Here is a 53,022-nt window from a genome sequence, read left to right on the forward strand (position 1 = left end):
AGATAAAATGATAACAAATGAGATACTGGACACAATAGAATATACGTTAAAAATACCAAACAAAGAGGTGCAGATTTCCTTTAACGATTATGTAATCAGGTATCTGTTAAATGGAAATACATCAGAAAAAGAGCCACTGATGAAATCACTTTTGTCAGCTGAGCTTGATAAATTTAAAGAGAGTCTCATATCGATATTTGCATCTATCCCTTACAATAATTTTTCAAAAAACAATTTGGACCAATTTGAAGGGTTTTATTCCGGTATAATTTATGTTCACCTTGCCTCTTTGGGTATAAAGATAATTGGTGAAGATGTAACAAATGAGGGAAGGATTGATTTGACCTGTTTTGTGGGGGACAAGATATACATTCTTGAATTTAAGGTAGATGGCCAGAAAGGTGAGGCATTATCACAAATTAAGAGTAAAAACTACGCTTTAAAGTATAAAAATTCACCAATGTACAAAGAATATTCTGAAATATATCTTGTAGGCATTGAGTTTGATTCAGCAAAGCGAAATATTGCAAATTTTGAATGGGAAATTGCATAAATAATATAGATGTTGTCCTGAACCTATTTTGCCTACTTTGCCTGAGCTCAGGCTACGAAAAAAAGGAGCCAAAGCAGCTGGCAATAGAAGATTTCCTATTTTCAAAAAGTTCACTATGCCATATTATATGAAAAAAACCGGGAGACTGCATTTATTTTTAGTATTGAAATAAAAATTAACTTTATATAAAAGTACGGCTTTGAATAAAATTTTTGTTTTATGGAGCAGACTATGAAACGTAAAAAGCAAATTGGTAACAGCTTGAAAGATATGAATATTTCTACAAAGATTTTAATTTATTTATCCTTTATACTGCTTTTGGGCTATGCGATGACAGGTTTTTTTGTGATTAGCAATGCAAAGAAAAACTTTACGGCAGAAATCGGCAATCAGTTAATGACTCAGGTAACTGCCATTAGAGATTTTATCGTATCTACTGATACTACTACTGAGGAAGTTAGCAAATATATTGAGGATAATGCTTTATTCGAGCTAAGTGAAAGAGCGTTGTCCTTGAAAAATAACTTATCAAAATTGTATTCGCTTTATGTTTCTTCAGGCAAATCGCCTTCGGTAATCAAAGCACAGCTTGCAGCTGAATTGTTGCAGATATCTATTGGTGAGGAAGGTTATGCTTATGCGCTCGATCAGGAAGGGACTTTGGTCGTACACCCATCAAACCAGGGGACAAACCTTAAAGGGAAAGCACATATTGACAAAATCCTGGAAGAAAGAAACGGAGCAACTGTTTATGAGCGTGTGACTGACAAAAGCCGTCCAAAGGTTGTGGCAGCGTATAGATATTTCCCTGAAATGGAATGGATAATTGTTTTGACGGTTCCTTATGAAGAGTTGATTCAGGTTTCTAATAAAGTTAAGAAGGAAATGCTGAGTGATATACAAAGTATCATAAAAAGATTAAGAGCCGGTAAATCCGGATACTATTATTTAATGAGTTCAAATGGAGAGTTGTTGGTTCATCCTGACTCAGAGGGCAAAAACAGTTTGAGCAATGATTTTGCCAAAGAAATGAACAAAAATAAAAGCGGAATAATACGATACAAATGGAATGGCAAATACAAAATAGTGGCATATACCTACTACCCGGCAAGAGATTGGATTATTGCCGGAGGAAGTTATGAAGATGAATTTATTGGCCCGATAATAAAAGGTACGATACTTAATTTTTTTTCGTAAGCGCTGTTATGATTGTTGTTTTAGTTGTAGTGCTTAGGTTTGTGTTTAAGGTAAATGTCATATCTCCGATAATAGAGCTTGAAGGACTGTTTAATAGAGTTGCAAGAGGGGACTTGTCTGATAAGTTAACTGTGAAAAAAAGAGATGAAATCGGTAGAATTGTGGTTCATGTCAATGACATGATAGACCAGATGAATAATGCATTATGCGAAGTTAACAGCTCAACAAATGATGTTAGCAATACAGCTGAAGCGCTGGCCACATCAAGTAGTCAAATGTCAGCAGGAGCAGAGTCTCAAGCGGAAAAAATTACTTCTGTTGAAGTGGCTATGCAAGAGATGACAGCTACCATTACTGAGATATCCAAAAATTTGGAAGAAGTTAATAACGAAATAGAAGAAATAAAGCATGCAACAGAAAAAGGCTCCAAGGTTGTTGATGAGACTGTTGAAGGGATTAATAATCTTTCAGATACTGTGATAAGTTCGGCAGGTAAAATTAAAGAATTGGGGAAATCTTCTGAGCAAATTGGAGAAATCCTTCAAGTTATTTCTGAGATTGCTGACCAGACAAACCTTTTGGCGCTTAATGCTGCAATAGAGGCTGCAAGGGCAGGCGAGCATGGAAGAGGCTTTGCGGTTGTGGCTGATGAAGTTAGGAAGCTTGCAGAAAGGACAGTAAAAGCTACCGGTGAAATAGATAGCATGATTAAGTCTATTCAAGCAGAAGTGAAGTCTTCCGTTGTTGAAATGGATAAAGGCGCTGAGCTTGCCAGGAAGGGTGGGATTCTTGTGGATAACTTAAAATCCAATTTAAGCGTTATCATTGATGGAATACTGGATGTTGCAGATAAAATAACAGCAGTAGTTTCCGCAGTTGAGCAACAATCAGCTACAAGTCAGGAGATTTCAAACAATATGGCAGAGATATCTGCAATTGCCCAGGAAAATGCTTCGATTTCTCAGGAAAACCATAATCAGGCTGAAATTTTAAAAGAACTTGCTAACAGGTTGAAAAATATAGTAAACAATTTTACATTAAATGAGTGCCACTAAGGTTAAGGAGGAGATATGAAAGTTGTAAGGTTTGAATCTGCCGAAAGTTATGAGCCTGAGAAAAATTGGAGAAGAGTAAGCCTTTGTAATCAGTCAGATATTTCTATTGAACATTTTGTAAAGGCTCCAGGACATGCTTCTCCTAAGCACTCGCATCCGAACGCTCAGGTGTTGATTGTGTTGAAAGGAAAGCTTGAAATCTGGACAGCTGAGGGTGGAGCGGTAATTTTGGAAGAGATGGATACGGCGTATATAGATGGAGATCAGGAGCATATCGTAACAAATCCCCTCAAAGATGAAGTTTCTGTGGGTCTTGATATATTTGTTCCGGGGCGGTCTTTTGATTTTTGGCTGAAAAAGAAGGAATTGCTTAATAATAAATAAGGCGGGAAATTCCCGCCCTTTTTTTATTATAGTTTTTAAGGCTCAATTTTACTGCCCAATACTTCCAGAAACTTTTTCATCCATTCAGGATGTGCAGGCCATGCAGGTGCTGTTACAAAGTTTTTGTCTACAATAGCATTTGAAAAAGTATCATTTACATCGCACCATTTCCCACCTGATTTAACAATATCCGGCATAACAGCAGGGTAAGCTGTACAAGAAACATTTTTTAATACATCAGCTGCAACTAAAATTTGCTGTCCATGGCAAATAGAAGCAATTGGTTTATTATTCTCCGCAAATTCTTTTACAATCTGTATAAGCCTTGGGTTCAATCTCAGATATTCGGGGGCTCTGCCTCCGGGTATTACAAGTGCATCATAGTCCTTTACATCAACCTTGTCGAAGTCGGCATTGATTGCAAAATTGTGCCCAGGTTTCTCTGAATAAGTTTGGTCCCCTTCAAAATCGTGCACGGCTGTTTTGACAGTATCACCAGGTTTTTTGCCGGGACAAACTGTATCTACCTTGTGCCCTACCATTGTAAGTATTTGATAAGGAACCATAGCTTCATAATCTTCTACAAAGTCTCCAACTAACATCAATATTTTTTTTGTGCTCATAGTTCACCTCAATACAATTTTTTTGTGGAACTGACAAATATATTATAGCACAATTTCAGGCGAGTTTCTTATGGTAATTGCCCTATTTTTATAAATAAATTTCCATGCGGCAAATAACACTAACTAAACCGTGCATAAATCTTTTATAATAAGCCCATTTTATGTCCCCTAAATTTGGAGATTGTTAAATATTAAATATGATTATTTGATAGTTATTTGTAAATAAAGAGAAACGGAGAGAGAGGGATTTGAACCCTCGGTACCGCGTGAACGGTACACACGATTTCCAATCGTGCTCCTTCGGCCAGACTCGGACATCTCTCCCTAAAAAGGTTGTGTCTAATAGCATTAAAATAATGATGTGTCAATATTGTATTGATACAGTTTTATTACTTTAAATGGGCACATTTTGCAAAAATAAAACAAAACAAGTTTTTATTTCATTTAGTCTTGCATTGTGTTTTTTTACTTATACAAAAAACATTAAATAATGATAAATTGAAATGATGGATGCAAAGTTTTGTTTGTTTTATATAAACGGTTATTAAGGAAAAAATATATTTTTGACAACATATTATTGAATAACTGGTTTAATTAAACTAAAAAACTATTTTATAATTTAGCCAAATTAAAAAATATTGAACATTACTGAAAAAATCTTTAAAAAGATTGACGTACAAGGGTTCAGGTGATATAAATTAGCTGAATAAATATAAAATTCAATATCTGTTTCATACATAAATAAGGAGGAAATATGGCTGAGAAAAAATTCGTAAACATTGATGGTAACACTGCTGCAGCTTATGTTGCTCATGCTACCAATGAAGTTATTGCCATTTATCCTATTACACCTTCATCTGTAATGGGAGAGCTTGCTGATGAATACAGTGCTAAAGGCAAGAAAAATATCTGGGGTACTATACCTAAAGTAGTTGAAATGCAGTCTGAAGGTGGAGCAGCAGGTGCGGTTCACGGTGCACTTTCTGCTGGCGCTATGACCACTACATTTACAGCTTCTCAAGGTTTGTTATTGATGATTCCAAATATGTATAAAATTGCCGGTGAACTTACTCCAACGGTTTTTCATGTTAGTGCCAGAGCAGTTGCTACACACGCACTTTCTATCTTTGGCGACCATTCTGATGTTATGGCTTGTCGTCAAACTGGTTGGTCTATGCTTGTTTCAAACAATCCACAGGAATCTATGGACTTTGCTTTGATAGGCCAGGCTGCTACCCTTGAATCAAGAGTACCTGTACTTCATTTTTTTGATGGATTTAGGACATCACACGAAATCAGAACCACCGAGGAAATCCCTTTTGATGTTATGAAGGCAATGATAGACGATGAGCTTGTTGAAGCTCATAGACAAAGAGCTCTTAGTCCAGACCACCCAACAATAAAAGGTACAGCTCAAAACCCTGATGTATTTTTCCAGGGAAGAGAGGCGGTGAATAAATATTATGATGCTGCTCCAAAGATTTTTGAAAAATATATGGATAAGTTCTTTGAGCTTACTGGCAGAAGATACAATCTCTTCGATTATGTTGGCGACCCTAATGCTGAAAAAGTGTTGATAATAATGGGTTCTGGTGCAGATGTTGCTGAAGAAGCGGTTGAATATATGAATTCTAAAGGTGAAAAGGTTGGTCTTTTAAAAGTAAGACTTTTTAGACCTTTTTCTTTGGAAGCATTTGTCAATGCCTTGCCAAAATCAGTTTCAAAAATTGCCGTACTTGACAGGACAAAAGAGCCTGGTGGTCTTGGTGAGCCACTTTATCTTGATGTTAGGACTGCAATTGGCGAAGCTATGCAGAAGAAACTTGTTAAGTTTGAAAGATATCCTGTGATTGTTGGTGGAAGATACGGACTTGGCTCAAAAGAATTTACACCTGCAATGGTTAAGGCGGTATTTGATAATCTTGATGCAGAACAACCGGTTAATGGCTTTAGCGTTGGTATTGAAGATGATGTTACAAATAAAAGCCTTAAGTATGATCCGAAATGGCTTACTCCTCAGGATGGCGTATTTAATGGAATGTTTTTTGGCCTTGGCTCTGATGGAACAGTTGGTGCAAACAAAAACTCCGCTAAGATTATCGGTGATTTGACAGGCAGTAATGTCCAGGCATATTTTGTATATGATTCAAAAAAGTCTGGGTCGATGACTACTTCTCATGTGAGATTTGGTAAAAAGCCTATTAAAAGCTCATATCTTGTTCAGGAAGCAGATTTTATAGGTTGCCACAATTTTTCTTTCCTTGAGCAATATGATATAGTTACAAAACTTAAAAAAGGCGGCACTTTCCTTTTGAACAGTATTTATGGCCCTGAAGAGGTATGGGACAAGCTTCCTGCTGAAGTTCAAAAACAATTAATTGAAAAACAGGCTAAGTTTTATGTGATCAATGCGAATGCTATTGCAGAAAAGATAGGACTTGGAAATAGGGTAAATGTAATTCTGCAAACTGCATTTTTTAAAATCGCCAATGTTGCTCCATTTGATAAAGTTGTTGAGTCTATTAAAGATGCCATTGAAAAGACATACGGAAAATATGGTGATAAAGTTGTTAATATGAATAAAAAGGCAGTTGATGCAGGTGCTGATGAGCTTTATGAAGTAAAAGTTCCAAGCTCTGTAACCAGCTCAATAAAAATGAGCAAATATATCAATGAACCTGATGCTCCTGAGTTTGTTAAGAAAGCTATCAGCAAAATGGTTGCAAATGAAGGGGATGATATACCTGTTTCATGGCTTCCTGTTGACGGTACTTTCCCAGTTGGTACATCCAAGTATGAAAAAAGGAACATTGCTTTGAATGTACCTCAGTGGGATCCAGAAGTATGTATCCAGTGCGGTATTTGCTCATTTGTTTGTCCACATGCTACGATAAGAATGAAAATTTATGATGAAGAAGTGTTAAAAGATGCTCCTGCTACATTTAAATATACAGATGCAAAAGGTAAAGAATTTGCAGGTATGAAATTTTCAATCCAGGTAGCTGTTGAGGACTGTACAGGTTGTGGAGCTTGCGTTTATAATTGTCCTGCTAAAAGTAAAACTGATCCAAACCATAAGGCAATCAATATGGTACCACAAATTCCTCTTCGTGAAACCGAAAGAGAAAACTTTAAATTCTTCCTTTCAATCCCCGAGCTTGATCCTGCCAATTTTAACAACACAACTCTGAAAGGAAGCCAGTTGAATCCTCATATGTTTGAATTTTCCGGAGCATGCGCCGGCTGTGGCGAGACACCTTATGTAAGGCTGATGTGCCATCTTTTTGGAGACAGAGCTATTATTGCAAACGCGACCGGTTGTTCATCAATTTATGGTGGAAACCTTCCTACAACCCCTTATACAACAAGACAGGATGGACTTGGGCCTGCATGGGGCAATTCTCTTTTTGAAGACAATGCAGAATATGGATACGGTATGAGACTTGCTGTTGATAAGTTTAAAGAGCAAGCATTGGAACTCCTGGACGGACTTAAAGATAAATTGGATGGCAGTTTGGTAGAAGGTATTATAAATGCATCTCAAAAAACGCAGGTAGAGATTGAAGAACAAAGGGGTAGAGTAAAACAGTTAAAAGAAGCTCTTGCTTCTATTGATACTCCCGAAGCCAAAAGACTTCTTGAACTGGCAGATTATCTTGTTAAAAAATCTGTATGGATTGTTGGTGGTGATGGTTGGGCATACGACATTGGCTATGGTGGACTTGACCATGTGCTGGCAGATAATAAAAATATAAACGTGCTTGTGCTTGATACAGAAGTATATTCAAATACAGGTGGTCAGGCATCCAAAGCAACTACAATTGGTTCTACTGCTAAATTTGCTTTTTCTGGTAAAGATGTTGAGAAGAAAGACCTTGGTATGATAGCTATGACCTATGGCCATATTTATGTAGCAAAAGTTTCACTTGCTAATCCTGCTCAGTGTATAAAAGCCTTTATCGAAGCAGAGCAGTATGATGGACCATCAGTCATTATCGCTTACTCACATTGTATTGCTCACGGTATTGATATGTCTGCCGGTGTTGAGCAGCAGAAAAAAGCAGTGGACTCTGGGTACTGGATGCTTTACAGATTTAATCCATTGTTAAGAAATGAAGGTAAGAATCCGTTGGTAATCGATAGTAAAGATCCAAAAGTTAGCGTAGAAGAGTTTATGTTAACGGAAAACAGATTCAGAGCTGTTGCCAAGATGTTCCCTGAAAGAGCCAAAAAATTGGCTGAATTAGCATCTCAAAAGGTTAAAGCAAGGAATAGTTTGACAAAACAGCTTGCTCAAAAGATCGATTGTACTGAATAATTTCCAAGGGGGCTTTTAGCCCCCTTTTTTATTTTCCAGGGCTTTTGTGAACGTGTACCACCTTTAAATCTCCATCAAAATTGACTATTACTCTGCTTTCATTTACAACTTTGTGGTTAATCCCATCACTTTTTGAGGATACTACAAGAGTATATGATAAAATTGCACATTCACCATATATTTGTGCTCTTTTGTCAAGCAAAGTTATATTAAAACTGTTGTGGGTGCCAGCCCAGTCGGAATCCATCATAAATCTATGGAAATCAAGACCATCAATTCTGTGAGGTGCTACAAACCACTCATAAAGCCCTAAATCTTCTATGCATGTTTTTTTATATTTTTCAAAATCTCCACTATAGATGGCATTTAAATGCTCTTTTAGGAATTGCCATAGATTTTCTTCGTTCATAATTTCCTCCTGCGCGTAAAACTTGTTGATAAATTATATGTATTAATTTAACTATATCATCTGGAGGTAATAATGCCATACATATTGTTAATGTTGAGTACCCTTTTTTGGTCAGGCAATTTTGTGTTAAGTAAAGCGATGTCAGCTTCCATACCTCCTATTGCCCTTGTTTTTTGGCGTTGGCTACTTGCAGGCCTGATTCTTGCGCCGTTTGTAATGAAGAAGTTTTTATTAAATTGGCATATAATAAAAAAACACATCAAATATCTCCTAATAGTTTCATTTTTAGGGGTTACTACATTTAATGCACTTGTTTACACGGCAATGCACTATACTACTGCAATAAATGCAGTACTGGTAAATTCTTTCACGCCAGTAATTATTTTTGTCTTTTCAGCCGCTATTTACAAAGAAAAGATTAATATACTTCAATTTATCGGGATTGTTATTTCTATAGCCGGCGTTTTTACCATTATGACAAAAGGGGATTTTGGCGTCTTGCTATCATTGAGATTTAACTTCGGTGATATTCTGATAATTCTTGCTGCAACTTCATGGGCACTTTATTCTGTGCTTCTTAAAAGCTTACCAAAAGAGATAGACAGGCTCACATTTTTAATGGCCATAATTGTTTTTGGACTTATTATGTTGCTTCCTGTTTACATAGTAGAATTAAAGATGGGATATACTTTTAGTCCGGGGATAAATGAGATATTGACAATCTGCTATGTTGCCATATTTGCTTCTGTCCTGGCCTTTATCTGCTGGAATAGGGCTGTAAGAGAGGTGGGGGCGAATAAAGCCGGGCCGATGGTGCATTTGATGCCGGTCTTTGGAACGATTCTATCTTTTTTCTTTTTGAAAGAGAAAATATATTTATTTCACCTTATTGGTATTTTTCTTGTTTTTGGAGGGATATTTACTACGGGACTTAAATTTGGTAGAAAATAAATCTTTTTGTTTGCTTTTGCCTTTGTGAGATTTTTCCACAAAAATTTTTCTTTTTGTAAAAGGGTCATATTCAAGAAAGTACATAAGAGAAGATATTGTCAAAGGAAGAGGTGTAAAAATCTGAACCTGCTCGGGGCGACTTTTTAAATCATTTTCCATAAAAGATTTTGCATCTTTCATCTGCTCAAATGTGCAACCCGGGTGAGCAGCAATCATGTAATATGTTAAAAATTGCTTTTTTCCTGATTCTTTTGAAATTTTGTAAAAATCAGATGCAAATTTTTTAAGCAATTGTTTTTGTGGCGGTTTTCCCATAAGTTTTAACACATTGTCATCAATGTGCTCTGGAGCAATTTTAAGCTGGCCGGATACATGATTATGCAATATCTCTTTCAAGTAGGTGTTGCCATATTTTTTATCTTCATAGATTAAGTCCGGCCTTATTCCTGAAGCTATAAATATCTTTTTGAACTCTTTTATAGAAGATGCATTTTTAAGAAGAGTGAGCTGCTCCTGGTGAGACACTTTCATAGACCTGCAAATGCCATCGGCAATACACTTTTTGTCTTTACATTTGCCATATTTAAGTTTTTTTTCACATTCTATTTTGTACATATTTGCAGTAGGGCCGCCCAAATCTTTTATATAACCTTTAAATGATGTGGATTTGACAACTTTGGATATTTCTTCCAATATCGACTTTTGACTTCTTGAGATAATTGTTGTCCCCTGATGAACTGCAATTGCGCAAAAATTACACTCTCCGTAGCATCCTCTGTGAGTGGTGATTGAGTCTGATATGGTATCCATTGCTTTTATTTTTTCATTATAAATTGGATGCGGCTTATTTTCAAAATCAAGATTGTAGATTTCATCAATCTCTTTTTCGCTTAAGTGTCTCATGAGCGGGTTGTGTATTAAATAACGGCTGCCATGTTTTTGTATTAATCCATTGGCATTTATTGGGTCATTATTTTCGTAAAGCTTGAAATAACTGTCAATTAATTTGAAATTATCTGAAATAATTTCCTCATAAGAAGAAAGCTCTATAAACCCATTTCGAGGCTCTTTTGAAATATAGCAAAGTCCATTTATGTTATTTAATGGCAAATTGTTTTTTAAGCTTTTAGCAATTTGTAAAATGGTAAGCTCCGCCATGCCGTAGACAAGATAGTCGGCTTTTGAATCAAAAAGTATTGATCTTTTGATAGAATCAGACCAAAAATCATAGTGGACAATTCTTCGAAGGCTGGCTTCAATTCCACCTATTATGATTGGTTTTGTTTTTTTGAAATGTTGGCGAATAAGGTTAACATATTTTATGATGGCCCTATCGGGTCTTTTGGTATTTTCTCCACCAGGGGTATAGTCGTCAGACTTTCTTCTTTTTAAAAGGGGGGTGTAATTTGCAACCATCGAATCTACACTACCTGAAGTAACCCCCCAAAAAAGATTTGGCTCTCCAAATTTTTTGATATCATCATTGTCAAGAGATGGCTGCGGTATTATTGCTACCTTAAAACCCTCTTTGAGCAGAAATTTGCCAAGGATAGCTACGCCAATGTATGATGAATCAATATATGCATCACCGGTTACAAATATAATATCGATGCTGTCCCACTTTAATTTTTCGACTTCCTTTATTGTTATTGGAAGAAACATTCACAAACCTCAAATTTATGCTATAATAGGTTATGAAAACATTAACTATTCCAAACCTGCTCACATTGTTAAGGATAATTATTATCCCTTTTGCTGTTTACAATATATATATTTCAAATTTTTATACAGCATTATTTTTGGTTTTTATTGCAGTTATTACTGATGGACTTGACGGTTTTGTGGCAAGAAGATTTGACCAGGTGTCACAAATTGGTAAAGTTATTGACCCTTTGGCGGATAAATTGCTGGTAATTTGCGGTTTGACGGCGATAGCGATAAATGAAAATGTTGATTTTAGCAAAATACTATTTGTATTGATAATGTTGAGAGAAATCTATATTGTTTCCGGAGGTATCTATCTGCTTATAAAATCGAAGAGATTTAAAATTGCACCTACTATAATTGGCAAATTGACGGCATTTAGTGAGTTTTTGATGTTTATATTGATTTTATTGAATGAAGTATCAGATAAAGTTGGTTTTTTGGTTAAACTCAGCTCTATTTGTGTGATAACAATGATAATTATTTCGATTGTTCAATACAGTATTATCGGGCTAAAATATTTAAAACTAACTGATTGACAAAATATAAAAAAATAATTAAATAAATTTCTGCGCGGGTGTAGCTCAGTTGGTAGAGCATCAGCTTCCCAAGCTGAGGGTCGCGGGTTCGAGTCCCGTCACCCGCTTTTTGTACACATTTCATACCCCTTCATATTCCTTCATGTTCTGTTATTTATCAACCAGTTATGCAATTTCGGGCAGTTTTCCTATTGTCAGAAAAAACCTTTTTTTACTCCAAAACGAGTAAAACTATGCCTAAAAAATCTTTACTCGTTTTTGAACAAAAGTATCTGTTTAACAGTAATTTGTAAGATACTTTCTCGTTCTTCAATCAAAACTTTACTTGCCGGTATTTTATTAAAAACGAGTAACGAGTGAGGTAAAGTTATGGCAAAGAAAAACATGTCAGAGCGAGAAATTATGAGACTTAAACCCGGCACAAGTCTCAAAAAGTACAGAGTAGGCGATAGACTGTATATTTATGTTTATCCAAACGGCACAAAGAAGTGGTATTTCAGAAAGAAAAATAACTCAGATATCCTTATGGGAAGTTTTAACCGATTGTCGTATTATGATGCATTTAAAAAGAGAGATTTACTGTATGAGTTGGAAGAAAAAGATGAAATTACAGTAAAGAAAATAACTGTAAATGATATGTTTGAAAAATATTATCAGCTTAAATCTAATTCTTGGTCAGAGCATACAAGGCTAAGAAAGCGTCAGATTTATGAGTATGATATACAGCCTATTCTTGGCAAAATGGAAGTAAAACAAGTAAAAATACATCATATTTTAAAGGTTACAGAGAGAATTGAGAAAAGAGATGCACTACATACTTTGGAGAAAGTGGTAACAATCATAAAAAACATTTTTCTTAAAGCATACCAGTTAAATCACATTTCACACAACCCTGCATTGGCATTAGAGGATTTGGTTATGAAACCTGTAAGATAAAATTATCCTGCTTTGATAGATAGTGAGGATTTAAGTAACCTTGTAAAAAGAATGGATAATTACAGAGGTAATTATATTACAATACAAGCTTTACAATTTTTACTATTGACAGCCCAGCGAAGTTATACTGTCAGAGCTGCCAAATGGGAAAATATAGACTTTGAAAATTGCATATGGGATATTCCGGCTGAAGAATAATAAAGGGACATGCATTTATTTTTTTAATGTATCTATCGCAATTATTATAATAAAAGACCTTTGCACAATTTCAATTTTCCCATTTTTTAGAAGATAAAAAGTGTTTTTTAAGGTTATGAAGCCCTCTGTCGTTAGCTCCACTGCAAACTTCTTTTAAGCGCATTAAGCCATCTATTGTAAATCTCTTTTCTTTCGTGTTCGTTCATTTTAGGCTCGTATTTTCGTTCAATTTTTCTAATGCTGAGAATATCATCTTTTGACCAGAAACCTGTAGAAATACCGGCTACTGCAGCAGCCCCCAGTGAAGTTGACTCGGTGACTTGTGGTTTTTCAATCTCTATGCCGAGAATATCAGCCTGAAACTCCATCAGAAACTTATTGCGACTGGCACCGCCGTCAACAGCAAGCTTTTTGAAATCAAGTGTATTTTGCGTTGCCTTTTTAAATTCCTCGAAGACATCTTTAGTCTGTAATGCTATCCCTTCAAGCGCCGCCCGTACAATATGTTCCCTTTTTGTTCCCCTTGTGATACCAATAATCAAGCCTCTTGCCGAAGGGTCCCAATAAGGTGCACCAAGCCCTGTAAGTGCCGGTATAAAAAAGACATTATCAGAGGACGTTACATTTCTGGCCAGCTCTTCAACTTCATCGGCGCTTTCAATAATTTTTAAACCGTCTCTTAGCCATTGAATAAGTGAACCGCCCACAAAAATACTCCCCTCAAGGGCATATTCCACACTATCTCCAAATTGCCACGAAACTGTGCTTATCAAATTTTCAGATTTGTAAACCTTGGCTTTAGTGGAAGTCATCATAAAAAGCCCTGTGCCATACGTGTTTTTAACAAGGCCATCTCTCCATCCACCATGGGCAAAAAGGGATGCCTGTTGATCACCTATTATCCCCGAAATTGGTATTTCTTTACCAAAAATACTTCTATCAGTGTAGCCAAAAAGATGGTCACTTGGATACACCTTTGGCAATATATCTTCCTCAATATTGAAAAGCTCTAAAAGTTCATTGTCGTATTTAAGGGATTTAATATTAAAAAGCATTGTTCTCGAAGCATTTGTAACATCTGTTGCATGCACTTTACCACCGGTAAGATTATAAAGTATCCAGGAATCCACTGTTCCAAATAAGGCTTTTTTGTCTTTTACGGCAGATTTTACGTTTTCTATATTGTCAATAAGCCACTTTATCTTGGTTGCGCTGAAATATGGGTCAAGAAAAAGCCCTGTTTTTTCCTTTATTAACGTTTTGTGTTCTGAAAATTGTTTGCATATTCCTTCAGTTCTTCTGCATTGCCAGACGATTGCGTTATAAAGTGGCTTACCTGTCTCTTTGTCCCATATTATTGTGGTTTCTCTCTGATTTGTTATTCCAATAGAAATTATGTTTTCTGCCCTGACCTTTTCGATAACAGTTGACATTACTTTTTTTGTGGTTTCCCATATTTCAGCAGGACTGTGCTCGACCCATCCTTCTTTTGGGAAAATTTGAGTAAATTCGAGGTATGCTGAAGCCACGACATTCCCTTCTTTGTCAAATGCCAAAGCTTTATTGCCCGTAGTTCCAAGATCAAGTGCCAGAATATAGCCGCGCATATTTCCCCCTTATGAAAGCATTTTTGTAAAATATAGATTTGAAATAGATATATTGCAATAAAATCTCTGTTGATATTTTTAACTGAAAGGGTTATTAGGCTGAAAGGTTTTGAGGACGGAGGAAATATGAAAATTATAGCCCACAGAGGTGCTTCGTTTTATTCGCCGGAAAATACTATGAGTGCATTCAAACTTGCTGAAACCTTCAATGTTGATGGTATTGAGATGGATATCCACATGACGAGAGACAAAAAGCTGGTGGTTATTCATGACAAGACTACAGGCCGCACAGGTACAGATAATTTTGAGGTAAAAACAAGTACTTTTTCGAAACTAAAAAAAATAGATGTCGGTAGCTGGTTTGGCGATAGTTTTAACGGGGAAAAAATTCCACTTTTACTGGATGTGGTTGAAAACATCAGTGAAAAGCTTGAGTTTTATATCGAAATTAAGACCGGGACTGAGATAATCGACACATTTTGTGAATTTTTGGATAAAAACAAAGCCGTGAAAAATAATATTACTGTAATAAGCTTTAACTATGATACAGTTTCAGAATTGAAAAAAGTGAGGCCCGATATAAAAGCGCTATGGATTGTGCAATATGGATATAATGTCCAGGTGGAAAAGAATATGTATAAAAAAGTGTTTAAGAAGATAGAAAATGCCAGTTTAAATGGTATATCAACGCATAGTGAGCTTGAACACTGTATCAAGATGGCAAAAACTATCAAAGAAAGCAATCTGATATGGAATGTGTGGACGGTGGACAATCCATTTCTTGCAAAAAAGATGTTAAGCCTTGGTGTGTCATCCCTTACAACAAACAGGCCTGACTGGATTATGCAACATCTTTTTAATGTTGATTAAAAATAGAAGATGCTGCTATTAAATTTATATGCAGCATCTTATTGAATTAGTATATTGATTTTTCAGTTTCAGCATCAAATATATGAAGGTGCGAAAGGTCAAATGTAATTTTCAGCTTTTCTTCAGGAGAAAATACCCTTCTTCCTTCAGATTTTCCTATCAGGTTTATTCCGGAAAAGTCCATATGAAGGTTTGTTTCGTTGCCAAGGGGTTCAACAATTTTTACTACCCCAGTTGTTTCATATGGATAGCCACATGCTTTATTTGTGTCAGAAAGGAACAGGTCTTCGGTTCTGATCCCCATAATTACCCTTTGGCCTTCTTTAATGCTTGATTTTTCTTTTTCAGGGATTGGAAAAATCAAAGAATCGTTTAGTTTAAGGTTAAGCATATTGTTGTGTTTTATAATGCTCCCCGGGATAAGATTCATAGGGGGTGAACCAATAAATCCAGCAACAAATACGTTGGCTGGATTTTGAAATATTTCAAGTGGGCTTCCAACCTGCTCAATATACCCATTTCTCATAACTACAATTCTGTCAGCAAGCGTCATTGCCTCAACCTGGTCATGAGTTACGTAGATTACAGTGTTTTGAACCTGCTGGTGCAATTGCTTGATTTCAAGTCTCATTTGCGTCCTTAATTTTGCATCAAGATTTGAAAGAGGCTCGTCGAAAAGATAAACGGCTGGTCTTCTTACGATTGCACGTCCCATTGCTACTCTTTGCCTTTGTCCACCGGATAGCTCGTGTGGTTTCCTTTGAAGAAGATTGGACAGTTCAAGGATTTCAGCAGCCTCCTTGACACGTTTGTCTATTTCATCTTTTGGCATTTTTCTCAGTTTTAATCCAAAAGCCATGTTGTTATAGACATTCATGTGGGGGTAAAGGGCATAATTTTGAAAAACCATTGCTACATCTCTGTCTTTTGGAGCCAAATCGTTTACAACATTATTGTCAATCTGTATTGTGCCGCTGGTAATATCTTCAAGACCTGCAATCATTCTAAGAGCCGTGGATTTGCCACATCCTGATGGTCCAACAAGGACAACAAATTCTTTGTCATTGATTTCGAGGTTGATATTGTGGATTACCTCAGTCTTGCCATATTTTTTGACAACATCCTTTAAAATTACATTAGCCATAAATAAAATCTCCAAAACATTTGTTTAGTTTAGCTGACCGTGCTTACTATATGATAAAAATGATTTCATATCCAGAAAAAATTAATTGGCAGGGATAAAAAAGTTTGTAATTTTGTAAAATATTGTTTATTAGAGAAGAACAGACTGTTGTATTTTGTTTCACACTATGTAAAATTAGGAGGAAACTATGTCGAGATTCAGAAATATTTGTCTTGTGCTGGCGATGCTTTTGGTTTTTAGTTTTGCTAAAAGTTCATTTGCCAAACCAATTGAAATTGAGTGGTGGCATGCAATGCGTGGTGCCCGTGGTGAAACGGTTCAAAAAATTGTTGATGGCTTCAATAATTCGCAGTCAGACTACAAGGTTGTGGCTGTTTACAAGGGTGAGTATGATGAAGTGCTTAATGCAGGGATTGCTGCGGTACGTGCGCGCAAGCAACCTCACATTATCCAGGTGTTTGAGGTTGGTACTCAAACTATGATGATGTCAGGAGCAATATACCCTGTATATAAGTTAATGGAAGACTATGGCTATAAGATAGACTGGTCAAGGTATCTGCAGCCTGTCCTCTCATATTATGTTAATGAAGACAACAAGCTTATGTCTATGCCATTTAATTCTTCAACACCTGTTATGTTTTACAATGTAGATATGTTTGAAAAGGCAGGAGTTGGAAGACTATCAAAGGATAAACCGATTACATGGGATGAGCTTGGAGAAATTACAAAGAAAATTACCGCTATGGGGGTAAAAGGTGGAATGGTTACTGCCTGGCAGTCATGGACTCAGGTAGAGAACTACAGCGCTATTCACGACCTCCCTTTTGCAACTAAAGCAAACGGTTATGAAGGTCTTGACACTGAGCTTGCAATAAATAATGACAAAATTGTAAATCATATTGCTACTTTAAAAAAATGGATGGATGACGGAAATCGTTTCTTTTACGGTGGACAGAAATATCAAGGTCCAAAATCAGAATTTATTGCTCAGAATGCTGGAGTTTATATAGACTCAGTAGGTGCAATTGCAAAACTTCAGAGTTCTGTAAAAGATTTTAAATGGGATGCTGCTCCTTTACCTGTTGAATCATGGATGAGTGAACCTCAAAACAGTATTATCGGCGGAGCATCTCTTTGGGTATTTGCTGGTAAAAGTAAAAAGGAATACAAAGGTGTTGCTGCATTTTTGAAATATCTTGCCAGTACGGATGTTCAGGTTCTATGGCATAAAGAAACAGGGTATTTCCCAATTACTCTCGATGCTTATGAGAAATTGAAAAAAGACGGTTATTATGACGAATATCCTTATCAGGAAGTTGGTATAAAACAGCTTACACGCCGTAATCCCACAAAGAATTCAAGAGGTATAAGGCTTGGATATTTTGTACAGATTCGTAACATTATAAATGAAGAACTTGAGCTTGTCTGGAGTGGTAAAAAGACAGCGAAAGAGGCTATGGATTCAGCAGTTGAAAGAGGCAATATCAAGCTTCGTGAATTTGAAAAAACATTTAAATAATTTATTAAATAAAATGGGGCAGTAGACTTGCTGCCCCTGAAATTATGGATAGGTTGATATGCTTAGGAAACGTTCATATTTTAAATCAAAAACATTAGCTTATTTTTTGGTAATGCCACAGATTTTGATTACAGCCACCTTTTTCTATTGGCCTGCTATAAGGGGGCTTGTTGCATCTTTTATGAGGTCTGACCCATTTGGGCTTAGAAGTACTTTTGTGTGGTTTGATAATTATATCAATCTTTTTAAAGACCCACTTTATTTGAAATCTATTGTCATTACGCTTGTCTTTAGTGGCTCTGTTGCACTGCTCTCAATATCGGCAGGGCTTTTTCTTGCATCAATGGCCAACAGGGCATTGAAATTTACTGCTTTAACCAGGACGTTGCTGATATGGCCATATGCTATTGCTCCTGCAATATCAGGGATTTTATGGCTCTTTTTATTGCACCCTTCTTATGGCGTTGTTGCTATATGGGTTAACAGAGTGTTTGGTCTTGAATGGAATCCTTTATTGGACAGCAGACATGCAATGCTTATGGTGGTCTTGGCAAGTTCCTGGAAAAATATCAGTTATAATTTTGTTTTTTTTATGGCAGGGCTTCAGGCTATTCCAAAATCACTTATTGAAGCGGCTGCAATGGATGGCGCAAGCCCTTTTAGAAGATTTTGGACTATTACTTTCCCTTTGCTCTCACCTACGATGTTTTTTGTGACGGTAATGACAATTATATTTTCATTTTTTGAATCTTTTGGTGTTATTCATGCAGTAACACAAGGTGGGCCTGGAGGCTCTACAAATATTCTTGTTTATAAGGTTTATCAGGATGGTTTTATTGGTTTGAACTTGGGGTCGTCATCCGCGCAGTCAGTTGTACTGATGCTTTTGATAGTTTTTATTACAATTTTGCAATTTAAATTCGTTGAAAGAAAAGTTCAATATACAGGGTAGAAATATGATGGTAGAAAAAACTCCCAAACTTGATTTGTTTACATATATATCTTTGATAATAGGGATTATCGTTGTAGGATTTCCGATATTTTATGCTATTATAGCTGCCACTTTGCCGCTGGATGAGGTTTCGAAAGTGCCGATGCCACTTATTCCGGGCGATCAATTTTTCGATAATATAAAAGAGGCCTGGGTAAAAGGCAATCTTGGAACTCTGCTTTTTAACTCGTTTGTTATGGCTTCAGGGATTACAATCGGCAAAATAATCGTGTCTCTTTTTGGAGCGTTTTCCATTGTTTATTTTGAATATCGTTTCAGAGCTTTAGTTTTTGCAACAGTCTTTTGCACTTTAATGCTTCCGGTGGAAGTAAGGATTGTTCCGACATATGAAATGGCGGCTAATCTTTTTGGTCCACTGCAGGGTTTATTTGATGCTCTTGGTCTAAATTCAATTATAAGTTGGTTTGCCGGACACGATATAGAGGTTAACCTCGAACTTAGTTTGCTGGATAGTTACGCAGGGCTTATTCTCCCTTTGACGGCATCTGCCACCTGTACATTTTTGTTCAGACAATTTTTTCTCACGATACCTGAAGAGTTGTGTGAAGCAGCAAAGATGGACGGTGCATCTCCAATGACATTTTTCTGGAAAATACTTGTTCCTTTGAGTAAGACCAATATTGCTGCACTTGTAGTGATTGAATTTGTTTACGGGTGGAATCAGTACTTGTGGCCGTTACTTATTACTACCAGTGCAGATATGACAACTGCAGTAATCGGTTTGCAACATTTAATTCCATCTCCTGAAGATCCGCCTACCTGGAATATAGCAATGGCAGGGGCATTGTTGGTGGTTATGCCTCCCGTACTGGTGGTTCTTTTTATGCAAAGATGGTTTGTAAAAGGGCTTGTGGAAAGAGAAAAATAATATAAACTAAATATTTTTATTAAAAATTTAAGAGGAAATATATGGAAAGATCTGTACATATCCAAAGGATGATAGACGCTGATAGTTACGATTTGCTTGTAATAGGTGGTGGCGCCACTGGAAGTGGTATTGCCGTGGACGCTGCTTCGAGGGGACTAAAAGTACTGCTTGTTGAAAAAAATGACTTTGCAGAAGGAACAAGCAGCAGAAGTACAAAGCTTGTACATGGTGGTGTAAGATATCTTGAAAAAGCTGTCAAGCATCTGGATAAAGAGCAGTACTATTTTGTGAAGGAAGGGCTGTTTGAAAGAGGGGTAATTTTGAAAAATGCTCCGCACCTTACAAACAAAATAAAATTTGTTACCCCTTTATATAAATGGCATGAATTACCATATATTTACTCCGGCTTGAAGTTATATGACATATTGTCAGGGAAAATGAGGCTTGGCAAAAGCAGGCTACTTTTTAAAAATGAGACAAAGCAGAAACTTCCTATTGTAAATGACAAAGGGCTAAAGGGGGGTGTATTATATTTTGACGGACAGTTCAACGATGCAAGAATGGCTGTAATGCTTGTAAAAACTGCTGTCAATAACGGTGCAACAGCTATTAACCATATGGAAGTTACAGGTCTTATAAAGGAAAATGGTGTTGTAAGTGGGGCTGTATTAAAAGATAATATAAGTTTTAAACAATATAATGTCAGGGCAAAAGCTGTTGTCAATGCTACGGGGGCGTATGCTGATTTTATCAGAAAGATGGATGATGAAAATGCTGAACCAGTTTTAAAGGTAAGCTCTGGCATTCACATAGTTCTTGATAAAAAGTTTGCTCCAACAGATTATGGGATGATGATACCTGAGACAGATGATGGCCGGGTTATATTTGTGCTCCCCTGGGAGGGGTATGCTCTGGTTGGTACAACTGATGACCCGACAACGATAAAAGACCATCCTGATGTTACCGAGAATGAAATAGAATACGTATTGAAACAGATTAGTAAATATTACAAAAATCCGCCCAGAAAAGAGGATATTTTGTCGGCCTGGTCTGGTATAAGACCTCTTGTAAAAGACCCGGATGCAACAACTACGGAGGAAATATTAAGGAATCACTATATTGAAGTAAGCAATTCAAAACTTGTGACTATTACAGGTGGGAAGTGGACAAGTTACAGACGTATGGCTGAAGATGTTGTTGACAGGGTTGTAAAAGAGTTTTCTTTTAAGGCGGGGCCATGTATTACCGTTGATCTTAAAATAGCAGGTGGAGAAAATTTTGACCCGGAAGGATTTAAAATTTTGAAAAACAAATATAATATTGACAATGATATCGCAATTCATTTGCACAAGTCTTACGGAAGCCTTGCAGAAGAGGTTATAGGCTCATGTGATATGGAAATGGGGCTTACAAGACTTGAAAAGGAACACCCATATATCGAGGCTGAAGTATATTACTGCGTAAAAAATGAAATGGTTGTCCATGTGGTAGATTTTCTTATAAGAAGGATTCCTTTAGGTCTTTTAGATAAAAAAGCTGCAAAACATGCGTCAAAAAGAGTTCTGGAAATTATGGCACATCTTCTTGGATGGGATGATGTTAGAATTTCTTTGGAGCAACAGCTTATTAATGAACGTTTCGATGGAGCTATTTAACAATGAGCGATACTTTGAGAATTGGGCATAATACAGGATTTAGTTTAAAGGGGAAAAAAGCGTTTATTTTCGACCTTGATGGTACGGTTTATCTTGGAAACACTCCCATTCAAAACACAATAAATTTTATAAAAGACAATTATAAAAAATACAAATTTTATTTTATGACAAACAATACATCCAAAAACATCAAAGAATATATAAATAAGTTAAATCATTTTGGTATTCCTGCAACAATTGATAGTATCATTTCACCTTTAATTCCCCTTATCGATTATTTAAATAGAGAAAAAATAAAAAAGATATTCCCTCTGGCAAATACAAGTATGAAAAATTACTTGGTAGAAAAAATTTCTGATATTGTTTTTACAGATAATGTACAGGAATGTGAGGCTGTGGTTATGGGATTTGATACCGAGCTTACATACGATAAGCTAAAAAGTGCTGCATATCTTCTTGCTGACAAAAATATCAGGTATCTTGCCACACATAGTGACAATGTCTGTCCTACTGATAAAGGTGATATCCCTGACGTGGGTTCATTTATAGCTCTTTTTGATAAAACTGTTAAAAGGTTGCCGGATAAGATTTTTGGCAAGCCAAATAAAATATTGCTTGAGCCTATATTAAAGGAGTTTAAAGAGAGTGAACTGGTAGTGGTGGGGGACAGAATTTATACGGACAAGTTGCTGGCAAACAACGCCGGAATAGATCTTGTACTTGTATTAAGCGGTGAAACAAAATTAGAGCATTTAAAAAGTATTGATAAACTGCCGGAATTAATTGTTGAAGACTGTGGTGAACTAAGTAAGTTTTTTTAAAGCTTTCTCAATATCGGCTACTGAATATCCTGCCGAGAAACAGCCAAGGCCTGCTTCACTGTTGAAATATTCGACCTTTTCGAGAAGTTCGTCTATTATATCTTCGGGGCCGCTATTGATATTTATGATTTTTTCCAAGATAAAATCAGGTAATTCACTTTATCTGTTTTGCCTTTTTGCCAATTCATGAAGCTGCTTTATTTTTTCCATGTAATAAATATATTAATAACTCAAGCAGTGCAACATCATTTATAAATTCAATATAAACTTATTTAAGATTTTTTAAAATTTCATCGGCGTACTTTGGGTATAGAGCCCTTATGCAATCAGGGCAAAGACTATGGGTGAAGTCAAGCTGATGCTTTTCGGAAAGATAACTTTCCAGTTTATGCCAATTGCCATTTTCGTCCCTGATTTTTTTGCAGTGCGAGCATACAGGCAGCAAATCCCTTAAGTTTTTTATCTCAATAATTGCTCTTTCAAACTCTCTGTTTTTGTGGTGCAGGCTGTTAATAATACTGTTATAGTTTTTTGAAAGTATAAGCAGCTCTTTTATCTTAAGCTTCTTGTATTTTTCTATAGGCTGCCCTCTTTTTATGCTGGTTAAAATTTTTCTGAAAGGGATAAAAAACGATTTTTTATAGCTTATTATATTGCCAACAAAAGTAATATAAATAATTATCAAAAAAACTAACTCAACTAAAAGCAATGTCAATATTGTAAAGTATATCTCTTTTTTATTTAAAGAAATTTCAACTATTATGCTTCCAAGTACATTTTCCATATAATTGAAATCGGATATTTTAAAGAAGTATTTTCTGAGCATAAAAGAGTCCAATATAAATTCTCTTTCAGGTGAAATTATAAATTTTCTTACTGCTTCAGGTAAAGTTGTATTTGATTTATTTACAAGGTCGAATGTATCCAGGACATTATTTCCACCTGAGTAATACATAGAAGCTTTCAAATTTTTATCATTTATTTCAATTAAAGGAGAAAATTTCAAAAATTCCGTGTCGATACCGATTTGCAGAAATATGTCCAGATTTTTAATATAAGAAAAGGTGTATATCCTAAAAGTATTTGTGGCCGGTGTATACACAGGGAATGTTATGTTTACATAATTATCATTATTTTTACTTAAAACTTCTTCTGCCACAATTCTGGCGTCTTCAAACTGCTTTAAATCGAGGTTTTTTTCTTCTGGCAAGGTAGTGCTTGCAACAATAAGGTCTCTGCCAATTAGCGCGATATCCGCGTTACTTCCCGATTCCTGTATTAGCATTTTCTGAAATTTATTTATAATCTCTTCACTGTTTTCAGGATGTTGTGACAGAGTGTTTGATAATTTGATGTGTTCATTTTTTATTTTGTCGGCAAGTCTGTTTACCCTTTTTTCCTCTTCTGCAAAATAGTAGCTGACTATTTTATTCAGGCTATTTACTACATCGTTATACCTTTTTATAGAGTTTGTATATATTGAGTAGCTTACAAGACACAATGAGATTACAATCAGTAAGGTGATAATTAATATTAATCTGGTTTGCTTTTTTAAAAAAAGTGTCAAAATTGAAAACATAACAAGTTATAAAAAAACAAATTTGTTTTTGCAATAAATTAATTATCCCTTTTTATCTTTCCTCTTGCAAGCGAAGCAAATATCCCTGAAAAATTCAGAATCGCAAACATTGTAAATAAAATTTTTAAACATTTTATAAAAAGAGTATAGTGTTCGGGCATTATTCTTACCTTCCCTATAAAAACTGAAAATACCACTATAACTATTGCCATGCTAAACATCTGCCCGGTAAGTCGCATTGTGCCGAATATGGCCGAAGCAATGCCGTAATGTTTCTTGTCTACCGAACTCATTATAGCATTTGTATTGGGAGAGGAAAATAGAGCGAAGCCAAATCCGATTAACATTAAGATGGCAACAATACTGAGGATTTCTGTGGAGTCTGATATTGTAGAAAAATAAAAAAGTCCTGCTGTCATAAGCCCCATTCCTATTGAAGCAATAATTCTTGGCTCAATTTTATCGGAGAGTTTGCCCGCAAATGGAGAAAATAGTGTCATCATTATTGGTTGGGATAACAGTACAAGACCTGCCTGTTGTGGCGATATCCCTTTAATATATTGCAGATATAAGCTCATCAGAAAACTTATTGCAAATGTTGAAGTGTAATTGATAAATGCCGCAAGGCTTGAAAAAGTAAAGGTTATGTTGTTTATAAAAATATTGAAATTGATGACCGGGGAAGATACTTTCCGTTCTACATAGTAAAAGATTGCCAAAAGTAGAAAACCTGCTGATAAAAAGATAATTGATTTGATTGTGGGCACAGCTGAAAAACCTAAAAGTATTAGCAAAATCGACAGAATATAAGTAATTGAGCCTGATAAATCAAATTTTTCACTTTTTGCATCAGCCCATTCTGTCTTGATATGCTGGTATGCAAATATTAGTATAATGAGGCACAGCGGGATTTGAAATAAAAATATGCTTCTCCATCCAAAATGTTCTGTCATTATCCCCCCTAAAAAAGGGCCGCTGCTTAAACCGGTGTACACAGCTGATACATTTATTCCCAAAACCCTACCCCTTTTCTCGGGAGGAAATACAGAGGTAAGAATTGCGATGTTTGTACTAAATACTGCTGCGCTGCCAATACCCTGGACTATTCTTGCAAGAATCAATGTCATGGCAGATTGTGATACTGAAGCCATTATTGTGGCAGCAAGATATATAAATATTCCTAAGTTGAAAAATCTTTTTCTTCCGTAAATATCTGCAAGTTTACCTGCTGGTACAAGAAAAACTGCGGCAGAAAGAATATATGAAGATGTTATCCAGTTTAATTTTATTGCATCAACTATAAACTCCCTTTCTATAGAGGGGAGAGAGATATTGATGGATGATGTCATAAAAGGGGCGATAAAAGAGGAAAGGGCTACAACAAAAAGTATTATATTTTTGTTTTCTTTTGCCGAAAAAAAATGTTGCATAAGTAATTATTACGTATAATTAAAAAATTTACAACAAAATTTAAAAGTGAAGTTAGTAATTGTCTTTTATCTCATATTTTTCAAGACGGTAAAGCAAAACATGTCTTGGAATACAGAGATATTCGGCAGCTTTTGATTTATTTCCGTTAAATTTTTCCAGGGATTTCAAGATTATCTCTTTTTCGAAAGCCAAAATGTCAAATGAATCATTCGGAAGGTTTAAGGTGAGGCAAGATTTAACATTATCCGTACCTTTATTTAAAAAATCAATGGTTAATCTTCCATCTTTTGCCAAAATTGCCATACGGTAAACAGCGTTTTCAAGCTCTCTTATGTTTCCTGGCCAATCGTAATTTTGCAGCTTGGCTAATATGTCTTTGTCAACTTGTATATGTTTGTAGCCATATTTTTTTAGGAAGAAATCCACGAGCTCCGGTATATCCTCTTTCCTTTCCCTTAAAGGGGGGATTGTAATAGGGAATATGTTGAGTCTGTAATAAAGGTCTTCCCTGAATTGCCCTTTTTCTACAAGTATTTCAAGATTTTTGTTTGTGGCGGCTATTACCCTTACATTGACATATTCCAGGGAGCCTGCCCCTACCGGCTGAATTTCCCCTTCCTGTAAAAATCTGAGAAGTTTTGCCTGCATATCAAGAGGTATTTCACCTATTTCGTCCAGAAAAAGTGTACCTTTGTCGGCATTCTTTATTTTCCCTGTTTTATCTCTGTCAGCTCCGGTAAAAGACCCCTTTTTATGTCCAAATAGTTCGCTTTCGAAAAGATTTTCAGGTATGGCTGCACAATTTACTGCCACAAATGGTTTGGTGGCCCTGTTACTTTGATAATGAATTTGTTTTGCAAAAAGCTCTTTGCCTGTACCACTTTCTCCATATAATAAGACTGGGGCATCTGTTTCTGCTACTTTTTCAATGAGATTCATAACAGTTTTGAATTTGGGACTTTTACCGATTAAATTAGGTCTGAATGTATTTTTAACAAAGTCTTTCAGCTGCATATTTTCATTTTCAATCTTTTTAAAGTTTGCAGCCTTTTTTACAGTATTTATAAGGACTTCATTTTCAAAAGGTTTGGGAATGTAGTCATAGGCGCCTGCCTTAATAGCATTTACTGCATCAGCGATATTTCCGTAAGCGGTTATAATTATTACAATTGAGTTTAAGTTATTTTTTAATATGAAATTAAGAATATCGTTTCCGTTTGCCCCGGGTAGTTTTATGTCTGTAATAACTATGTCGTAATTTTTCTTTACTATAAGCTCAAGAGCCTTGTCCCCTCTGTTTGAATGTTCAATAGTAAACCCTTCGTCTTCAAGCATTATCTTTATAAGTGTTGCAAGGGTTTCGTTATCTTCAACAAGCAATATTTTCATCGGTTACCCTTTTGAATGTAATGATAAATTTTGCCCCATTGTCGTTTACAATATCAAGTTTTCCGCCATGTTCATTGATTATTTTCATTGTAATTGTAAGCCCTAAGCCAGATCCTGTTTCTTTTGTAGTATAAAATGGTTCAAAGATTTTTTCCATAATACTTTCAGAGATGCCACTTCCGTTATCTTTGATAGAGAAAATTACATAATATTTGCTGCACTCGGCAGAAAATTCAATGAGTTTTTCTTTTTTACCATTAAGTCTTAATTCTTCCACAGAATTTAAAAATATATTGATAAATGCCTGTTTCAGGTTATTAAGGTCACCTTCAATAAAGGTATTTTTGTCACATTTAAAATTTTCTTCAATTTTTATATCTTCTTTTGTTGATTTTATGGCAAGCTTTAGCCATTCCAAAAGCTCATTATAAAAATTTTCTACATTGATTTGGCGGGTTTCATTTTTGCCAAATTTGGCATACTGCAAGAATCTATCCACAAAATTATTTAACCTGTCTATTTCTGAAATCAGAATATTAATAAGCTGTTCAACATTTTTGCCCTGCTTTATAAGATTTGCAGCAGATTTTAAAGATGCAAGCGGATTTCTGATTTCGTGTGCGATACCTGCAGATAACTGACCTAACGCCCTGAGTTTTTCAGATTTGGCAAATTCCTTTTCCATTCTAATTTTTTCTTCTGTCGCTGCTTCCAGCTCTTTATAGGCATTTTGAACTTTTATTTTTTCAAGATAAAGTTTTTGGGAATAAAATCCCGCAAATATACCAAGTGTATACATCATCAACACTTCCACAAAGCTGCGCAAATGATAGTGTTTGAGCTCAAATATGTTTAAATAAATGTTGGGGGCATAAGATACGGTAATTACAAATGAAGCCAATATCCCGCCAATAAGTCCATAATTCATTGCTATTATTATGACAATTATGTAGAGCATGTAGTAGTGCACTATGTGTATTATACTGAAATCCGAAGGGGTGGTGTGGTGAAAAAACATTGTTACAAGAAAGAAAATAAGAGAAAAAAGCCCGACAAATTTATTGCCGGGGATATAATATTTTTTAATTGACAATCTGCCCATCCTTCATTGTAATTATCCTTTCTGCAAAGTCAGCCATACTTTTATCGTGTGTTACCATCAATATAGTGTAACCTTCATTGTTAAGTTGTTTGAAAATATTTGCCACAATCATACTGTTTTCAGCATCAAGGTTCCCTGTAGGTTCGTCAGCAAAAATCACCTTTGGCTTTTTTATAAGCGCCCTTGCTATTGCCACTCTTTGCTGCTCACCACCCGAAAGCTGATTTGGCAGTCTGTCGTACTTTCCGTTCAAGCCTACTTTGTCAAGACACTCTTTTGCATACTCAATATCTTCTTTTTTTACCGGTGTAAAACTTTTTGAGCAAGGTAAAAGTACATTTTCAAGTGCAGTCAGATATGGGATAAGATAGTGAAACTGAAAGATAACAGAAAATTCCTCATTTCTCAGTTTGTTCAACTCTTTTTCCTTTACATCGAAGTAGTTAATGTCATTATAACATATTTTGCCAGAATCAGCTTTCATAAGTGTTGACAGGATGTTTAATAGTGTACTTTTGCCTGAGCCGGATTTACCTAAAATGGCTACAAATTCCCCCGCATCAATTTCAAGGGTCAAATCTTTTAAGACATGTGTTTCAATTTTTCCGTTATAGTAAAATTTATTTAGATTTTCTGTACTTAACATATTATACCTCTTTTATAATGCAATAAGTGCTTCAGACGGAGTTATTTTTGCTGCTTTTGCTGCTGGTAGACTTGATGAGATTATGGCAATTAAGCCAACAGCAATAACAACCAGGACACTTTCCAGGAAACTGAATGTTATTTTTCCAGCTTCAATGTGCAGAATATCAAGTATTTTGAAACTTAAAAAATATCCGCTTGTATAACCAACCAGACCTGACATTATACCTATTAAGAGAGCCTCGGTAATAAAAATTATAAATATATTTGACTTGGAATATCCCACCGCTCTTAATATGCCGATCTCTTTTTTCCTTTCTGTAACGGAAGAGAGCATAAATATAGCAAGCATAAAGCATGCAATAAAAATAATTACTCCACTTAAAATAGCAGCGAGTTTTTCTACAAAGTGTACGGCTGACATTCTTTGTTTTACCAGTTTCTGGACGGCATTGATTTCTGAATCTGGAATGGCGACTTTAATTTGATTGACTATGTCTTCAATAGGACACCCTGCACAAAGTGCTGACACTTCGACAAAATTAATTTTATTGGTTTCACCTGTGAGGTTTTGCAATTGGTGCAGGTTAGCAAAAATAAGATTATCCTCTTCAGAACCGGTACTTTCAATTACACCTGAGATTGTAAAATTGCTGCCATAAAGCTGTATTTTATCACCCATATTTTTATTAAGTTTTTTGGCAATATTTGAACCTATAATTACTTCATCTCCCCTTTCAATCATTTTTCCTGAAATATTCCAGTAGCTTTTTATTTTTATCTCTTCTTGTGGGACGATACCAACTACGCCTACCAATTTATCTTCTAATTTAGCTGCTTTTACTAGTTTTGGAGCTACAGCACTTATGTTTTTATTAAACTCAATGTTTCTTATTTTTTCTACAACATCAGTTTCAGGAAGGTATTTAACCTCGTAAGACAAATTTCCAAGCTGTACCCCGCCGTAAGAAATATTTATCTCATCCGTTTTCGGGTACACAAGTATGTTTGCACCAAACTTGTTCATCTTTTCTTCCAGAGCTTCTGAAACTGTGGAAGAGACTTTGTTAAGTGCGACAGAAGAAGTAATGCCTATTGCAAATACGAATATTAAAATAGCTGTTTTAAAAAACTTTACCTTCAGGTTTTTAAACGGAATCGTAAAAATATTCATATTTTTACCCTAAAAATAGAATGAGCCTTTTTTAATGTCGGCAACTTGTATTTCAAGAAAGCTACCATTTACACTTCTGTTTAATGGTGCTGGATTGCAACCACCTTTTTGCACATTTATCTTTGATTCGTGAAATCTTTGCCCGCAATTATTACAAATTACAAAATCACTTTCCTGACGATACCCTTTTTTTTCCGGATAGCATACGTCGCAAGCATCAAAAGCTGCTCTTATGGTCCCGTCATTGCTTTGCAATACAAAAAATTTAACAGGTTTGCCATTGTTATCATATTCATAGTAGTGAATATTACCGTCACTTACTTTGGAAACGGGTATTTTAACGATTCCATTTTCCGCTTTTACTTTTTCATATTTGCCACTCTGGCAGCCAACTAAGAAAATTAATGTAATAAAGCTAAAAAGTAACTTTTTCATATTACACCTCACAAATTTTTTGAATAACTGAGCAATTCTTTTGCCATATTTGTAAATATTTGATAAATAGTATTTGTTAACCATATAAATTAAAAGTATGTAGAATATTCTCTATAATTTGTGTAGAATATTCTACATTATGAAGCTCTTTTTTGGGATGTTTAAAGAATTAGATGTGAAAATAGCATTGTAAAATGATTAATATGAATTATAATTGTTAAATGAGAATAATTATAAAAACAGTATTTCTTTTTTTTGTTTTTTCACAACTAAGCTTTTCTTTTACTGCTGATATTCATAAAAAATTCGATAATGTTTTAAAGACATACGTGTCAAATGGATTAGTTGACTACAAATCTTTGTTACAAAATAGAAAACAGTTTGATGACTATTTGTTATCTTTGTCATATGTGAAAGAAAGTGAATATAATTCATGGGACACTAACACAAAACTTTCTTTCTTAATTAATCTTTACAATGCAGCAACTTTACAGCTAATCATTGATAATTACCCTGTAAAATCGATAAAAGATATTGGTAATATTTTCAGCGGTCCCTGGGATAAAAAGGTTGTCAAACTGTTTGGTAATAAAATTTCTCTTGATAATCTTGAGCACGATATTATCCGTAAGCAGTTTAATGAACCACGAATTCATTTTGCGCTGGTATGTGCTGCAAAAGGGTGTCCCCCGCTTCGCTTCGAAGCCTATACAGGGAAGAAGCTTGATGCACAGCTTAATGAGCAAGTACAAGAATATTTACAGTCAAACTATGGGATGGTGGTGGATTACCAAAAAAATACTGTTTTTCTGTCCTCTATATTTAAATGGTATGATGAAGATTTTAGCTCGATAGATGATTTTATTAAAAAATATTCTTTAATAGATATAAAAAATTTTAATAAAAAATGGATAAAGTATGACTGGAGCTTAAATGAAAAATAAGTACGGTTTGTTTTGGAGGTAAGATGCAGGAAATTTTAAATGAGAAACATCGCTTAAAAGACTATAGCTGGAATTTTACTGAAAATGGGGAGATGAGGGCATACGTAACGCCAACTAAGTTAAAAGAGCTCTGGTTTCACACGGGAACAATTTGTAATTTGAGATGCCCATTTTGCTTTGAAGGCTCATCACCCAACAACAACAGGATAGAGCAGCTGACACTTTCTGATATTAAACCTTTTATAGAAGAAGCGTTGGAGATAGGTGTAGAAAGGTTTTCCTTTACAGGTGGTGAACCTTTTGTAAATAAAGAGTTTATTAAAATACTTGACTATGCGCTTAATTTTAAAGATTGTCTGGTTTTGACAAATGCTACAGAGCCACTACTTAAAAATTTAGACAAGATTAAATCTTTTGCCAACAAACCTAACAAGCTTACTTTTAGAGTAAGTCTTGATTCTTATGATGAAACTGTTCACGATAAAAATAGAGGTAAAGGTAAATTTAAGCTTTCTCTTGAATTGTTAAAAAAAATATATGAAATGGGTTTTGATGTATCAGTTGCCAGCCAAGCTTCTGTAAATGAATCTATTTCAAATATAAATGAAAATTTTGCAAAACTTTTTAATCAGTCAGGACTACTTGAAACAATGGAAATAGTATCTTTTGTAGATTTAAAGCGCCCAGGTGCTGCAGTAAAAGTACCTGAAATAACAAAAGCCCAGCTTTATTCCACCAAAAGTGATGAAGAGATAGAAAATTTAATGTGTAGTTACAGCAAAATGGTTTTAAAAAAAGATGGTAAAGTAAGTGTCTATGCATGCACTTTGGTAGATGATGACGAACAATATGATTTGGGCAGCACACTTAAAGAGGCAATGCAGGCAAAAGTATCTCTTAAGCATCATAGATGTTTTATATGCTATTCTGATGGGGTGTCATGTAGTCAATTAAGCAGTAAAATAGCCAAAAAGCAAAGAGAGGAAGGTATGATTACGAAAGAAGCAGCTGTGAATAAAGATGATATAAAAGAGTACTATGGTAAGGTTTTAAAGACAAAATATGATTTAAAAACATCAGCTTGTTGCTCTACCGAGTCGGTTCCTGACTATGTAAAAAGTATACTTTTGGATATTGAAGAGGAGATTTTGGATAAATTTTATGGGTGTGGCTCTCCGATTCCTCTGGCAGTAGAGGGTTGCACGGTGATTGACCTTGGGTGTGGCACGGGAAGAGATGCCTACATCCTTTCCAGGCTTGTTGGCGAAAACGGGAAAGTAATTGGCGTTGATATGACAGATGAACAGCTTGATGTAGCTAAAAAATATATTGATTTAATGACCGAAAAATTTGGTTTTAAAAGTCCAAACATAGAATTTAAAAAAGGGTATATAGAAGAGCTTGACAAGTTGGGCATAGAGGACAATTCCGTCGATGTGGTGATATCAAATTGTGTGGTAAATCTCTCATTTGATAAGTCAAAATTATTGAAGGAAATTTTTAGGGTATTAAAGCCAGGCGGTGAGCTTTATTTTTCCGACGTGTTTGCGTCAAGAAGAATCCCTGATGAATTGAAAACAGACCCGGTGTTGATAGGTGAATGTATCGCCGGAGCATTTTATATTGAGGACTTTAGAAGAGCTGTTTCTAAACTTGGATATCCTGATGTAAGAATTGTTTCTTCAAGAGAGATAGAAATAAATAATCCTGAAATAAAACAAAAAGTTGGGATGGCAAAACTTTATTCCAGGACTGTTAGGGTATTCAAGATAGAAGATTTGGAAGATAGATGTGAAGACTACGGTCAGGTTGCTATTTACCTTGGCACAATACCTCAGGAGCCAAATTTTTTTATGTTGGATGATCACCACATATTTGAAAAGGGGAAACCGATGCTTGTTTGCGGCAACACTGCGTCAATGTTGTCTCAGACAAGATACTCCAAACATTTTAAAGTTTTTGGTGATCGCTCCACTCATTATGGGCTATTTGATTGTGGTGATGATAAACAAAATAATGATGAACCGAAAAATGCCTGTGGTTGTTAAATGAAAAAATATCTAAAGCTACTGCTTGCCACACTGATTATTTTATTGCTTGTTTTTGCCGGTAAATATTATGGGCTTTCAGAAAAGTTTGGTGATTTTAGAGAGTGGGTAGCCTCAAAAGGAGCCTGGGGTCCCATTATTTTTATGGGGGTTTATGCACTGGCTACTGTAACGGCAATCCCCGGTTCGGCACTGACCATAATGGCAGGAGCGATTTTTGGCTCGATTGTAGGGGTTGTGACGGTTATATTTGGAGCAACCATTGGCGCATCGCTGTGCTTTCTGATTTCAAGATATTTTGCAAGGGATTTTGTAGTATCACTTTTGTCAAAAAGTGAAAAGTTTAAAAAATTAGATGATATGACTGAGAAAAATGGAGCAATAATTGTAGCTATTACAAGGCTTGTTCCGCTTTTCCCTTTTAATCTCCTTAACTATGGTTTCGGACTTACAAAAGTACCTTTTATGACGTACGTCTTTTGGTCTTTTATATGTATGCTGCCCGGGACAGTCCTTTATGTAGTTGGGACGGATGCTGTAACTACTGCAATCAGGGAAGGTAAAATCCCCTGGGTGCTTGTAGCTGTGGTATTACTGATATTTGCAATCCTATTTTTGCTTGTCAAAAAAGCAAAGAGTAAAATCAAGGAATAAATATGAGCAGCCTTAATCTATCACCAAAAGATATTTATAATGAAAAACTTTTGAGCAATGTTCATCCAAAAGACTGGGTGAATCCTGAACCTGAGCCAATTTATAATCTTGTTGTTTTGGGTGCTGGTACTGCGGGGCTTATAAGTGCGATAATAACTGCCTCATTGGGCGGGAAAGTGGCTCTTGTGGAAAAAGATTTGATGGGCGGCGATTGTCTGAATGTTGGCTGTGTCCCTTCCAAGTCTTTGATTGCATCAGCTAAAGCTGCTCATATGTTAAAAAATGCAGGAATCTACGGTTTTGAAAAAACTCAGCCAGATAGAGAAAATTTTGTTAATGTAATGGAGCGGTTGCGCAAGATAAGGGCTGAAATTAGTAAAAATGATTCAGTTAGAAGATACAGGGAGCTTGGCGTTGATGTCTTTTTAGGAGAAGGGCGTTTTATATCAGAAAATTGCCTTCAGGTTGCTGGTAATAGACTTTTGTTTAAGAAAGCTGTGATTGCAACAGGTGCAAAGGCATTTGTGCCTGACATACCTGGCATTAAAGATATAGAGTTTCTTACCAACGAAAATGTATTTAATCTTGAAAAGTTGCCTGAAAAACTTGCCATTGTTGGGGGCGGCCCTATTGGATGTGAGCTTGCACAGGCATTTGCAAGGCTTGGTTCAACTGTTTTTATTATTCAAAACTCGAGACTTTTGCCAAGGGAAGATAACGAGGCTTTAGAGATTATCAAAAATGTCTTTAAAAGAGAAGGGATAGAGATTTTTGAAAATTCAAGAATAGCTAACTTTAGTAATTTAGGTGGCGGTAAGAAGGGGATTTTTCTTGTCAGTGATTCTAAGATGATTGAGCTGGAAGTGGATGAAATACTGATATCAGTAGGAAGAAAGCCCAATGTCGAGAATATAGGTCTTGAAAGTGCAAATGTTAAGTATGATATAAAGCGGGGGATTCTTGTAACCGACTACTTGCAAACCACAAATAAGAATATATATGCCGCCGGGGATTGCTGCATGAAATGGAAATTTACTCATGCAGCAGATGCAGCTGCTCAGATTGTTGTTCAAAATGCACTTTTTATGGGTAGAAAAAAACTTAGCAAGGTTGTTATGCCGTGGTGTACTTATACCGACCCTGAAGTTGCCCATGTGGGAATATATGAAGAGGAAGCAGCTGCCAAAGAGATTGATGTAGAGTATTTTAAATTTGATATGGATGAGAACGATAGGGCGATAACAGAAGGGGAGACAGAAGGCTTTGTGAAAATTATGGTGAAAAAAGGGACAGACAAGATATTGGGGGCGACAATTGTAGCATCTCAGGCCGGTGAAATGATTAATGAAGTTACATTTGCCATTGCAAATGGGATTGGGCTGTCAAAATTTTCTCAAGTTGTGCATCCATATCCTACAAGAAGTGAGGCTATAAAACGTGTAGCAGGACTTTACAATAAAAGCAGGCTCACACCAAGGGTTGCAAATATTTTGAAATGGTGGCTCAGATTAAACAGAAGATGAAACCTCATCGAGACAATTTATTGATAATTTTTACAAAATTTCCAGAGCCTGGATTTTCAAAAACAAGATTAATTCCTTCTATTGGTCCCTTTAATGCGGCAAATCTTCAAAAGCTAATGACAGAGTTTGTTGTGAAGCAAGCCAGAAAGCTAAATATTTCATTTGAGATTAGATATACGGGTGCAGATTTAAGTAAAATGAAATGCTGGTTAGGTGAAGACTTGGTTTATAAAAAACAGTCAGAGGGTAGTCTGGGTGAGAGGTTGAAAAATGCATTTGAGGATGGGTTTAATAATGGCTACAAAAAAATAGTTGCAGTTGGAAGTGATTGTCCTGACTTAAGGGCAGATACAATTGCGATGGCATTTGAGTATCTTGAAAATAGTCGTTGTGTGATTGGTCCTGCTAAAGATGGCGGATATTATCTTATTGGTCTTTCGGAAATGAAGGAAGATATATTTACTGGTATATCATGGGGGAGCAGTAAAGTATTATCTGAGACAATTTCAAGGTTGAAACAATATATTTTGCTTCCAAAATTGGCAGATGTGGATGAATTTGAGGATATACCCCTTAGAATATCGGTAATTATTCCGGTTTTAAATGAAGAGACAAACCTCGATAGGATTATAAATGAGATACTCGAAGCCTTCAATGTTGAAATAATAGTGGCTGATGGAGGAAGCAGTGACAGAAGCTTGGAAATAGCAGAAAAATACAATGTTAAGATAGTCAGATGTGAAAAAGCTCAAAGAGCTTTTCAAATGAATAAAGGCGCTGAAAATTCTACCGGAGATATATTGTTTTTTTTGCATGCGGATTCTTATCTGCCTGAAAACTGGGACGTTGCAGTAAGAAATACACTGAAGGGTAAAGATGTGATTTTTGGACACTTTATTTTTGGGATAAAAGAAGATTTTCGTGGCAGATGGTTAATAGAATTGGGGACAAATTTCAGGGCAAAAATATTGAAAAAACCTTATGGTGATCAGGGTTTTTTTATAAAGAGAGAAGATTTTTTTATGTCAGGGAAATTCCCAGATGTTCCCATACTTGAAGATGTGTTGTTTGTTAAAAATGTAAAAAAATATGGCAAAATAAGTTGCTGCAATTCTGTTGTCAAAACTTCTGGTAGAAGGTGGCAAAAATACGGAGCATTGAAGGTTGTATATTTGAATCAATGTGTACTTATTGCTTCAAAAATTGGCTACGATTTGAATTTTATAAGAAAATCGTATATAAAAGGTTTAAACCCTCTCTTTTCTTTTAAAAATAGAAAAATGTTTTAAGTGGGTGTGCCAATAAAAATATAGACATTGTTATATTTTTATGTTATACCGATTGTATACAGTATACCGTTTTTCTGTGCCGATACTGTTGTTTGCAAAATTTGTTTTTGGATATATTTGAAAAATAAAAAGTCTGTCTTGACGGAGTGATATATGGCTAAAGTTTTCTTTGGTGTTTTTAAAAATAAGGTAATAGATAACAGAGGTAAGCCCAGAGAGGAATGGACTGATGCTCCTATTAAAATTGATGAAAACTTTAATGGTAAAAAGCTTGATGTATTTGTAAATTGGGATGGTTTTCTTGTTTTTGATGAAAAAACTGATGTCTTGCAGGCGCTTGTAAACTACATGTACAGAATAAGCGATTTTGGTTGCTGCGGAAGATGTTTCCCCGGCAGGATGGGGACAAGACTTGTTGCAGAGGGGCTTGAAAAAATAATAAAAAATAGCCAGGAAGCAAGTTTTGAAGATGTTTATGATATGGCTGTGTCCATAAATGAATCTGCAAAGTGTACGGTAGCGCCGACAGCCGTTATTCCGGTAATGAAATATATTGAACATTTCAAGGATGCAAAAATTAACACTGATAATACAAAAGAGATTCAGTATGTTAAGCATCTCACAGCTCCTTGTACTGCAGGGTGTCCTGCAAATGTGAAAATTCCCGAATTTATAGAAGCTATAAAAGATGCAAGATACTTGGAAGCTCTTGCAATAATCAGGACTACTATGCCCTTGCCGGGAGTTTGTGGAAGGGTTTGTCCTCACCCATGCGAGGCTAACTGCAGAAGAGGGCTTGTTGATGAGCCTGTAAGTATTATGGTTTTAAAAAGGACTCCATGGGATTATGAATATTATCATCATAAAAAGCCTGAAATCCCAGTATATAGAGAAGCTACAGATAAAAAGGTTGCTATTGTTGGAGCAGGCCCTGCAGGGCTTACGGCGGCTTATTACCTTGCTCAGCTCGGGCATAAGGTAAAAATCTATGAAATGCTGCCTGAGCCAGGTGGTATGGTGGCTGTAGGTATTCCTGATTACAGACAGCCCAGACTTCTTCTTAGAAGAGAGGTTGAAATTATTCAATCCCTCGGAGTGGAAATCCAGTACAACACAAAACTTGGAAGAGATATTTTTCTTGATGACCTCAAAAAAGATTATGATTCTGTTCTCATAGCAATTGGTGCTTTTAAAAGCCGGGAGATGGGTGTTGAGGGTGAAAATGAGGGGTATGAAGGTGTATTGGAAAGTGGTATTGATTTTCTTCAAAGATTTTCTCTTGGTGAAGAGGTAAAAATAGGAAACAGAGTTGTGGTGGTTGGGGGTGGTAATACTGCCATAGACTGTGTGAGGACGGCCTTGAGGCTTGGCTCAAAAGATGTAAATCTTGTTTACCGTCGTTCACGTGCTGAAATGCCAGCCGAAGATTATGAGGTTGCGGATGCAGAAGAGGAAGGGGTAAAGTTTCACTTTTTGATAAATCCGGTAAAGGTTATTGCAAAGGATGGCAAGGTGGTAGGGCTTGAGTGTGTGAAAATGCAGCTTGGGGAGCCGGATGAATCTGGCAGAAGAAAACCTGAGCCAGTTCCGGGGTCAAATTTTATTATTGAATGTGATACTGTAATTCCTGCAATAGGTCAATATCCTGATTTGAGCTTCCTTAAAGAAGAAGATGGTATTAAAGTTACAAAATGGAATACTATAAGTGTCAAGGAAGATTTGTATATGACAGATGTGCCGGGCGTGTTTTCGGCAGGTGACTGCGAATGGGGTCCAAATACGGTTGTTAAGGCAATCGGTGCCGGAAGATGGGCTGCAATTATGATGGACAGGTATATGATGGAAGGGGATGTTTACCTTACTGACCAGGAAAAGCTTGAGCTTACTCTTTACAAAAACAAAGTGTTTGATAAAAATGAAGTTGTATGTGAGCCACATACTATTCACAGGGTACATCAGGCAAAGCTTCCACCGGAAGAGAGGGTTAAACATTTTGAAGAGATAGAAAAGCCATTTACGGAACAGCAGGCTTATCTTGAGGCGACCCGTTGTTTACGGTGTGTTAGAATGGCAATGGTTGGTTTAGAAAATTAATTTCGGGGTATAGATATGGGGCAGATATATATTAACGATAAACTTTACGATTTTAAAGAAGGGGAAACGATTTTAGATGTTGCAAGAAGAAATGAGATTGATATCCCTGTAATGTGTTATCTGGAACATATCACTCCTACAGGGGCATGCAGGCTATGTCTTATTGAAATAGAAGGGGTTGCAAAACCAGTTGCTGCCTGTGTTACATATGCTATTGACGGGATGAAGGTAAAAACCGATACGGAAAAGGTTGTTAAAAACAGAAAGAAAATGATGGAACTTGTTTTGATGAAGCACCCGCTTGATTGTCCTGTTTGTGACAAGGCCGGGGAATGTATGCTTCAGGATACAGCCTATTCATTTGGCATAAAGGAAGAAACTTTTAAAACTGAAAAACCTGCAAAGCCAAAATTTGACTGGGATATGATTATACATGATGCAAATCTTTGTGTTCTTTGTGAAAGATGTGTAAAACTCTGCCATGAGGTGGCAGGGTGCAGTGCTCTTGAAATACAGGAGCGGGGTTTTGAAAATATTATAAACACAAAAAACGGCGCAAATCTCTCTTGTGACTTCTGTGGGATTTGCGTCGATTATTGCCCTGTTGGCGCTCTCCTTGACAAGCCTTATAAACACAGTGTCAGAGCGTGGGATTTGCAAAGAAAACAGAGTGTTTGTACAATGTGCCCTGTGGGGTGCAAAATAGAATATGGATTATATGATGGTGAAATTTACAGGGCTACCTCAGCAGATGGCGGGTTTGTGTGCTCACTCGGAAGGTATGCGTTTAAATATACAGATAATCCTGAAAGGGTAACTACGACTCTTAAAAAAGGCAACAACGAGTTTGAAACTGTTGATTTTGATGATTCTATAAAGAATGTGATTGAGAAGGTCGACAAAATTAAAGAGTATTATGGTGAAGGCTCTGTAGCATTTCTTGTGGGGGGCAGTCTTTCCTGTGAAGATATTGCTGCTGTCAAGTATCTTGCTGATAAAATTGCGGGCGGTAAAGTTGTCAGTGACGTAGCTATTGAATATGAAAAATATTACAATGAATATTTCAAAAAGTTTTCAACTTATAATAATATTGGCAAGTTGCCAAATTTAAGGGATTCAGAACTTACTTTTGTTATTGGGGCGGATTTAAAGACCGAATCTCTCGGTGTAAAGTGGGATATTATGAATGCAGCAGTTAGAAATGATGGCAAGCTTGTCACAATTACTCTGAGAGAGCCGGAGTATGAATATATGGCTGATGCAGCATTGAAGGCTGATTATGGAGATTTTGCGGGAGTATTTGAAAAAATTAAAAATAGTTCTGAAAGAGTTTATAGCGATATCAGAGAATATATAAAAGATGCCAAGAAGATTTCTTTTGTTGTTGGAAATGAATATATGCAGGCTGAAAAACAATTGAAGTCTGTATTTGCTTTTCTTGATTATGCAGGAGGCAGAGAAAAACTGTATAATTTCATTAATACGTGCGATAAGGCAAATTACATCTCATTGCTTAATATTATAGGTAACGAGTACACTGCAGATAGTTTTATTAAAGAGCTTGAAAGTGGAAAAATAAAGGCACTTATCGTGGTAGGTTTTGATACTCTTAATGTCGGCAAAGGATACAAATCCATTCAAAAAAATGCCTTTAATCTTGAGCTTATCGTTAGTATTGGAATGTTTACAGATAACTTTTCAAGAAATGCCGATATATTCTTCCCTGCAACAGGTTATCTGGAGCAGGAAAGTACCTTTGTGACAATGGACAATAGACTAATCAGGTCTGAAAAGATAATTGATGCACCGGGGCAAACATATCCTGTATCTTATATAATGAGCAGACTTGCTAAGATAAAAGGGTTTGAACTTCCTGACAATAATGAGGAGATATTTAATGGACTGTTGTCCGGTAAGTATGGCTTTCCTGAAATAAAGTATAGCGAAATAGATGGCTATCTTTATAAAGTGGTTGATTGGTCTTATTCCAATACTGAATATGTTTATAAAGAATTTCCAAAAGGTACGGTAGAAGTCATTGTCAATGAAAGATACCATAACGGAAACCTTACGAAAAAAGCTGCCCTGGAAAAGAAAGATGGTGAGGCTTACAGGAAATATTATTTTGATGTTAAAGGGGATGTAATAAGTGGTGAGGATGCCTGCTATGATGGTAAATGTACTCTGAATACCGGTGTTGCAAAAGGAGTGGTTTTAATACCTAAAAATGCTTGAGTTTTATATGTAAATTAAAAGCCCCTTATGAAGGGGCTTTTTTGTTTTTATATTCATTTAATCAGTCAAGATGTTATCTTCTTTAAGTACTTTTAAAAATTCTTCCAGGATGTGTTCGTTATCAACTTTTTTTATGATTTTCCCTTTTTTGAAAATCAGGCCTACACCTCTACCACCGGCAATTCCATAATCTGCCTCTCTGGCCTCACCTGGACCATTTACCGGGCAACCCATTACTGCAATGGTTACATCTTTTTTTACAAATTTAAGGCTTTCTTCAACCTGCAATGCAAGATTTTCAAGGTCAATTTCAGTTCTTCCGCAGGTAGGGCATGAAATAAATTCAGGGCCTGCTTTTCTAAGCTCGAGAGATTTTAATATTTCAAATGCGACTTCAACCTCTTTGACCGGGTCTCCAGTAAGACTTACTCTCAAAGTATCACCAATTCCTTCAGAAAGTAGCGTCCCAATACCAACTGCAGATTTAATAGTGCCTGAGAATATTGTTCCAGCCTCTGTTACACCTATGTGAAGGGGGTAATTTGTAAGTCTGGAAAATTTTCTGTAAGATTCAATAGTTAAAGGGACATTGCTTGCCTTGAGGGAAACTTTGAAGTTGGTGAAATTTATGTTTTCTAAAAATTCCACGCATCGTAGCGCAGACATAACTATGGCGTTGCTCGATACACCGTAATTTTTAAGCAAATCTTTTTCCAGTGAGCCGGAGTTTACACCAATCCTGATTGAAACTCCAAAATCACGGGCAACATCAACGACCTTTTTAAGTTTTTCAAACCCTCCGATATTGCCAGGATTAATCCTTATACAGTCAGCTCCGTTTTTGATGGATTCTATTGCAAGTTTATAATCAAAGTGAATATCTGCAATAAGGGGAATTTTTATTTGATTTTTTATTTGCTTGAGAGCCTGACAGGCATCATTATCCGGTATAGCCACCCGAACAATTTCGCAACCGGCAGACTCAAGATTTTGAATTTGACGAACAGTAGATTCAATATCTCTTGTGTCAGTGTTGGTCATCGACTGGACAACAACCGGGTTGTTGGCGCCGATTTTGACATTACCAACATTGATTTCCTTAGAGTATCTTCTAATCATTTAAATCAAACTCAATATGTCATCTGCTGCCACAAGCCCTGAAGCTGACGCCTGTATAATCCCTCTTGTGATACCTGCGCCGTCACCCACACAATAGATGTTTTTTAGGTTTAGTGATCTTAATTTATTGTCAACTTTTATTCTGAGGGAATAGAATTTTACCTCTACACCGTAAAGCAGTGTATTTGGGTCTGCCATACCTGGCATGACTTTGTCAAGCTGCAAGATAGTCTCTTTTATATCTGCAAGATATCTGTATGGTAAAACAAATGATAAATCCCCTGGCATTGCAGTTTTTAGCGTGGGGACCACAAAGTTCTTACGGATTCTGCTTTCGGTAGAGCGTCTTCCTCTAAGCAAATCACCAAACCTCTGTACAATTATTGAGCCGCCACTTAGCATATTTGCCAGATATGCAATATTCTGACCATATTTTACAGGTTCTCTGAAAGGTTCTGTAAATTTTGTTGAAACAAGAAGCGCAAAATTGGTATTTTCGCTTTTTTTGTTTTTATAGCTATGTCCATTTACTGTAATCAGATTGTTTTGATTTTTTTCCTGGGCAATAAAACCTCCGGGGTTTACACAAAAAGTCCTTACCTCATCTTCAAATTCGGATGTATAATATTTTATTTTAAACTCATAAAGTTGATCGGTAAATGTGTCGCTAACCGATTTTGGTATTTCGACCCTTACCCCTATGTCAACAGGATTAATATCGGATTCTATATTATATTTGATTGCCATCTCTTGCATCCATTGGTTTCCGCTCCTGCCAACAGCAATTATTATTTTATCGTAAAACCTTTTTTCACCATTTTCCGTTACAAGCCCTTTTGCTTCATTATTTTCAATAATCAAGTCTACTACATTGGTATTGCAATACATTTTAATATTATTTGACTTTTCAAAGCTCTCATAAATATTAAAAATAGATTTAAGACAATTATCAGTGCCTAAATGTCTTATTTTTGCAGCATAAAGTCTCATACTGTGTCTTGAGCAAAGGTACTCAAGGTCTTTGATTTTTTCATAATTTGCTTTGGTATCGATTTCGGTTACACCGCTGACATCAACCCATATCTTATCAGCTCTGTCTATAAGCTTTTCCAATTCGCTTTCAGGCATAAAATCGGAAAGCCAGCCGCCAAATTCGGTTGTTAGTGTTAATTTGCCATCAGAATAAGCACCGGCACCGCCAAATCCGGACATTATCTCTTTTCTTGTCCGTGTTCTTATATCTGCACCTTTTTCATATATATCAACTTCAACACCCTTTTTATTCATTAGTTCATAGGCAGCAAACATACCTGCACTGCCAGCACCTATTATTGCAACTTTCATTTCTACCTCATATGTAAATTATTTTTGCATCGAAAGTATCATTTTCAATGGAAAGTATAGCATAACTATTTTTATCAGTCCACCTGTTATTTGTGGGGCTACCTGGGTTTAAAAGGTGTTGTTCACCAAACTTTCCCCAGAATGGTTTGTGGGTGTGACCATAAATAATTATGTCGGCTTTGTCAAATTCATAGAGAAGCCTGTTTTCAAGCCCGAATGGTGAGCCGTCACCATGGACTACGCCTATTGCTACATTTTGAAATGTTAGCAACCTCTTTTTTGGCAATTCAGGTATAAAAGGGTCTGTGTTACCTTTAACAGGATAGATTATGGGATTAAGCTGCATTAATTGCAAGATTAGGGGATACCCTACAATGTCTCCTGCATGGATAACTGCATCAGAGTTCTTTATATCTTCAATAAGCATTGAAGGCAATTTTTCAATTTTGTCTGTATGTGTGTCAGATATTACTACCAGTTTCATAAGTTTAATTTGCATTAATTTTAGAAATTTGACAAGAATAAACAGTATTTGACTTGAATTACATCAGGGGCGGGCTATAATTTAACATGGATGAGGTTAATTTGGACTTTACTAAAGAGTATTTTTACAGTGTTTTAAAGGGCGATTGTGAAATAGATATCAAGCTAAATGCACTACTAAATTTCTGCGATGATTTTTTGAGAAAAAATTATGAAAAATTTAACCTGAAAGAGATTGATTGCAGGGCAGGGTGCGGACATTGCTGTATTTTAAACATCGCAACCCTTGAGCCGGAGATAAAAAATATTATTAACTATATTAACAGTAATTTTGATGACACAGGCAGAAGAAGCTTGAAAGAAAAAATTAAAGAAAGTTACTTCATGGTTAAAGGGCTTGATGATGAAGAAAGGATTTTTTTAAGAAAAAAGTGTGTTTTTTTGACGGATACTTTTGCCTGCAGTATCTATCCGGTAAGACCGATTTTATGCAGGTCAGTTACTTCCACGAGTGCAGAAAGGTGTAGGGAGTCAATTGCTGCGGCCTGTTTTGGTGAAAAATTGTCGATAATCTCAAATTTGTATGTCAAGGAGCTGTACCTCTTGCTTTTTAATACTTTTACAGAATATTTGGAGAGAGAAAACTTGTTTTCAAAGAGTAAAAAGTTAACGGTTTGGCTTAAAGAATATATGGAATGTATTGAAGACTAACCCTGAATTTTGATGAAAAAATATTGACTATATCTGATATATCAGATATCATAGAATATCATTTCATAAAGGTGTTTTTATGTTAAATCTATTATCTGTTCGTGAACAGGTGTACGAATATTTGAAATCCATGATAAACAGTGGCGAGCTTAAGAGCGGAGAATCTGTTGATATTAAACTGCTTGCAGAAAAATTTGGCATTAGCAAAACACCTTTGCGGGATGCTCTTTTACAGCTTGAGGTGGATGGTTTTGTAAAAATAATGCCAAGAAAGGGGATAGTGGTAGCTTCGTTAACGCTTGAAGATATAAAAAATTATTATGAAATTATTGCGTCTGCAGAAAGCTTTATAGTGCAAAAATATGGACATAAGCTGACTGAGAATCAAATAGAACAGATGAGACAATTTAATCTTAATATGAAAGAAGCTTTGAATAACAACGATTTTAATGGATATTATGAAAATAATATTAATTTTCACAACATATATATAAATCTTACAGACAACAAAAATATGCTTAAAATTTTAAAAATATCCAAAGAGAGGCTTTATGATTTTCCAAGAAAAAAAGAGTTTGTAAAAGATTGGGAGCTTGATTCGGTATTGGAGCACGATAATATGATAATCCTTCTTAAAAATAAAAAATTTAAAGAAGCGGCTGACTATATAAGGGAAGTACACTGGTCTTACGAATATCAGCATAAATATATTTTAAAGTATTATACGGAAAATGTATGAAAGGGCTTGTTTTTGATATAAAAAGATACAGCATAAACGATGGACCGGGGATAAGGACGACAATTTTTTTTAAAGGCTGTCCATTAAAATGTCTTTGGTGTCACAATCCGGAAAGTCAAAGTTTTGAGAGGCAATTTTTTTATTACAAAGACAAATGTATAAGCTGCAAATTTTGCGTTGCATCGTGCTCTGCAGACTCAATAAAATTTGTAGATGGAGCTCTCAAAAGGGGTGAATGCAATTTTTGTCTAAAATGTGAAGAAGTTTGTCCCGGAAATAGTATCAAAAGTGTAGGCTCATACTATTCAGCCGAAGATGTGCTTGATTTTGTCGTAAAGGATTATCACTTTTATGGGCTAAATGGGGGTGTTACTTTTAGCGGTGGCGAGCCATTGTTTCAGTTTGATTTTTTGATTGAGACATTAAAGCTGCTAAAAAAAGAAAATTTAAATATAGCAATTGATACCAGCGGATTTATTGCAACTGAAAAGATTCTTGAGGCAGCAAAATATACTGATATTTTTCTTTATGATATAAAACACTTTGACAGCAGTAAACATAAAATTTTAACGGGTGTTGATAATACCCTTATACTAAAGAATTTGAAAGAGCTGTCAAATTCAGGCGCAAATATAATAGTCAGAATCCCGATAATTCCAGGTATTAATGAAGATGAAGAAAATCTCATAAATATTAAGAAGTTTGTAAAATCTTTACAAGGAAAAATAAAAATAGAGCCGGTATTTTATCACAACATTATGCAGGGTAAATATGAGCTTTGTGGTAAAAAATATTCATTAAATGATATAGTAGTGCCGGATAATAGTTATAAAAGAGAAAAATCAAGAGTTTTAGGAGTAGATTATGACGAAGCAAACAGAATGTAAAGTTATTAACTTAAATGGCGGGTATTTTGAAAGGGGTATGAATGAAAGGGTAAGATTTTTAAGAAAAAACAGTCTTTTATCCGTTGAAACATTTTCTTTTGAAAGGGCAAAGCTTTTGACCGAATTTTATAAATCTGTTGAAGGGAAGAAAATTGGCATAGCTACCAAAAGGGGGATGGCGTTAAAATATATTTTAGAAAATAAAGCTATTTATATCGGGGAGGATGAGCTGATTGTCGGCGAAAGGGGCGAATTTCCAAAAGCTACTCCAAGCTACCCTGAAATTTCTCTACATTCTTTGGGTGATTTACAAATTTTAAATTCAAGAGAGAAACTCCCTTACAAAGTAAGTGATGAGGCATTTAAAATTTATGAAGAGGAGATAATCCCTTATTGGGAAGGCAAAACTATTAGAGAAGAGATTTTTGAAAAGGTTAGTGAAGAATGGAAAAGAGCTTATAAAGCTGGAATCTTTACTGAGTTTATGGAGCAAAGGGCACCGGGGCATACTGTAGCAGATGGGAAGATTTATGATAAAGGGCTGAAAGATTTTATTAAAGATATAGAAAATAAAATTAACTCGTTAGACAATTCAGACCCTTATTTTGAAGAGAAGCTTGACGAGCTTACAGGGATGAAAATTGCATGCGAAGGGGTCATTAATTATGCAAAAAGACATGCAAAGAAAGCTCGAGAGATGTCGCTTCAAGAAAAAGACCCGATAAGAAAACAAGAATTGCTTAAAATTGCTGAGATTTGCGAATATGTCCCTGAAAATGCCCCACGAAATTTTTATGAGGCCTTGCAACACTATTGGTTTATACATTTAGGGGTAATTACGGAGTTAAACGGATGGGATGCTTTTAGCCCCGGCAGGCTCGATTTAAATCTTTACCCTTTTTATAGGAATGATATAGAAAGTGGCAGATTTACCAAAGATGAGATAAAAGAGCTTTTGGAATGTTTTTGGGTAAAGTTTAACAATCATCCCGCACCACCAAAGGTAGGTGTTACCGCGGAGGAGAGCAGCACTTATACAGATTTTGCCCAGATAAATTTTGGTGGAGTGGATAAAGATGGGCAGGATGCTGTAAATGATTTGAGCTTTTTGCTGCTTGATGTAGTAGAGGAAATGCGGATAGTCCAACCCAATGCAAGTGTTCATATTAGCAGAAAAAACCCTGACAGATTTTTGAAAAGGGCACTTGAAGTTATACGCACCGGATTTGGGCAACCCGCCATTTTTAATGCAGATGCCGTGATGCAGGAACTTTTAAGACAGGGAAAAAATATTGTAGATGCAAGGTTAGGTGGAACAAGTGGCTGTGTAGAATCGGGGGCGTTTGGTAAAGAAAATTATACCCTTACAGGATATTTTAATTTGGTGAAGGTCTTGGAGATTACTCTCAATAATGGCTTTGACCCTGTAACGGGTGAAAAGATAGGTATTGAAACTGGACAATTTGAAAATTTTAAATCATTTGAAGATTTACTTTCAGCTTTTGAGAGACAATTGAAATATTTCTTGGATATAAAGATAAAAGGTAATCTTGTTATTGAAGAAATTTATGCTAAAAAGATGCCGGCACCGTTTTTATCAATATTAATAGATGATTGCATTAAAAATGCTAAAGATTACAATGCTGGAGGGGCAAGATACAATAGCTCTTATATTCAGGGGGTTGGGATTGGCACTATTACAGATTCACTATCAGCCCTGAAAGAAATTGTATTTGAAAAGAAATTAATTCCACAGAATATGGTTCTAAAGATACTAAAGAGCAATTTTGAGGGGTATGAAGTTGAGCGTTTGATATTGAAAAATAAGACAAAAAAATACGGTAATGATGAACCTTATGCTGATGAGATAATGAAGAAGGTCTTTGAAATGTTTTTTGGATATATTGACGGCAAACCTAATTATAAAGGTGGGCAGTTTAGGATAAATATGCTTCCTACCACCGTTCATGTCTATTTTGGTTCGGTTATTGGTGCTACATTTGACGGCAGGAAGGCTTTTGAGCCTCTTTCTGAGGGGATTTCCCCTGTACAGGGTTCAGATATAAACGGGCCGACAGCAGTTATAAAATCGGCTTCAAAAATGGATCACTTAAAGACAGGCGGTACACTTTTAAATATGAAGGTAACTCCATCTTTGATTAAGGATGAAAAAGGTTTAAATGCCCTTTTACAGCTTGTTAGAACATATTTTATGTTTGATGGGCATCACATTCAGTTTAATGTCATAGATGCCAAGACTCTTAAAAAAGCAAAAGAAAAGCCTGAAAACTACAGAGATTTGATAGTAAGAGTAGCAGGATACAGCGATTATTTTTGCAATCTTAACGACAAATTGAAAAATGAAATAATTGAAAGAACGGAACATGAGTCATTTGTATAATTGAGCAAATGTTTAAAATTGTGTCAATACTTTTAAAAGCATAGGGAGGCAAATAAAATTTGTAATAGACATAATTAGCTTAAAATTTAAAAAAGCCTGTGTTATAATTTTTGTATGAGCAGAATGGTTATATTTTGGCTTTTTCTTTTTTTTCTTGGATTTGTACTTATAAATTATCCTTTTATTTCAATTTTTGATAAAAAAATATTTGTTTTTGGCTATCCACTTTTATATATTTATTTTTTTGTAGGCTGGCTTGTATCTATAATTGTCGTATATATATTTTCAAGGAAGATAGATGATGAGTAATAATTTTGAGGTTGTTTTTTTTATTACTCTTTTGTATCTGTTTTTACTATATATAGTCGGATATATTTCTGAAAAATTGTATATAAAAAATAGTAAATATATTTGTAACCCTTACGTATACTCACTTACATTGGCCGTCTACTGCACAACATGGACATACTACGGCTCAGTTGGGAGAGCCGTATCAAATGGGATAGAGTTTCTGGCAATTTACATTGGACCTACGCTTATTATATTTACCTGGTGGTTTTTTCTAAGAAAACTTGTCAGGATTGCAGAAAATCACAGTATTACATCCTTGGCGGATTTTATAAGTTTTAGATATGGAAAGTCCAAAAGACTTGGAATACTTGTGACACTGCTTTGTTTAATAGGTGTAATTCCATATATTTCTCTTCAACTTAAAGCGATAAATGAAACAATTTTTCTTATTGCCTACAATACCCCCTACCTTGGGACCAAGACATTATTAGTTAAGGATACTGCTTTTTATGTATCGATAATTATAGGTATATTTGGTGCTCTTTTTGGGACAAGACATTTTGGCGACCATAGAAAACACCCTTCCCTTGTCGGGGTAATAGCATTTGAATCGATAATAAAGCTTATTGTGTTTCTTATTGCGGGTATTTTTATAACCTATTTTATGTACGATGGTTTCAGGGATATTTTGAGCCAGGTTGTTAACTCTCAAAGCCCTTTTATAAAAGGGAAGCTTGATACAGTTTTCAAAATAGGTGGCAGCAATGTTTCAAGCAGCGAGTGGCTTGCGCTGATTGTAATGAGTATGTTTGCCGTAATGTTTTTGCCAAGGCAGTTTCATATGGCGGTTATCGAAAATACGGATGAAAAGCACATAATAAAATCTATGTATTTGTTTCCATTATATCTTTTCGTAATAAACATTTTTGTAATACCCATCGCATTTGCCGGACTGATTAAGTTTGAGGGGGGAGGCAATCCGGATTATTATTCAATGGGACTTCTTATCGAAAATGGAAATTATCTGTTAGCAATTCTCGTATATCTTGGCGGACTTTCAGCAGCCACAGGAATGATTATCGTTACTTCTGTGAGTCTTGCCAATATGTTTATAAATAACTTTATTCTTACATTTATCGTAAGGTATGTTATCAAAATCAATTTGGGTATGATTATTCCTCACCTAAAGAGGGCAGCAACCCTTTTTGTAGTAATGGTAGGGTACTATTATTTTGTAAAAGTTGGCAGCTCATTTTCGCTTGTAAATCTTGGCCTTACATCGTTTGCTGCTGTGTCTCAATTTGCTCCGGCCATAATTTTTGGAATTTTTTGGAGGGATGCAAATGAGAAAGGGGCATTGGCGGGGATATCTTTGGGTTTTTTATTCTGGTTTTATACACTTATAGTTCCATACATGGCAAAGTCAGGGGTGATAGACTATAACATAATACTGAATGGCCTTTTTGGAGTTAAAATTTTACGGCCAACAGCCCTATTTGGACTTGACACTCTTGATATCTGGAGTCACAGCTTATTCTGGAGTCTTGCTTTTAATATTGCAGGTATTGTGCTTGTGTCATCTCTGAGCGAAAAAAGTGTTGTCGAATCTGAAACTGCTTCCCTTTGTGTGGATTCATTTTCTTTTGGCTATATTGCCAGAAAGCGTTCGGTAATAGAAGGTTTAACTGTTGATGATATTGAAAGTATATTGAATAACTTTTTTGGTAAAAAGACCTCTCAGGAAAAGATTACAGCTTATCTTCAGACAATCAATAAAAACAGGGGAAACTTAAATATGACCGAAGTGACCACGCTGAGGGATAAGGCGGAAGAGATGCTTTCTTCTGCAGTAGGGCCAGGAGCTGCCAAATTGATATTTGAATCTTATGCACAAATAAAGGGTAAAGGTGAGACAAAAGTAATAGATGTATTTAAGGATTTACTTTCCTATGGAGTGGGAGAATCGAAAGAGACACTTGTGAAAAGAATCTCTGAACTAAATGTAATACTTGATATTTCGAGAATTTTCTCGAGTGTAAATACATTGGAGACGAAACTTTTTAAGGCACTTGAGATAATTAAGGACACATTCCATTTTGACCTTGTGATATTGAGAAGAAAAATAGGGGAAGTATTGGCAGTATATTCTTATGCTGGCGAGCTTAATTCAAGCCTTCTTACAAGTTACAGGTTAATTGACCCTAAAAGGTCATATATCGGAAAAGCTGCCGTCCAAAAAATACCTCTTGCTGTCAATGATATAAATCAGATTGAACTTAATGAATTTTCCATAGATTTAAAAAAACATGGTGTTATATCTTTTGCCCATATCCCTCTTATTATAAATGAAGAAGTGCATGGAATTATAACATGTTATAGCAAGCTTTTTAAAAATTTATTCAGCAAGGAGATGATAAGTCTTTTGCAGAGTATCGCCAATCAAATGGCTTACATGATTAATAATCACTATCAGACTGAAGAGATTATCAAGATGAGAGAGGTTGCAAAAGAGCTTGAGATTGCCAAGCAAATTCAAAAATCGTTATTGCCGGAAAAATACCCTGAAGTTTATGGTGTCCAGATGCTTGGTGTATGTTACCCTTCTGAATTTGTGGGTGGTGATTATTATGATTTTTATCAAATAAGAGAAGGTGTTTTTGATGTGGTTATTGCAGATGTTTCAGGCCATAATGTGGCCTCAGCGCTCATTATGACTGAGCTTAGAAGTATAATAAAGTCGATAATAAATTTTCAAAAAAACATTACGCCAGCAAAAATTATGTCAATACTGAACAGAGAGATTTATGGAGACCTCACAAAGCTTGAGTTTATTATTACAATGATTTATATGCGGGTTAACATCAACAACGGGACAATTACCTTTTCCAATGCCGGTCATCATCCACCTATTGTTTTTCAGCAAGGAAAAGAGATTAAGGAGCTCATTTTTGGTGATCCTTTGCTGGGTCTTATGGAAGATATAAGCTATAAAGAAATGACATATACTTTGAAGGATAATGATGTTGTATTTATGTATACTGACGGGATAATTGAAACTGAAAACGATAAAAGGGAGTTTTACGGTATTAAGAGGCTTAAAGATACGCTCGTAAATTCTCGCGAGGAATCTCTTAATGGTCTTTTTAAACTAATTTTTGATGATGTAGTAAATTTTAGGGGGTCAAAAGTCCAAAATGATGACATTACCATGACAGCATTTAAAGTAAAATTTAAATAAAAATTTGTATAAGGAGGTCCAATGCCTATTATTACAATTGAAGGTCCAAAGGTGGAAGATATTCAGAAGAAAAGAGATTTTGTAAAAGAAATAACCAAAACCACCGCCAGCTATTTTAATATGCCAGAAGAGTCAATAATTATTCTTATCAGGGAAAATGAGCCGCAAAATGTAAGTGTAGGTGGCAGACTCATTATTGATAAAAACAGGAAATAAGCAAAAAAACGGGCATATTTAAAGCTTTTTGGCTAAAATATGTCCGTTGGACTTACATAACTTTAGTTACGGAATTATAATTAATTCAGATATTCGCCAAAGACCTTGTTTTTGCATTCCCCACATATTCCGTGGGTGAATGTAGGAATTACCCCCCTTTCAAACAAGTCAGTTTCGTAAACTACTTTATCAAGAGATTGAAATTTTGAATTGTAAAAAATTTTGTTGCACCAGGCACATATCTTTACAAATTCTCCGGTATCATGCCTTTTTTCCCATTCTTCTCTATTTTCAATATTTGCAACATTTCTTATGGATGATAGAATATAGTCTTCTATAAAATCAAACCTTATCTCTAACATTTTTAATTCGTTATTGGCGTAAGCTGTAAAAATAGTTTTGAGAGAATATTTTTTGTTTTTTACCTTGTTTATTATAAGTACCAGTATGTTGGTTAAAAACTTATCAATTTTAAAGCAAAAAAATTCACTTTCACTCAATAAATTAATTAAGTTGTGGCCAACCAGGCCATTTATTCTAATGTCAGAATCAGGGACAAAACTATCTACGTATATTGAAAAAATAAAAGAAAATAAAAGGACAGGCATTTATTTCTTGACCTTTTTACCCAAATCTGCTATTGTTTATCCATCAGGAGGCAGCCATGACCAGACCAAGAAGCAGCTTT

The 53,022-nt window shown here is 35.6% G+C and carries 46 protein-coding genes and 2 tRNA genes; 30 read left to right on the plus strand and 18 right to left on the minus strand.

Annotated elements, in window-relative coordinates:
* The 4 genes from ACTCAF_RS04960 to ACTCAF_RS04975 form a co-directional block, all read left to right on the plus strand.
* Positions 1-553: PD-(D/E)XK nuclease domain-containing protein (locus ACTCAF_RS04960; protein WP_463062187.1), on the plus strand; the 553-nt coding region annotated here is incomplete at its 5' end.
* Between the two features lie 231 nt (positions 554-784).
* Positions 785-1,750 carry a Cache 3/Cache 2 fusion domain-containing protein gene (locus ACTCAF_RS04965; protein WP_463062188.1) on the plus strand — a complete coding sequence of 322 codons (966 nt, stop codon included), beginning with the start codon at positions 785-787 and terminating at the stop codon, positions 1,748-1,750.
* Positions 1,751-1,758: 8 nt separating this feature from the next.
* Entirely contained in the window at positions 1,759-2,805 is a 1,047-nt protein-coding gene (locus ACTCAF_RS04970) for a methyl-accepting chemotaxis protein (RefSeq protein WP_463062189.1), read from the plus strand.
* Between the two features lie 15 nt (positions 2,806-2,820).
* Complete coding sequence (locus tag ACTCAF_RS04975) at positions 2,821-3,189, plus strand: cupin domain-containing protein (protein WP_463062190.1); 369 nt, start codon at positions 2,821-2,823, stop codon at positions 3,187-3,189.
* Between the two features lie 35 nt (positions 3,190-3,224).
* Here the strand turns inward: ACTCAF_RS04975 and ACTCAF_RS04980 are convergent, their stop codons facing one another.
* Both ACTCAF_RS04980 and ACTCAF_RS04985 read right to left on the minus strand, forming a co-directional pair.
* Positions 3,225-3,812, minus strand: a complete 588-nt coding sequence (locus ACTCAF_RS04980; RefSeq protein WP_463062191.1) for a DJ-1/PfpI family protein — start codon at positions 3,810-3,812, stop codon at positions 3,225-3,227.
* A gap of 233 nt (positions 3,813-4,045) precedes the next feature.
* Positions 4,046-4,136 (minus strand) — tRNA-Ser (locus tag ACTCAF_RS04985).
* A gap of 430 nt (positions 4,137-4,566) precedes the next feature.
* On the opposite strand from ACTCAF_RS04985, the gene nifJ reads away from it, so the two are divergent.
* Positions 4,567-8,130, plus strand: coding sequence for a pyruvate:ferredoxin (flavodoxin) oxidoreductase (gene nifJ / locus ACTCAF_RS04990; protein ID WP_463062192.1), 3,564 nt, complete (start codon positions 4,567-4,569; stop codon positions 8,128-8,130).
* Between the two features lie 28 nt (positions 8,131-8,158).
* Here the strand turns inward: nifJ and ACTCAF_RS04995 are convergent, their stop codons facing one another.
* Entirely contained in the window at positions 8,159-8,539 is a 381-nt protein-coding gene (locus ACTCAF_RS04995; protein ID WP_463062193.1) for a nuclear transport factor 2 family protein, read from the minus strand.
* Positions 8,540-8,611: 72 nt separating this feature from the next.
* Here ACTCAF_RS04995 and ACTCAF_RS05000 point away from each other — a divergent pair, with 72 nt between their 5' ends.
* Positions 8,612-9,490: a DMT family transporter gene (locus ACTCAF_RS05000; protein ID WP_463062194.1), complete on the plus strand. Its 879-nt coding sequence runs from the start codon at positions 8,612-8,614 to the stop codon at positions 9,488-9,490.
* Here ACTCAF_RS05000 and ACTCAF_RS05005 read toward each other — a convergent pair.
* Complete coding sequence (locus tag ACTCAF_RS05005; RefSeq protein ID WP_463062195.1) at positions 9,416-11,152, minus strand: YgiQ family radical SAM protein; 1,737 nt, start codon at positions 11,150-11,152, stop codon at positions 9,416-9,418. The two genes, ACTCAF_RS05000 and ACTCAF_RS05005, sit on opposite strands and share 75 nt — an antisense overlap.
* Positions 11,153-11,184: 32 nt before the next feature.
* On the opposite strand from ACTCAF_RS05005, the gene ACTCAF_RS05010 reads away from it, so the two are divergent.
* From ACTCAF_RS05010 to ACTCAF_RS05025, 4 genes are all read left to right on the plus strand, one after another.
* On the plus strand, positions 11,185-11,733 hold the full coding sequence (locus ACTCAF_RS05010) for a CDP-alcohol phosphatidyltransferase family protein (RefSeq protein WP_463062196.1): 549 nt from the start codon (positions 11,185-11,187) through the stop codon (positions 11,731-11,733).
* Between the two features lie 34 nt (positions 11,734-11,767).
* A tRNA-Gly gene (locus tag ACTCAF_RS05015) sits at positions 11,768-11,840 on the plus strand.
* A gap of 262 nt (positions 11,841-12,102) precedes the next feature.
* On the plus strand, positions 12,103-12,669 hold the full coding sequence (locus ACTCAF_RS05020) for a phage integrase central domain-containing protein (protein WP_463062197.1): 567 nt from the start codon (positions 12,103-12,105) through the stop codon (positions 12,667-12,669).
* A 51-nt stretch (positions 12,670-12,720) separates the two neighbouring features.
* Positions 12,721-12,867 carry a hypothetical protein gene (locus ACTCAF_RS05025; protein ID WP_463062198.1) on the plus strand — a complete coding sequence of 49 codons (147 nt, stop codon included), beginning with the start codon at positions 12,721-12,723 and terminating at the stop codon, positions 12,865-12,867.
* A gap of 131 nt (positions 12,868-12,998) precedes the next feature.
* Here ACTCAF_RS05025 and glpK read toward each other — a convergent pair whose 3' ends face one another.
* Positions 12,999-14,474 (minus strand): glycerol kinase GlpK, encoded by a 1,476-nt coding sequence (gene glpK, locus ACTCAF_RS05030; protein WP_463062199.1) that lies wholly within the window; start codon positions 14,472-14,474, stop codon positions 12,999-13,001.
* Positions 14,475-14,600: 126 nt separating this feature from the next.
* On the opposite strand from glpK, the gene ACTCAF_RS05035 reads away from it, so the two are divergent.
* Positions 14,601-15,344, plus strand: a complete 744-nt coding sequence (locus tag ACTCAF_RS05035) for a glycerophosphodiester phosphodiesterase family protein (protein ID WP_463062200.1) — start codon at positions 14,601-14,603, stop codon at positions 15,342-15,344.
* 46 nt (positions 15,345-15,390) lie between these two features.
* On the opposite strand, the gene ACTCAF_RS05040 is transcribed toward ACTCAF_RS05035, so the two are convergent.
* Positions 15,391-16,488: an ABC transporter ATP-binding protein gene (locus ACTCAF_RS05040; RefSeq protein WP_463062201.1), complete on the minus strand. Its 1,098-nt coding sequence runs from the start codon at positions 16,486-16,488 to the stop codon at positions 15,391-15,393.
* Positions 16,489-16,675: 187 nt separating this feature from the next.
* On the opposite strand from ACTCAF_RS05040, the gene ugpB reads away from it, so the two are divergent.
* Genes ugpB through ACTCAF_RS05065 form a run of 5 tightly spaced genes read left to right on the plus strand, consistent with a single transcriptional unit; the run spans position 16,676 to position 22,363 of the window.
* Positions 16,676-18,007 (plus strand): sn-glycerol-3-phosphate ABC transporter substrate-binding protein UgpB, encoded by a 1,332-nt coding sequence (gene ugpB / locus ACTCAF_RS05045; protein WP_463062202.1) that lies wholly within the window; start codon positions 16,676-16,678, stop codon positions 18,005-18,007.
* A 58-nt stretch (positions 18,008-18,065) separates the two neighbouring features.
* Positions 18,066-18,959: an ABC transporter permease subunit gene (locus ACTCAF_RS05050; RefSeq protein WP_463062203.1), complete on the plus strand. Its 894-nt coding sequence runs from the start codon at positions 18,066-18,068 to the stop codon at positions 18,957-18,959.
* A 7-nt stretch (positions 18,960-18,966) separates the two neighbouring features.
* The gene (locus tag ACTCAF_RS05055) at positions 18,967-19,887 is read left to right on the plus strand and encodes an ABC transporter permease subunit (protein WP_463062227.1); all 921 of its coding nucleotides are present in this window, start codon (positions 18,967-18,969) and stop codon (positions 19,885-19,887) included.
* 41 nt (positions 19,888-19,928) lie between these two features.
* Entirely contained in the window at positions 19,929-21,542 is a 1,614-nt protein-coding gene (locus ACTCAF_RS05060) for a glycerol-3-phosphate dehydrogenase/oxidase (RefSeq protein WP_463062204.1), read from the plus strand.
* Between the two features lie 2 nt (positions 21,543-21,544).
* Positions 21,545-22,363 carry an HAD-IIA family hydrolase gene (locus ACTCAF_RS05065; protein WP_463062205.1) on the plus strand — a complete coding sequence of 273 codons (819 nt, stop codon included), beginning with the start codon at positions 21,545-21,547 and terminating at the stop codon, positions 22,361-22,363.
* Here the strand turns inward: ACTCAF_RS05065 and ACTCAF_RS05070 are convergent.
* The 8 genes from ACTCAF_RS05070 to ACTCAF_RS05105 form a co-directional block, all read right to left on the minus strand.
* Positions 22,346-22,501, minus strand: a complete 156-nt coding sequence (locus ACTCAF_RS05070) for a hypothetical protein (RefSeq protein WP_463062206.1) — start codon at positions 22,499-22,501, stop codon at positions 22,346-22,348. The genes ACTCAF_RS05065 and ACTCAF_RS05070 overlap by 18 nt on opposite strands.
* 130 nt (positions 22,502-22,631) lie before the next feature.
* Positions 22,632-23,942, minus strand: coding sequence for a hypothetical protein (locus ACTCAF_RS05075; RefSeq protein ID WP_463062207.1), 1,311 nt, complete (start codon positions 23,940-23,942; stop codon positions 22,632-22,634).
* Positions 23,943-23,980: 38 nt separating this feature from the next.
* Positions 23,981-25,372: an MFS transporter gene (locus tag ACTCAF_RS05080; protein WP_463062208.1), complete on the minus strand. Its 1,392-nt coding sequence runs from the start codon at positions 25,370-25,372 to the stop codon at positions 23,981-23,983.
* 52 nt (positions 25,373-25,424) lie between these two features.
* On the minus strand, positions 25,425-26,762 hold the full coding sequence (locus ACTCAF_RS05085) for a sigma-54-dependent transcriptional regulator (protein WP_463062209.1): 1,338 nt from the start codon (positions 26,760-26,762) through the stop codon (positions 25,425-25,427).
* A complete protein-coding gene (locus tag ACTCAF_RS05090; protein ID WP_463062210.1) occupies positions 26,743-27,855 on the minus strand; it encodes a two-component system sensor histidine kinase NtrB in 1,113 nt (370 codons plus the stop codon). The genes ACTCAF_RS05085 and ACTCAF_RS05090 overlap by 20 nt, the downstream gene beginning before the upstream one ends.
* The gene (locus ACTCAF_RS05095) at positions 27,845-28,510 is read right to left on the minus strand and encodes an ABC transporter ATP-binding protein (RefSeq protein WP_242820943.1); all 666 of its coding nucleotides are present in this window, start codon (positions 28,508-28,510) and stop codon (positions 27,845-27,847) included. Before ACTCAF_RS05095 ends, ACTCAF_RS05090 begins: the two co-directional genes overlap by 11 nt.
* Before the next feature lie 12 nt (positions 28,511-28,522).
* Positions 28,523-29,683, minus strand: coding sequence for an ABC transporter permease (locus ACTCAF_RS05100; protein WP_463062211.1), 1,161 nt, complete (start codon positions 29,681-29,683; stop codon positions 28,523-28,525).
* Between the two features lie 9 nt (positions 29,684-29,692).
* Positions 29,693-30,118: a Fe-S-containing protein gene (locus ACTCAF_RS05105; protein ID WP_463062212.1), complete on the minus strand. Its 426-nt coding sequence runs from the start codon at positions 30,116-30,118 to the stop codon at positions 29,693-29,695.
* A 221-nt stretch (positions 30,119-30,339) separates the two neighbouring features.
* Between ACTCAF_RS05105 and ACTCAF_RS05110 the strand changes: the two genes are divergently transcribed.
* From ACTCAF_RS05110 to ACTCAF_RS05140, 7 genes are all read left to right on the plus strand, one after another.
* A complete protein-coding gene (locus ACTCAF_RS05110; protein WP_463062213.1) occupies positions 30,340-31,062 on the plus strand; it encodes a DUF547 domain-containing protein in 723 nt (240 codons plus the stop codon).
* Positions 31,063-31,085: 23 nt separating this feature from the next.
* The gene (locus tag ACTCAF_RS05115) at positions 31,086-33,110 is read left to right on the plus strand and encodes a methyltransferase domain-containing protein (RefSeq protein ID WP_463062214.1); all 2,025 of its coding nucleotides are present in this window, start codon (positions 31,086-31,088) and stop codon (positions 33,108-33,110) included.
* Complete coding sequence (locus ACTCAF_RS05120) at positions 33,111-33,764, plus strand: TVP38/TMEM64 family protein (protein ID WP_463062215.1); 654 nt, start codon at positions 33,111-33,113, stop codon at positions 33,762-33,764. It begins immediately after the preceding gene.
* A 2-nt stretch (positions 33,765-33,766) separates the two neighbouring features.
* The gene (locus ACTCAF_RS05125; protein WP_463062216.1) at positions 33,767-35,287 is read left to right on the plus strand and encodes a mercuric reductase; all 1,521 of its coding nucleotides are present in this window, start codon (positions 33,767-33,769) and stop codon (positions 35,285-35,287) included.
* Positions 35,263-36,576: a TIGR04283 family arsenosugar biosynthesis glycosyltransferase gene (locus ACTCAF_RS05130; RefSeq protein WP_463062217.1), complete on the plus strand. Its 1,314-nt coding sequence runs from the start codon at positions 35,263-35,265 to the stop codon at positions 36,574-36,576. Before ACTCAF_RS05125 ends, ACTCAF_RS05130 begins: the two co-directional genes overlap by 25 nt.
* A gap of 153 nt (positions 36,577-36,729) precedes the next feature.
* Positions 36,730-38,670 carry an FAD-dependent oxidoreductase gene (locus ACTCAF_RS05135; RefSeq protein ID WP_463062218.1) on the plus strand — a complete coding sequence of 647 codons (1,941 nt, stop codon included), beginning with the start codon at positions 36,730-36,732 and terminating at the stop codon, positions 38,668-38,670.
* A gap of 15 nt (positions 38,671-38,685) precedes the next feature.
* Positions 38,686-40,905 carry a molybdopterin-dependent oxidoreductase gene (locus ACTCAF_RS05140; protein WP_463062219.1) on the plus strand — a complete coding sequence of 740 codons (2,220 nt, stop codon included), beginning with the start codon at positions 38,686-38,688 and terminating at the stop codon, positions 40,903-40,905.
* Positions 40,906-40,962: 57 nt separating this feature from the next.
* Here ACTCAF_RS05140 and ispG read toward each other — a convergent pair whose 3' ends face one another.
* The 3 genes from ispG to ACTCAF_RS05155 are packed head-to-tail and all read right to left on the minus strand — an operon-like array spanning position 40,963 to position 43,852.
* Positions 40,963-42,021 (minus strand): flavodoxin-dependent (E)-4-hydroxy-3-methylbut-2-enyl-diphosphate synthase, encoded by a 1,059-nt coding sequence (gene ispG / locus ACTCAF_RS05145; protein WP_463062228.1) that lies wholly within the window; start codon positions 42,019-42,021, stop codon positions 40,963-40,965.
* A gap of 3 nt (positions 42,022-42,024) precedes the next feature.
* Positions 42,025-43,368 (minus strand): NAD(P)/FAD-dependent oxidoreductase, encoded by a 1,344-nt coding sequence (locus tag ACTCAF_RS05150; RefSeq protein ID WP_463062220.1) that lies wholly within the window; start codon positions 43,366-43,368, stop codon positions 42,025-42,027.
* Between the two features lie 7 nt (positions 43,369-43,375).
* On the minus strand, positions 43,376-43,852 hold the full coding sequence (locus tag ACTCAF_RS05155; RefSeq protein WP_463062221.1) for a metallophosphoesterase family protein: 477 nt from the start codon (positions 43,850-43,852) through the stop codon (positions 43,376-43,378).
* Positions 43,853-43,953: 101 nt separating this feature from the next.
* Here ACTCAF_RS05155 and ACTCAF_RS05160 point away from each other — a divergent pair, with 101 nt between their 5' ends.
* From ACTCAF_RS05160 to dmpI, 7 genes are all read left to right on the plus strand, one after another.
* Complete coding sequence (locus ACTCAF_RS05160) at positions 43,954-44,562, plus strand: YkgJ family cysteine cluster protein (protein WP_463062222.1); 609 nt, start codon at positions 43,954-43,956, stop codon at positions 44,560-44,562.
* A 79-nt stretch (positions 44,563-44,641) separates the two neighbouring features.
* Complete coding sequence (locus tag ACTCAF_RS05165; RefSeq protein ID WP_463062223.1) at positions 44,642-45,301, plus strand: GntR family transcriptional regulator; 660 nt, start codon at positions 44,642-44,644, stop codon at positions 45,299-45,301.
* Positions 45,298-46,188: a glycyl-radical enzyme activating protein gene (locus ACTCAF_RS05170; RefSeq protein ID WP_463062224.1), complete on the plus strand. Its 891-nt coding sequence runs from the start codon at positions 45,298-45,300 to the stop codon at positions 46,186-46,188. Before ACTCAF_RS05165 ends, ACTCAF_RS05170 begins: the two co-directional genes overlap by 4 nt.
* 37 nt (positions 46,189-46,225) lie before the next feature.
* Positions 46,226-48,589 (plus strand): trans-4-hydroxy-L-proline dehydratase, encoded by a 2,364-nt coding sequence (gene hypD, locus ACTCAF_RS05175; protein ID WP_463062229.1) that lies wholly within the window; start codon positions 46,226-46,228, stop codon positions 48,587-48,589.
* Positions 48,590-48,703: 114 nt separating this feature from the next.
* Positions 48,704-48,898, plus strand: a complete 195-nt coding sequence (locus ACTCAF_RS05180; protein WP_463062225.1) for a hypothetical protein — start codon at positions 48,704-48,706, stop codon at positions 48,896-48,898.
* Positions 48,891-52,118, plus strand: a complete 3,228-nt coding sequence (locus tag ACTCAF_RS05185; RefSeq protein WP_242820925.1) for a SpoIIE family protein phosphatase — start codon at positions 48,891-48,893, stop codon at positions 52,116-52,118. The genes ACTCAF_RS05180 and ACTCAF_RS05185 overlap by 8 nt, the downstream gene beginning before the upstream one ends.
* 21 nt (positions 52,119-52,139) lie before the next feature.
* Positions 52,140-52,334, plus strand: coding sequence for a 4-oxalocrotonate tautomerase DmpI (gene dmpI, locus ACTCAF_RS05190; protein WP_242820924.1), 195 nt, complete (start codon positions 52,140-52,142; stop codon positions 52,332-52,334).
* 80 nt (positions 52,335-52,414) lie between these two features.
* On the opposite strand, the gene ACTCAF_RS05195 is transcribed toward dmpI, so the two are convergent.
* Positions 52,415-52,834 (minus strand): hypothetical protein, encoded by a 420-nt coding sequence (locus ACTCAF_RS05195; RefSeq protein ID WP_463062226.1) that lies wholly within the window; start codon positions 52,832-52,834, stop codon positions 52,415-52,417.
* Positions 52,835-53,022 lie beyond the last annotated feature (188 nt).

It is taken from the genome of Deferrivibrio sp., from assembly GCF_055117995.1.

Coding starts and splice junctions, on each gene's coding strand:
- ACTCAF_RS04965 (WP_463062188.1), top strand. CDS start 785: ATGAAACGTAAAAAGCAAATTGGTAACAGCTTGAAAGATATGAATATT.
- ACTCAF_RS04970 (WP_463062189.1), top strand. CDS start 1,759: ATGATTGTTGTTTTAGTTGTAGTGCTTAGGTTTGTGTTTAAGGTAAAT.
- ACTCAF_RS04975 (WP_463062190.1), top strand. CDS start 2,821: ATGAAAGTTGTAAGGTTTGAATCTGCCGAAAGTTATGAGCCTGAGAAA.
- ACTCAF_RS04980 (WP_463062191.1), bottom strand. CDS start 3,812: ATGAGCACAAAAAAAATATTGATGTTAGTTGGAGACTTTGTAGAAGAT.
- nifJ (WP_463062192.1), top strand. CDS start 4,567: ATGGCTGAGAAAAAATTCGTAAACATTGATGGTAACACTGCTGCAGCT.
- ACTCAF_RS04995 (WP_463062193.1), bottom strand. CDS start 8,539: ATGAACGAAGAAAATCTATGGCAATTCCTAAAAGAGCATTTAAATGCC.
- ACTCAF_RS05000 (WP_463062194.1), top strand. CDS start 8,612: ATGCCATACATATTGTTAATGTTGAGTACCCTTTTTTGGTCAGGCAAT.
- ACTCAF_RS05005 (WP_463062195.1), bottom strand. CDS start 11,152: ATGTTTCTTCCAATAACAATAAAGGAAGTCGAAAAATTAAAGTGGGAC.
- ACTCAF_RS05010 (WP_463062196.1), top strand. CDS start 11,185: ATGAAAACATTAACTATTCCAAACCTGCTCACATTGTTAAGGATAATT.
- ACTCAF_RS05020 (WP_463062197.1), top strand. CDS start 12,103: ATGGCAAAGAAAAACATGTCAGAGCGAGAAATTATGAGACTTAAACCC.
- ACTCAF_RS05025 (WP_463062198.1), top strand. CDS start 12,721: ATGGATAATTACAGAGGTAATTATATTACAATACAAGCTTTACAATTT.
- glpK (WP_463062199.1), bottom strand. CDS start 14,474: ATGCGCGGCTATATTCTGGCACTTGATCTTGGAACTACGGGCAATAAA.
- ACTCAF_RS05035 (WP_463062200.1), top strand. CDS start 14,601: ATGAAAATTATAGCCCACAGAGGTGCTTCGTTTTATTCGCCGGAAAAT.
- ACTCAF_RS05040 (WP_463062201.1), bottom strand. CDS start 16,488: ATGGCTAATGTAATTTTAAAGGATGTTGTCAAAAAATATGGCAAGACT.
- ugpB (WP_463062202.1), top strand. CDS start 16,676: ATGTCGAGATTCAGAAATATTTGTCTTGTGCTGGCGATGCTTTTGGTT.
- ACTCAF_RS05050 (WP_463062203.1), top strand. CDS start 18,066: ATGCTTAGGAAACGTTCATATTTTAAATCAAAAACATTAGCTTATTTT.
- ACTCAF_RS05055 (WP_463062227.1), top strand. CDS start 18,967: ATGGTAGAAAAAACTCCCAAACTTGATTTGTTTACATATATATCTTTG.
- ACTCAF_RS05060 (WP_463062204.1), top strand. CDS start 19,929: ATGGAAAGATCTGTACATATCCAAAGGATGATAGACGCTGATAGTTAC.
- ACTCAF_RS05065 (WP_463062205.1), top strand. CDS start 21,545: ATGAGCGATACTTTGAGAATTGGGCATAATACAGGATTTAGTTTAAAG.
- ACTCAF_RS05075 (WP_463062207.1), bottom strand. CDS start 23,942: ATGTTTTCAATTTTGACACTTTTTTTAAAAAAGCAAACCAGATTAATA.
- ACTCAF_RS05080 (WP_463062208.1), bottom strand. CDS start 25,372: ATGCAACATTTTTTTTCGGCAAAAGAAAACAAAAATATAATACTTTTT.
- ACTCAF_RS05085 (WP_463062209.1), bottom strand. CDS start 26,762: ATGAAAATATTGCTTGTTGAAGATAACGAAACCCTTGCAACACTTATA.
- ACTCAF_RS05095 (WP_242820943.1), bottom strand. CDS start 28,510: ATGTTAAGTACAGAAAATCTAAATAAATTTTACTATAACGGAAAAATT.
- ACTCAF_RS05100 (WP_463062211.1), bottom strand. CDS start 29,683: ATGAATATTTTTACGATTCCGTTTAAAAACCTGAAGGTAAAGTTTTTT.
- ACTCAF_RS05105 (WP_463062212.1), bottom strand. CDS start 30,118: ATGAAAAAGTTACTTTTTAGCTTTATTACATTAATTTTCTTAGTTGGC.
- ACTCAF_RS05110 (WP_463062213.1), top strand. CDS start 30,340: ATGAGAATAATTATAAAAACAGTATTTCTTTTTTTTGTTTTTTCACAA.
- ACTCAF_RS05115 (WP_463062214.1), top strand. CDS start 31,086: ATGCAGGAAATTTTAAATGAGAAACATCGCTTAAAAGACTATAGCTGG.
- ACTCAF_RS05120 (WP_463062215.1), top strand. CDS start 33,111: ATGAAAAAATATCTAAAGCTACTGCTTGCCACACTGATTATTTTATTG.
- ACTCAF_RS05125 (WP_463062216.1), top strand. CDS start 33,767: ATGAGCAGCCTTAATCTATCACCAAAAGATATTTATAATGAAAAACTT.
- ACTCAF_RS05135 (WP_463062218.1), top strand. CDS start 36,730: ATGGCTAAAGTTTTCTTTGGTGTTTTTAAAAATAAGGTAATAGATAAC.
- ACTCAF_RS05140 (WP_463062219.1), top strand. CDS start 38,686: ATGGGGCAGATATATATTAACGATAAACTTTACGATTTTAAAGAAGGG.
- ACTCAF_RS05150 (WP_463062220.1), bottom strand. CDS start 43,368: ATGAAAGTTGCAATAATAGGTGCTGGCAGTGCAGGTATGTTTGCTGCC.
- ACTCAF_RS05155 (WP_463062221.1), bottom strand. CDS start 43,852: ATGAAACTGGTAGTAATATCTGACACACATACAGACAAAATTGAAAAA.
- ACTCAF_RS05165 (WP_463062223.1), top strand. CDS start 44,642: ATGTTAAATCTATTATCTGTTCGTGAACAGGTGTACGAATATTTGAAA.
- ACTCAF_RS05170 (WP_463062224.1), top strand. CDS start 45,298: ATGAAAGGGCTTGTTTTTGATATAAAAAGATACAGCATAAACGATGGA.
- hypD (WP_463062229.1), top strand. CDS start 46,226: ATGAATGAAAGGGTAAGATTTTTAAGAAAAAACAGTCTTTTATCCGTT.
- ACTCAF_RS05180 (WP_463062225.1), top strand. CDS start 48,704: ATGAGCAGAATGGTTATATTTTGGCTTTTTCTTTTTTTTCTTGGATTT.
- ACTCAF_RS05185 (WP_242820925.1), top strand. CDS start 48,891: ATGAGTAATAATTTTGAGGTTGTTTTTTTTATTACTCTTTTGTATCTG.
- dmpI (WP_242820924.1), top strand. CDS start 52,140: ATGCCTATTATTACAATTGAAGGTCCAAAGGTGGAAGATATTCAGAAG.